At 53.5% G+C, this 57,671-nt stretch carries 53 protein-coding genes and 1 pseudogene (2 of these 54 cut by a window edge); 1 reads left to right on the top strand and 53 read right to left on the bottom strand.

What is annotated here, in order from left to right; all coding sequences use genetic code 11:
* From RGB73_RS28170 to RGB73_RS28180, 3 genes are all read right to left on the bottom strand, one after another.
* Positions 1-587 carry the 5' portion of a hypothetical protein gene (locus RGB73_RS28170; protein ID WP_310766637.1) on the bottom strand. It extends 214 nt beyond the left edge of the window, so 587 of the gene's 801 nt are visible here — the first part of the coding sequence; the start codon lies at positions 585-587; the stop codon falls past the left edge of the window.
* A gap of 125 nt (positions 588-712) precedes the next feature.
* Positions 713-3,973, bottom strand: coding sequence for an S-layer homology domain-containing protein (locus tag RGB73_RS28175; RefSeq protein WP_310766639.1), 3,261 nt, complete (start codon positions 3,971-3,973; stop codon positions 713-715).
* A 347-nt stretch (positions 3,974-4,320) separates the two neighbouring features.
* On the bottom strand, positions 4,321-5,745 hold the full coding sequence (locus RGB73_RS28180) for a TolC family protein (protein ID WP_310766641.1): 1,425 nt from the start codon (positions 5,743-5,745) through the stop codon (positions 4,321-4,323).
* A 288-nt stretch (positions 5,746-6,033) separates the two neighbouring features.
* Here RGB73_RS28180 and RGB73_RS28185 point away from each other — a divergent pair, with 288 nt between their 5' ends.
* Complete coding sequence (locus RGB73_RS28185) at positions 6,034-6,687, top strand: YigZ family protein (RefSeq protein WP_310766643.1); 654 nt, start codon at positions 6,034-6,036, stop codon at positions 6,685-6,687.
* A gap of 83 nt (positions 6,688-6,770) precedes the next feature.
* On the opposite strand, the gene RGB73_RS28190 is transcribed toward RGB73_RS28185, so the two are convergent.
* The 50 genes and pseudogenes from RGB73_RS28190 to rpiB all read right to left on the bottom strand — a co-directional run.
* Positions 6,771-11,507, bottom strand: a complete 4,737-nt coding sequence (locus RGB73_RS28190; protein ID WP_310766645.1) for an S-layer homology domain-containing protein — start codon at positions 11,505-11,507, stop codon at positions 6,771-6,773.
* A gap of 135 nt (positions 11,508-11,642) precedes the next feature.
* The gene (locus RGB73_RS28195) at positions 11,643-12,743 is read right to left on the bottom strand and encodes a glycosyltransferase family 4 protein (RefSeq protein ID WP_310766646.1); all 1,101 of its coding nucleotides are present in this window, start codon (positions 12,741-12,743) and stop codon (positions 11,643-11,645) included.
* 27 nt (positions 12,744-12,770) lie between these two features.
* On the bottom strand, positions 12,771-13,508 hold the full coding sequence (locus tag RGB73_RS28200; RefSeq protein ID WP_310766648.1) for a WecB/TagA/CpsF family glycosyltransferase: 738 nt from the start codon (positions 13,506-13,508) through the stop codon (positions 12,771-12,773).
* 69 nt (positions 13,509-13,577) lie between these two features.
* Positions 13,578-14,036, bottom strand: a complete 459-nt coding sequence (fabZ, locus tag RGB73_RS28205) for a 3-hydroxyacyl-ACP dehydratase FabZ (protein ID WP_310766649.1) — start codon at positions 14,034-14,036, stop codon at positions 13,578-13,580.
* Positions 14,037-14,203: 167 nt separating this feature from the next.
* On the bottom strand, positions 14,204-14,725 hold the full coding sequence (locus RGB73_RS28210) for a CDP-alcohol phosphatidyltransferase family protein (RefSeq protein ID WP_310774585.1): 522 nt from the start codon (positions 14,723-14,725) through the stop codon (positions 14,204-14,206).
* A 140-nt stretch (positions 14,726-14,865) separates the two neighbouring features.
* Positions 14,866-15,114, bottom strand: a complete 249-nt coding sequence (locus tag RGB73_RS28215; RefSeq protein WP_310766651.1) for a DNA-directed RNA polymerase subunit beta — start codon at positions 15,112-15,114, stop codon at positions 14,866-14,868.
* Between the two features lie 26 nt (positions 15,115-15,140).
* Positions 15,141-15,974 (bottom strand): flagellar hook-basal body protein, encoded by an 834-nt coding sequence (locus RGB73_RS28220; RefSeq protein ID WP_310774587.1) that lies wholly within the window; start codon positions 15,972-15,974, stop codon positions 15,141-15,143.
* 15 nt (positions 15,975-15,989) lie between these two features.
* The gene (locus tag RGB73_RS28225; protein ID WP_310766653.1) at positions 15,990-16,955 is read right to left on the bottom strand and encodes a flagellar hook-basal body protein; all 966 of its coding nucleotides are present in this window, start codon (positions 16,953-16,955) and stop codon (positions 15,990-15,992) included.
* A 6-nt stretch (positions 16,956-16,961) separates the two neighbouring features.
* Positions 16,962-17,978: a rod shape-determining protein gene (mreB, locus tag RGB73_RS28230; protein WP_310766656.1), complete on the bottom strand. Its 1,017-nt coding sequence runs from the start codon at positions 17,976-17,978 to the stop codon at positions 16,962-16,964.
* Between the two features lie 80 nt (positions 17,979-18,058).
* Positions 18,059-18,343: a sporulation transcriptional regulator SpoIIID gene (gene spoIIID / locus RGB73_RS28235; RefSeq protein ID WP_003388385.1), complete on the bottom strand. Its 285-nt coding sequence runs from the start codon at positions 18,341-18,343 to the stop codon at positions 18,059-18,061.
* Positions 18,344-18,564: 221 nt separating this feature from the next.
* Complete coding sequence (locus RGB73_RS28240) at positions 18,565-19,296, bottom strand: stage II sporulation protein SpoIIQ (protein ID WP_310766676.1); 732 nt, start codon at positions 19,294-19,296, stop codon at positions 18,565-18,567.
* Positions 19,297-19,386: 90 nt separating this feature from the next.
* Positions 19,387-20,397 (bottom strand): stage II sporulation protein D, encoded by a 1,011-nt coding sequence (gene spoIID / locus RGB73_RS28245; protein WP_310766679.1) that lies wholly within the window; start codon positions 20,395-20,397, stop codon positions 19,387-19,389.
* Positions 20,398-20,554: 157 nt separating this feature from the next.
* Positions 20,555-21,883 (bottom strand): UDP-N-acetylglucosamine 1-carboxyvinyltransferase, encoded by a 1,329-nt coding sequence (murA, locus tag RGB73_RS28250; RefSeq protein WP_310766682.1) that lies wholly within the window; start codon positions 21,881-21,883, stop codon positions 20,555-20,557.
* 18 nt (positions 21,884-21,901) lie between these two features.
* On the bottom strand, positions 21,902-22,678 hold the full coding sequence (locus tag RGB73_RS28255) for a YwmB family TATA-box binding protein (RefSeq protein ID WP_310766685.1): 777 nt from the start codon (positions 22,676-22,678) through the stop codon (positions 21,902-21,904).
* 73 nt (positions 22,679-22,751) lie between these two features.
* Positions 22,752-22,982: a DUF1146 family protein gene (locus RGB73_RS28260; RefSeq protein ID WP_310766688.1), complete on the bottom strand. Its 231-nt coding sequence runs from the start codon at positions 22,980-22,982 to the stop codon at positions 22,752-22,754.
* Between the two features lie 257 nt (positions 22,983-23,239).
* Positions 23,240-24,769 carry an NADH-quinone oxidoreductase subunit NuoN gene (gene nuoN, locus RGB73_RS28265; RefSeq protein ID WP_310766691.1) on the bottom strand — a complete coding sequence of 510 codons (1,530 nt, stop codon included), beginning with the start codon at positions 24,767-24,769 and terminating at the stop codon, positions 23,240-23,242.
* Positions 24,770-24,772: 3 nt separating this feature from the next.
* Positions 24,773-26,323 carry a complex I subunit 4 family protein gene (locus RGB73_RS28270; protein ID WP_310766694.1) on the bottom strand — a complete coding sequence of 517 codons (1,551 nt, stop codon included), beginning with the start codon at positions 26,321-26,323 and terminating at the stop codon, positions 24,773-24,775.
* Positions 26,307-28,229 carry an NADH-quinone oxidoreductase subunit L gene (gene nuoL / locus RGB73_RS28275; RefSeq protein ID WP_310766697.1) on the bottom strand — a complete coding sequence of 641 codons (1,923 nt, stop codon included), beginning with the start codon at positions 28,227-28,229 and terminating at the stop codon, positions 26,307-26,309. The genes RGB73_RS28270 and nuoL overlap by 17 nt, the downstream gene beginning before the upstream one ends.
* A gap of 27 nt (positions 28,230-28,256) precedes the next feature.
* On the bottom strand, positions 28,257-28,568 hold the full coding sequence (gene nuoK, locus RGB73_RS28280; protein ID WP_310766700.1) for an NADH-quinone oxidoreductase subunit NuoK: 312 nt from the start codon (positions 28,566-28,568) through the stop codon (positions 28,257-28,259).
* Positions 28,565-29,074, bottom strand: a complete 510-nt coding sequence (locus RGB73_RS28285) for an NADH-quinone oxidoreductase subunit J (protein WP_310766703.1) — start codon at positions 29,072-29,074, stop codon at positions 28,565-28,567. The genes nuoK and RGB73_RS28285 overlap by 4 nt, the downstream gene beginning before the upstream one ends.
* A 2-nt stretch (positions 29,075-29,076) precedes the next feature.
* The gene (gene nuoI / locus RGB73_RS28290) at positions 29,077-29,490 is read right to left on the bottom strand and encodes an NADH-quinone oxidoreductase subunit NuoI (RefSeq protein ID WP_310766706.1); all 414 of its coding nucleotides are present in this window, start codon (positions 29,488-29,490) and stop codon (positions 29,077-29,079) included.
* A 116-nt stretch (positions 29,491-29,606) separates the two neighbouring features.
* The gene (gene nuoH / locus RGB73_RS28295; protein WP_310766709.1) at positions 29,607-30,614 is read right to left on the bottom strand and encodes an NADH-quinone oxidoreductase subunit NuoH; all 1,008 of its coding nucleotides are present in this window, start codon (positions 30,612-30,614) and stop codon (positions 29,607-29,609) included.
* The gene (locus RGB73_RS28300) at positions 30,614-31,762 is read right to left on the bottom strand and encodes an NADH-quinone oxidoreductase subunit D (RefSeq protein ID WP_310766712.1); all 1,149 of its coding nucleotides are present in this window, start codon (positions 31,760-31,762) and stop codon (positions 30,614-30,616) included. Before RGB73_RS28300 ends, nuoH begins: the two co-directional genes overlap by 1 nt.
* 3 nt (positions 31,763-31,765) lie before the next feature.
* Positions 31,766-33,121, bottom strand: a complete 1,356-nt coding sequence (locus tag RGB73_RS28305) for an NADH-quinone oxidoreductase subunit C (RefSeq protein ID WP_310766715.1) — start codon at positions 33,119-33,121, stop codon at positions 31,766-31,768.
* Entirely contained in the window at positions 33,118-33,636 is a 519-nt protein-coding gene (locus RGB73_RS28310; RefSeq protein WP_310766718.1) for a NuoB/complex I 20 kDa subunit family protein, read from the bottom strand. The genes RGB73_RS28305 and RGB73_RS28310 overlap by 4 nt, the downstream gene beginning before the upstream one ends.
* Positions 33,627-33,998 carry an NADH-quinone oxidoreductase subunit A gene (locus RGB73_RS28315; protein ID WP_310766721.1) on the bottom strand — a complete coding sequence of 124 codons (372 nt, stop codon included), beginning with the start codon at positions 33,996-33,998 and terminating at the stop codon, positions 33,627-33,629. Before RGB73_RS28315 ends, RGB73_RS28310 begins: the two co-directional genes overlap by 10 nt.
* A 391-nt stretch (positions 33,999-34,389) precedes the next feature.
* A complete protein-coding gene (locus RGB73_RS28320) occupies positions 34,390-35,130 on the bottom strand; it encodes a DUF6042 family protein (protein ID WP_310766724.1) in 741 nt (246 codons plus the stop codon).
* A 214-nt stretch (positions 35,131-35,344) separates the two neighbouring features.
* On the bottom strand, positions 35,345-35,743 hold the full coding sequence (locus RGB73_RS28325) for a F0F1 ATP synthase subunit epsilon (RefSeq protein ID WP_310766725.1): 399 nt from the start codon (positions 35,741-35,743) through the stop codon (positions 35,345-35,347).
* 27 nt (positions 35,744-35,770) lie between these two features.
* Positions 35,771-37,183: a F0F1 ATP synthase subunit beta gene (atpD, locus tag RGB73_RS28330; protein ID WP_310766728.1), complete on the bottom strand. Its 1,413-nt coding sequence runs from the start codon at positions 37,181-37,183 to the stop codon at positions 35,771-35,773.
* 49 nt (positions 37,184-37,232) lie between these two features.
* Positions 37,233-38,096, bottom strand: coding sequence for an ATP synthase F1 subunit gamma (atpG, locus tag RGB73_RS28335; RefSeq protein ID WP_310766731.1), 864 nt, complete (start codon positions 38,094-38,096; stop codon positions 37,233-37,235).
* A 77-nt stretch (positions 38,097-38,173) separates the two neighbouring features.
* Positions 38,174-39,685: a F0F1 ATP synthase subunit alpha gene (gene atpA, locus RGB73_RS28340; RefSeq protein WP_310766734.1), complete on the bottom strand. Its 1,512-nt coding sequence runs from the start codon at positions 39,683-39,685 to the stop codon at positions 38,174-38,176.
* A gap of 43 nt (positions 39,686-39,728) precedes the next feature.
* Positions 39,729-40,256: a F0F1 ATP synthase subunit delta gene (locus RGB73_RS28345; RefSeq protein WP_310766737.1), complete on the bottom strand. Its 528-nt coding sequence runs from the start codon at positions 40,254-40,256 to the stop codon at positions 39,729-39,731.
* On the bottom strand, positions 40,253-40,756 hold the full coding sequence (gene atpF, locus RGB73_RS28350) for a F0F1 ATP synthase subunit B (RefSeq protein ID WP_310766740.1): 504 nt from the start codon (positions 40,754-40,756) through the stop codon (positions 40,253-40,255). Before atpF ends, RGB73_RS28345 begins: the two co-directional genes overlap by 4 nt.
* A 111-nt stretch (positions 40,757-40,867) precedes the next feature.
* Positions 40,868-41,089, bottom strand: coding sequence for a F0F1 ATP synthase subunit C (gene atpE, locus RGB73_RS28355; RefSeq protein WP_005831752.1), 222 nt, complete (start codon positions 41,087-41,089; stop codon positions 40,868-40,870).
* 53 nt (positions 41,090-41,142) lie between these two features.
* Positions 41,143-41,958: a F0F1 ATP synthase subunit A gene (atpB, locus tag RGB73_RS28360; RefSeq protein WP_310766752.1), complete on the bottom strand. Its 816-nt coding sequence runs from the start codon at positions 41,956-41,958 to the stop codon at positions 41,143-41,145.
* Positions 41,959-42,025: 67 nt separating this feature from the next.
* Complete coding sequence (locus tag RGB73_RS28365; RefSeq protein WP_310766755.1) at positions 42,026-42,394, bottom strand: ATP synthase subunit I; 369 nt, start codon at positions 42,392-42,394, stop codon at positions 42,026-42,028.
* A gap of 10 nt (positions 42,395-42,404) precedes the next feature.
* A complete protein-coding gene (locus RGB73_RS28370; protein WP_310766757.1) occupies positions 42,405-42,614 on the bottom strand; it encodes an AtpZ/AtpI family protein in 210 nt (69 codons plus the stop codon).
* 135 nt (positions 42,615-42,749) lie between these two features.
* Positions 42,750-43,940 carry an acetyl-CoA C-acetyltransferase gene (locus RGB73_RS28375; RefSeq protein ID WP_310766760.1) on the bottom strand — a complete coding sequence of 397 codons (1,191 nt, stop codon included), beginning with the start codon at positions 43,938-43,940 and terminating at the stop codon, positions 42,750-42,752.
* Positions 43,888-44,826 (bottom strand): malonyl-ACP O-methyltransferase BioC, encoded by a 939-nt coding sequence (bioC, locus tag RGB73_RS28380; RefSeq protein ID WP_310766762.1) that lies wholly within the window; start codon positions 44,824-44,826, stop codon positions 43,888-43,890. Before bioC ends, RGB73_RS28375 begins: the two co-directional genes overlap by 53 nt.
* Positions 44,795-45,541 (bottom strand): alpha/beta fold hydrolase, encoded by a 747-nt coding sequence (locus tag RGB73_RS28385; RefSeq protein WP_310766765.1) that lies wholly within the window; start codon positions 45,539-45,541, stop codon positions 44,795-44,797. Before RGB73_RS28385 ends, bioC begins: the two co-directional genes overlap by 32 nt.
* Positions 45,542-46,732: an 8-amino-7-oxononanoate synthase gene (gene bioF / locus RGB73_RS28390; protein ID WP_310766767.1), complete on the bottom strand. Its 1,191-nt coding sequence runs from the start codon at positions 46,730-46,732 to the stop codon at positions 45,542-45,544.
* Between the two features lie 13 nt (positions 46,733-46,745).
* Positions 46,746-47,747, bottom strand: a complete 1,002-nt coding sequence (gene bioB / locus RGB73_RS28395) for a biotin synthase BioB (protein ID WP_396136150.1) — start codon at positions 47,745-47,747, stop codon at positions 46,746-46,748.
* Positions 47,741-48,484, bottom strand: a complete 744-nt coding sequence (gene bioD / locus RGB73_RS28400; RefSeq protein ID WP_310766770.1) for a dethiobiotin synthase — start codon at positions 48,482-48,484, stop codon at positions 47,741-47,743. The genes bioB and bioD overlap by 7 nt, the downstream gene beginning before the upstream one ends.
* On the bottom strand, positions 48,481-49,869 hold the full coding sequence (gene bioA, locus RGB73_RS28405) for an adenosylmethionine--8-amino-7-oxononanoate transaminase (RefSeq protein ID WP_310766773.1): 1,389 nt from the start codon (positions 49,867-49,869) through the stop codon (positions 48,481-48,483). The genes bioD and bioA overlap by 4 nt, the downstream gene beginning before the upstream one ends.
* A gap of 171 nt (positions 49,870-50,040) precedes the next feature.
* Positions 50,041-53,195: pseudogene (locus tag RGB73_RS28410) on the bottom strand (phosphodiester glycosidase family protein).
* Positions 53,196-53,444: 249 nt separating this feature from the next.
* Complete coding sequence (gene wecB, locus RGB73_RS28415; protein WP_310766775.1) at positions 53,445-54,587, bottom strand: non-hydrolyzing UDP-N-acetylglucosamine 2-epimerase; 1,143 nt, start codon at positions 54,585-54,587, stop codon at positions 53,445-53,447.
* A 16-nt stretch (positions 54,588-54,603) separates the two neighbouring features.
* Positions 54,604-55,233 (bottom strand): uracil phosphoribosyltransferase, encoded by a 630-nt coding sequence (upp, locus tag RGB73_RS28420; RefSeq protein ID WP_055745698.1) that lies wholly within the window; start codon positions 55,231-55,233, stop codon positions 54,604-54,606.
* A 158-nt stretch (positions 55,234-55,391) separates the two neighbouring features.
* Positions 55,392-56,642 (bottom strand): serine hydroxymethyltransferase, encoded by a 1,251-nt coding sequence (locus tag RGB73_RS28425; protein ID WP_310766781.1) that lies wholly within the window; start codon positions 56,640-56,642, stop codon positions 55,392-55,394.
* A 45-nt stretch (positions 56,643-56,687) separates the two neighbouring features.
* Positions 56,688-57,257: a TIGR01440 family protein gene (locus RGB73_RS28430; RefSeq protein WP_310766784.1), complete on the bottom strand. Its 570-nt coding sequence runs from the start codon at positions 57,255-57,257 to the stop codon at positions 56,688-56,690.
* Positions 57,258-57,671, bottom strand: the 3' portion of a protein-coding gene (gene rpiB / locus RGB73_RS28435; RefSeq protein WP_310766787.1) for a ribose 5-phosphate isomerase B. 42 nt of this gene lie beyond the right edge of the window; the window shows 414 of its 456 coding nt (coding positions 43-456); its start codon lies beyond the right edge, outside the window; the stop codon is at positions 57,258-57,260.

A 57,671-nucleotide genomic window follows, 5' to 3' on the forward strand; every position in this document is an offset into this window, starting at 1 on the left:
GTAATAGTAAGAGTTTTACCATCTACACTAAGTTCTGCAGGGTTAGTACCGGAAAGATCAGCACCATTTTTCTGGAATGCAGTGTTTACAAGGTTACCGCCAGAAATTACAGTATCCTTATCTACAGCAGTACCAAATTTAACTTCAAGTTGTTTAGCGTTAATAGCACTTACCGAATCAACTTTCAGCTCGCCAGGTGTAGTACCATCAACATCTTTACGAGCATCGTAAGTACCATCAGTTTTACCATCGATAGTAGCTACATCGTAGCTAGCTGCAAAATCTTCTTTAACCAATGGCTCGGATTTCGCTTTTGTGAGACCTTCGTCCAAGATTTCTGCGATGGAAGCACCTTTACCAGTGAAGTCCACAAATACCAGATTGTTGTAGTCACTGATCGATTGTACTTCTTTCAGGTAAGCTGCTTTAGCTGTTGCATTCATGTTCAGCATTACATCAGTCGAATAATATTTGTTTACATTACCGCCGATGTACAGACCATCTTTTGGTCCAGCTGCGAAAGCGGATGCAGCCATGCTTGCAACGACTGCGGTCGAAAGAACAGAAAGAACCACTTTTTTATTCACGTACTACCCCTCCGTAAGTTTGATTGGAAGTTCTTTTTCTATTTAGGGTATGTAGAGAGCATAAAGGGATTAGCTCCCCCTATGCTCTACTATTGTATCCCCAAGAGTTTTAGCTCTAGCGAATCTTACGCTTCTTTGAAAGTTACAGTAGCTGTGTCAGTTTTGCCATCTACGCTAGTAACTTTCAGAGTACCGGTTTTTGCTTCTTTCACGTCTGTGGATACTTGAACTTTCATTCCGCCATTAGTGTAAGTTACTTTAACTTCTGGCTGAGTCAGAGTTTGGTTGCCGATTTTCAGTTCAACAGACTCGATATCGTCTTCGGATACTTTGCTGTTCAGGTCAGCAACTACTTGGTATGCGTATACGCCGCCACCCATGCTGGTGAATACACCATCAAGTTTGCTTGCGATAGCATCCCAGTTGTCGCCGCCACCGTTACCTGGTTTTTCACCTGGAGTTTGGCTCAGGAATTCTTCGATAGCATCCTCGGAGATGTCGTTTTCATCCAGGTAGTCTTCGTCAGCGACGATCAGAACGTAGTCATAACGGGAACCGTCATCGTCGGAGTCGATCAGGATGATCAGATCGCCATCTTCAACACCGTCGGTAGCTTCCAGATCATCAAATGCATCGATGTAAGCAGTGGAAGAGGAAGTCAGCAATTTAGAACCACCAGTAGTCTTGATGGTGTTGCCATCTACATCTTCAACTTGAGCTACACGCAGGTCTTCAATGCCGTTGTCAGCCCACTCATCTTCGTCCAGAGTGATTCTCGCAGCTTCGCTGGTGTCTGCACGGTCTACTACTTCTTCAACATCGTCTACGATGATTTCGTCATCGGAGTTGGTATCGAATGCGATGAAGTCACCACGGCGGATACCTTTGTCAACCAGATCGTCTTTGTCGTCGTCCAGTTTGAATTCTTTTTCAATCAGGGCGCCGGAGTCGTCTTTGGTCAACAGGGTGATAACGTCTGCTCCACCGGAAGTTTTGAAGTCTTTCACGAAACCGAAACGAGCGTCTCCGCCCAAACCGCTTCCGTCTACAACGAAGATTGCTTCTACTTCATCTTCATCGTCGTTCAGCAGGTAGTAAACTTTCAGGTTGCTGGAATCAGCAACGTCTTTGAACTTAACAGTACCTGGAGATTTCAGTTCAGGGCGTTTTCCTGGAGTGATTTCGCCAGTCATTTTGAAGACTGCAGTGTCGTCTGTTACTTCTGCATCGCCTACTGCATCGTCATCTTCATCGGCCAGTTTTTCCCAAGCGGATCCTTCGCTGAATTTCAGTTTGGAAGTATCCATGATTTTCGCTTTGCTCACTTCACCTTTGGAATCCAGGGAAACTTCGAGCAGTACGAGATCTTTATCTTTGCTTGGAGTCAGGAGACCTTCCAGTTCATCTTCACGATCGTTTTTGTCGAAAGATTTACCGTCAACGTCTTCGATTTTCTTCTTATCGAGGGAGACAGTCAGTTTCTTGCCTTTTTCTGTCATCACCACGAATGCGTACTCATCGCTGCTTGGGTTGTAAGTAGCTTGTTTTGTGATGATCGCTTTCAGTTTGCGATCGTTAACAGCGTCAGAAGTTTCGATGTGACGGATGCGGCCAGATGGATCCAGGTATGCTTTTACATCTTCACCATCGAGGTCGCTTACCCAATCCCAATCTTTGCTGCTCAGGGTTTTCACATCTTTGTTCGCATTGTCGGAGTAAGTAGAACCATCTTGACGCATACGGTAAGTTTTGTCACCGATAGTCAGACGGATGTCAGAGCTGCTACGAGTAACAACTTTGTCAACTTTACCTTCAACTACAGTACGGTTAGCAACAACGATCAGTTTGTCCTCGTCGCCATCAGCGTAGTATACGCTGTATACGTCCATTGGTTTCAGGTCAGCCAGTTTCGCTGGTTTGCCATCCAGGAGGACAGTGAAGTCAATGCCTTCATCGAGGTCATCCAGGTCGCTGAATTTGTGGTTATCAAGGTTTTCGATTTTCTTCTTGTCAGCATCGATTTTCTTGATTACTTCAGAACCGTATTTCAGACCTTTTCTGGATTTGTCCATAGTTTGGTCGTCAATTACGTGGATGTAGCTGATTTCGTTGTTGTCGCTCAGAACCAGCTTAGCTGCGAAAGTATAGCCGCTGTCGGAGTTGTTGTCTTTGATGATGTCTTTCAGACCGTCAACAGCATCGTTGTATTGTTGGAAGTTGTAAGTAACTTTGGTGTCTTTGGTAAATTTGTAGGATTTACCGCTTCCGTCCATGGAGATTTTCAGATCGTCCAGATCAGAGTTGCTCAGGTTGGAAGGATCGGAATAAGCTTTGCCATTCAGGTAGAAAGTGTCCAGACGGTCCATTACTACGTCTTCGTCTTCGGAACCTTCCATCCAAACGATTACGTTTTCTTTGTCGTCTTTGATCCACACTTGTACGTGTTGACCATCGAACTCGTTCGGGTTGATGCCGTCTGCTACTTTGTAAGTAGTGCTGCCCAGACCAGCGTCTTTACCGTTCAGTTTTACTTCGTTGGATTTCAGTTCACCCAAACCGATTGTTGGGATTTTGGTAACTACTGGCAGATCGTCTGGATCGTTGCCGTCATCGTGAGCCCATTCCATGTCACGAACAGTTACATCCAGATATTTGGTCAGCAGAGTTTCGTCAGTTACGTTGAAACGGATGTCAGTACCGTATTCAACTTGCTCCATCAGGTCTACGCGAAGAGCGTTGTCCAGCATTTTGAATACGTCACCGCGAACTGCTGCATTGTTAGGGTTGCTGATACCTTTTGCAATGTTCAGCTCGGAAGCTTTGGAGATCATGCTGTTTGGCCATACACCTTTAACGGATGGCTCATAACCCAGAGCGCGAACGATCATGGTTACTGCTTCAGCATAAGTAACTTGGTTTTGCGGTTTGAAAGATTTGTCCGGGAAACCTTTTACGATTTCTTCACCGGAAGCTACGTTTACGAAACCAGCGAACCAGTCAGTGGAACGAACGTCAGTGAAAGTAGAGTTGAATTGTGCCAGTTTCGCACCTTGCTCCAGTCCGCGAGCGCGAACGATCAGAGTAGCGAACTCAGCACGAGTGATTGTTTTATCTACGCCGTAATCGCCGTTGCCATAACCTGCTACCAGGCCAAGAGCTTCCAGACGTTTTACGGTTTTCTCCATTGCAGCATCCATTTTAGGAGCAGTAGTTGTGTCCTCTGCTGCGAAAACCATTGGAGCAACAGTAAGTGCGAGGGCACTTGCCAGTACACTGTTAACGACCTTTTTCATAACCTTGTGTTCTCCTCCTCTAGTATAAACAAATTGTTCTTGGGGAATATTTGTTGTTAATCTATCTTTCTTTTTAAAGCCCGAATCCTGCAAGCGCGTGTCACCTCCTTTCGCAGGATAGCTTCGCTTTTGAGTGTTAAAAATCTCTAGTATAGTCAGTATTGTGTAAAAAGCAACAATCACTAGTGTAACACAATTGCTAGAATCCGTGAATCTTTTTTACACAATTCCCCGTTTTTCGTGTGACATCCTATTAAACGCCTCAGGTTTGCAAAAGTTGCGGTGCCAGCGAAAAAAAGTTTCAAGTTTTTTTTCGCCGCCGTATCCAATCGGGATATGTACGCAGTGACATCCGCCACAATTCGTATTATAGGTCACGCCGGGCGGACTGTCACCATTGAACCTTTTTCCAGTTTCAATCAACTGTTCGAAAATTTAGCTTAGTTTCCAAGAGCTGTTTCAAAGTTGACGACAGCCAGGTTGTAATTCAACACAGCCTTCTGGTATTGATTCTCGCGATCGGACAATTCTTCCTCTGCCTGAATCACTTCGAGAGTAGTCGCCAGACCGTTTTCAAAGCGCAAATTGGTCAGGCGATAGCTTTCCGCTGCGGAATCCTTCGCCGTTTTTTGGTACTCGATCGCTTTTCTGGCTGCATCCAGGTTCAGATACGCCTGTGCCACCTCTTTGGAAATGGTGCGTTTTTGCTCTTCCAGCGCCAGCTTGGATTTTTCCACGTTGTTGCGCGCAACTTTACCCGGCCATGTGGACAGGGCAGAGTATTCCTCGATCAGCTTGACGTTCAGCTCGGCCAAATTCAGCTCTTCCTGCGCCTTGGTCATTTCGACGCGTTTGGAGATCGCCTGCTCTTCTGCCTGCTGCATGGTCATTTTGATCGGAGCAGCCTGCTTGTTGGAGGAAACAACCTTCCACTGTTTGTTCAAATCAACGCCGAGGAAGTCGTTCAGATCCATGCGAGCTACCTCAACGGCGTTTTGGGCGCTTGTCAGGCTGGCCTGAGCACCTGCTACCCCCATCTCTGCCTGCAGAACATCCGTTTTCGCTTTGGTTCCCACTTTAAAGGCAGCTTGGGCTACTTTCAGCTGCTGCTGGGCGCGAGACAGGCTTTGCTTTTTCAATTCCAGGTCATCCTGGGCAAAAATCAGGTTGTAGTACGCCTGCTGCGCACCCAGTTTGATTTTCGATTCAGTCGCGGTTACCTGCAGCGCGTTCAGCTTTTTGTTCATATCGGCCTGGGCATTGGTCACATACTTCGCTTTCGCTGCATCCAGCGACTCGATCATGTCTGTCGGCATTTCAGCAGAAGTGCGATAGGAAAGCATTTGGTTCAGGTCCGCGTTTTTCGCGTCCAGTCGAGCGGACTCCAGAGTCGCGTTGGTTTCCAGCGCTTGCTTGATCGCTTTGTCCAGCGTGAGCTCTTCTACTCCGGCTGCGGGTGCAGTAGTCGTCGTAGACGGAGTCGTGGCAGCCGGTGCAGTCGTTGTCGTGTTGCTGGTCGATGCACCGGTTGTGGTCGTTCCCGTTGTTCCGGTTGTCGAAGTGTTTTTGTCCGTCGCTGTTCCGGTAGTGGTAGTAGTAGTAGTACCGGTAGCCGAGCTACCCGCTTTTGCGTCGGTTGCATCCTTTGCTGCTGCATCGGTGGTTTCCTTCGCAGCCGCATCTGTCGCTTTCGCGTCGGTAGCCGTCGTGTCCTTCGACTGATCAGCTGTTGTAGTCGTGCTTGCTTTCGTTTGCTCGGTCGTGGCTGTATTTGCAGATGCCGTCAAGGTTCCTGCGCCAATCGCCGTAGTCAGAACTGCCGCCAAACTAATGGTCATCCATTTTTTCGAGTATGGAAAATTCACTGCCTGTACACTCCTTTTCAAATTGTGTTGATGTTAAAACCTTTCACCACTTGAAATATTTCAGTTTCACCCAAGATCACTATATCACAGAGTAATGTTTCGTACACGAAAAATTAGTGTATTGGTACGATTTTCATAAGGGATTACGCACACTGTATCATGTATAGATCATCCCTTCCCCTTTCATACTGCCTTGCTCCATAGAGTAATACGATTATGTGTCAAAAAAATTTCAGGATTCGCTTCATAAAGCTCCACATGCTATCCTTTTTATGAGGTGAGTCGATAATGCTGCAGCAATACAAGACGATTGCCGGCTACGGGGAAGACTACATTGTCATCGAGCGCTCCCGCTTCATCGGGTATGCGCAGCGAGTGACGACCGAGGAGGAAGCCAGCGCGTTTATCGCCATGATCAAAAAGAAACACTGGGACGCGACGCATAACTGCTCCGCCTTTGTCATCGGAGAAAACGATCAGATCCAGCGCTCAAGCGACGATGGCGAACCGAGCGGCACGGCCGGAAAACCGATCCTCGAGTGCATCAAGAAAAACGGGGTCAAGGATACCGTCGTTGTCGTGACCCGTTACTTCGGCGGAATCAAGCTGGGAGCCGGAGGGCTGGTCCGCGCATATACGGCGGGAACGGTAACGGCTTTGAAAGCGGCCGGGATCGTGGTGCACACCCTCCACCAAAAGGTGTCCGTCAATGTGGACTACCATTGGTGGGGAAAAGTCGAGAACGAACTGCGCCTGACCGAACAGCGAGTCGTGGGCACCGACTATACGGACCGTGTGACGGTACACGTCCTGATCCCGGATGGCCAACAGGATGCGTTCGTCGCAGGGATGATCGATCTGACAAACGGCCAGGCCCAGATCGAGCTGGGTGAAAAGGAATATGTCGAAGTACCTGTCGAAGCGGTAGGCGACGAGGACTGACAGGAAGGCAAAAAGCTGAAGAGGCAGATGACCTCTTCAGCTTTTCTTCTATTATATAGGGTGAAGCTACACTTATGGTTTTATTATTGTTTCGGGAGTTTTTTCAGTTGAACCATGACGCGGATGGTGATGACCGCCATATCTGCACGAGTCAGATTTGTATTTGGGACAAAGCGATAAACAGGTTTTTTCGCGTTTGGATCCTTGGGTTCGCCATTCATCAATTTTGCTTTGGCCACTGCCAGAACAGATGGAGCTGCATAGTAACTTACATCTTTTGCATCTTCGAACATCTTTCCTAAAGCCAGTTTGGATGCATCCAGTGTCCCCAACTTCATGTTAAGTGCACGCGCAATCATAATCGCTGCTTCTTGGCGAGACAATGGCTGCTCAGGTCTGAAATATCCCGGTTCCTTGCCTCGTACAATGCCAGCACGAGCTGCAGTTTCAATATATTTGTATTCATAGTCCCATCTGTCACGTCTCGGATTTACATCTTTAAACGTTGGACTGGATGGAGTATCCTCATCCTCATACGGTCCATCGTTAATCGGTAAATCCAGCGCCTTAACCAGCATGGTTGCAAATTCACCACGACTAATGTCTTTGTATGCTCCAAACTCATTGGCTCGGTAATTGACCATAATACCTTTCGAGAACAATGTCTCCATTGCGTCCCGAGCGTATTCGTGGCCAATTACGTCGTCAAAGGACTCTCGGTTTTTGAGCACTATATAATACCCAAATCCTCTAAACGGTACCGTAATTACCTTTTTACCTGTATTAACGACACCACCAAGGTTCTGCCAATCACCGGAACCACTTTGGTAGAAGACAGTAAGAATATTATTTGCCGCATTAACAATAGATGCGTCGTACTTAATCGACAAAGTTCCTGCACGACTTGGGACAAGGTTTTCTTCGTTCCTCGATTTAAAATCCCTAATATCATCATCATTCTCTTCGTAAGGATCGCGTCCGCCAGGAGCCTCTTTGTCCCCAGCATCTACGTAGTACAGGGGGCTTGCATAGTTAAAGTTATCATCCAAATCCAATTTGGAGCTCATATTTGAACCTGGGATAGTAACTTGACCCGTTGTACGATCGGCGATACCAAAATACAAAGGAACATCTACAAAGATATCTCCGAGTGGATTTTTCACTTCTTCTCCTTCCAACTTATTTTCGGGTGAAAGGAGCACTGTTCCCGATGGGAATTTCAATTCGAGTGCTTTATCAAAAACACTAAAGGAAACCTTTTTCCCTAAAATATCACGGTACTCTGCACCATTTACAGATGAATTTGCGTTAAAGATTTGAATTTCATCATTGTACGAATTGCTGCCCACCTGCACCGTGTATTTGATTTTGTTTAAACCCTTTTTCAACGACACCGTTGCTGTAAACACATAGTAAGTCTCCGGTATTTCCCTACCCCGATCTTTGTCGTACTTAAAGTCAGGGTTGTCCGTATTGGTTACAACTGCCTCTGTTTTTCCGAACAGTACTTTGTTTGCATTTTCTGCAAAGATTTTAATTGGAACACTGTTCGAATTGACAACGATATATTGATCGGATTCTTTTGCCTTAACCGGAGAGATTACTTCCCAGCTATTCGTTGTTTGATTAATGGTCAAATTGTATCGAACTACTGCACCTTTCGAATCTTCAGCTACAATCGTATAAGTTGTAGAACCATTCTTTTTCAGAGTAAGCGGGAACAGAGCGAGTACATTCTCTTGTTCTTCCGCCTTTGAAAGTTCGTCTTGTACGGATTCAATCAAGTCACCGTATTCACGGCTTTTCATCTTTGCATCAAACAATATGCGGCTCTGCGCCTCAAAGTTGAGACTCTCGAAATCATCTTGCAAGTCTGACGGGATATCGCGAATCGTGTTGATGTAATCCTGATTATTCTCCTGAAGTTCCCAGTCTCCGTTTTCATAACGGAAATCAGCAATTCGTTTCCCACTCTTCTCGATGTATACATGTTCCGCACCATCTTCTACTTTGAAACTAAATCCGCTCAAGAACTTGGCACTGGTTTGATAAGCTGTATCTGTTGCTTTTTTCGTCAATTCGGTCGTTTTGCCATTCTCGATGATTTCCAGCTTTATGTCATTAATCGTTGGTGCTTTCGAAGACATATATAGAATGGAGTAGGTAAGGCTGACCGATGGATCCGTAGTCAACTTGATTTCCAGTTCGTGTTCTCCTTGTCCCCTGGCGTTGATGATCTCACGAATAGCAGATGCTGGAATGGAAATAGAACCGACAGGGTTCGAAGCAGTGGATGGATTGATTTTCAACCCTCCAACTTTGCCATCCCCAATACCGTCATTATCATCTTGCGAATCGTTGTTATCATCATCAAGTTCAACTATATCAACATTATTTAATCTAACTATAATGTTTTGATTTGTCAGTTGGTAATTGTAAATTTTCCCGTTCAGTGTGTAGAAGTCACTATCGCTGCTGGCTTCGTAACCACTCTCGAAAGTTTTTTGCCCCGTTCCGTCAGTATAGGTCAAATGTACGTAAGGGGATACCTCAACACGCAGTTTGTATGTGACGGAAACCGGGCCATTGGAACCCGAATACCTAATCTCCAGAGTCCCGGTACCTGCCGGAAGATTTTTCATGTCAATATAAATTTGATTTGTGCTTACTTGGGGAGTAACTTCCTTCCCCTCATATAATACCTTGTAATCGGATGGGTTATTACTCATATTCTTGGTTTGGATGGTAATTCCCACATTCGATTTTCCTAGGACGTTTACACCCCCCTCGTAAAGCTCCTTCGTCCCGTCGTAAGTCGCTTTGACAAATTGGGCCTTATTGGAGTCGGTAAACATAAATTTGTATTCGTACCCGTTAATAACTGCGTAGTCCTCTACCTCACTCGGGGGAGTAGCGTTGTCTTTTTGGATGAACACATAATCAGCACTAACCGTGTAGACATCCCCGTCTTTAAAGAGTCCTGCTTTAACCGTTGCATTATTGATTTTCGTTTGAATATCAGTATCAAACGTATACTCAGTAAATCCAGACCCTTTACTGTCTGCTTTTGATGGAGCTACTTCGACCGTAAAGCTACTCCCCGGTTTCGAAAACTTGAGTCGCAGGGCTTTAAATGTTTGCAAGGCATTATTCTCAAACTGCAAGAGAGCCTTTCCTTTAATTCTGAAGGTCTCGGTGTTACCATTCGCATCTATACTACCTGATATCGTCACTACTTTGTTGAGATCCAAAGCATAGCTTTTCTCACTTGGCGGGGGACCAGGTATGGATTGGATTATCTCCACATTGTTAAGCTGATTGGCAGTATTTTTATCTCTCGACACAACATGGATTGTACGAGTGATGACTCCGACTGTTGTATTTTTACTATAAACAGTAAAAGCCAGTCTGTTCTCGCCTAGAACAGAAGAAATGGAAGCAGAAAAGGTCCCTGAGGAAACTTTGGTTTCCACTTCTTCATTTGTAGTCATGTTTTTTACTACAACTCTGTCTGCACTCTTCACCGAACCGTCTACACTAAGTGACAACCGTTTATTCGAAGGAACAGTAATCAAGGTAGTCGTCAATCCTAAAGGGGTGTCATTTACCGTAATATTGTCAATGTACGGAGTGTTATTGTACACCACAAAAAAATGAAGGTGTTCAATTCTTTTAGCGCCTACCTGATCATAAAACGTAATCTCATTCAGTCCCGGTTCCAGTTCAATATCATAAAAGGTAAAGCTCAAGCCGGATATTGATGGCGCGGTAGAACTTAAATCCTTGATGTTTTGACCGTTATTTGTGGAAATCTCCAATCTCAGGTTCTCAGGCTTTATACCACTTGAAGTTCCGACCACACCTCGAAGGGTGATATGATTCTCGGGATGAATAACAGCGTTATTTTTGCTATTCCCCTGGTCTTTGTAATCTGTTAATACGATCGCGCTGCCAACCTGTTGATAATCATAAACTACCGTTTTCTCGTACCCAGTGTTTACTGCAACGACCTTAATCATATTTAAACTGCTCTTAAGACTAATCGTTTCCAAACTAACGGTCGCTGGAAGTGGTTTTGCAAGAGTTCCCGAATACGATTGAACAGTCACACCATTTACTTGCACTTCTATCAGAGGTTCCGGATCAAGAGTTCCACCGTTATAGGAAAACTCAAGCCCCGACAATTTACTGTTATACACTACGATCGGATCGTTTTCATTGCCCGGGTCACCTACCCTCCCGACCTCAACTCCATTCGCCTTAAAAGTAAGCGATGTTCCATACGACCCTTTTTCCAGTTTGTAAAACATGGTAATCTTTTCATCGTTAAACGTTACTTCTACCTTTGTCACATTCCCGTTTCTATCAATATCAAATTTATCCAGAGTAAGCGTGTTCCCAACAAACGCTTGTGGTTTGTCGAATGTAACTACTTGGTCCTGAACTTTGACTGTTACCGTATTATTATTTGCAACCGAGTTTGTCAGGACTATTCCTTTAATCGATCTTGTCTTTACTTCCACAGGATTGGATTGTGTACCAAAAGAGTTGATTTCACTAGGTGTAGTCTGACCAGTACCACCATTATTTACGATTAAGTCGGAAGGGTTTTTAATAGTCCATGTTCCCTGTGCCGCAGCTGAAGTTGGAACCGCCGGGATCAGACCGGTTACAAGCATCATCATGATCAAGCAAAGGGCGAACCAACGACGGACTTGTTGACTGGCTTTAAACATTGTTTCACCTCTCCAATTTTCTTTTTCCTTTATTTCCCCATTTTTTGTTCTGGGTATAGTTTTCTCCCTTTCATTATCGGACAAATCGAGTCTCCACTTAAGTGTTTCTCCCCAAAAGAAGGAAAAGTTGTCTCCCCCATTGAATGGAAGGGAATTATAGAGCATAAAAAGAACCAAGTAGATAAGCTCTACTTGGTTCTAAAAAGTTACTTGTTGAGATTAGTTAGTTCTCCGTTGTTGCTCCGCGTACTTGACTTTCAATCTGCGATACGCATTAATCAACGGTCTGTGTCTGCGGCTCACCAGTCCGACGATCTCCGTACCCAGGTGGGTCGCGATCAGAAGGGCGACCATGACGATGAGGGTCGTCCACTTGGTGGTCTTGGTGAGCAAGATCGCCATCGTTCCGAAGAAAATGCTGATCGAGTAAATCGTCAGCACGGTGGCCCTGTGGGACAGGCCCATGTTGAGCAGGCAGTGGTGCAAGTGCCCCTTGTCCGGGCTGGAGATCGGCTTCTTGTTCACGATCCGGCGCACGATGGCGAAGAATGTGTCCCAGAGCGGCACGCCCAGCACGACGATGGGGATGATGAACGAAACGAAAAGTGCCTCTTTAAAACCCATGATCGACAAGGCAGCCAGGTTGAAGCCCAAAAACAGCGAACCGGTGTCGCCCATGAACAGGCGAGCCGGGTGAAAGTTGAAGTACAGAAAACCAACAATCGCTCCGAGGAGCACGAAACAGTAGGTGGCGACCTTGTAATCGCCCATCAGCAGCGCCATGATCGCCATCGTCGCAGTCGCGATGGCCGACACGCCAGCCGACAAGCCGTCCAGTCCGTCGATCAGATTGACGGCATTCGTCACGCCGACGATCCAAAACATCGTGATCGGGATGGCGAGCCAGAAGAGCCAGCCGCTGCTGAAATCGATGCTGCCTGTGTACGGCAGGTTGACGACGCCAATTTTCAGGCCGAACGGAATGACGACGATCGCCGTCGCAGCCAGTTGGCCAAGCAGCTTCCACTTGGGCGAGAGCTGATACTTGTCATCCAGCATCCCCACTACCATCACAATCGTGCTGCCGATGAAAATCCCCAGCATTTCCCCGATGCTCGAGTACGGCACGAACAGGAAGAACGCTACCAGATAGCCCAGGTAAATCGCGAGTCCGCCCATGCGGGGCATGATCCGCGTATGTACCTTGCGCTGGTTGGGCGCATCGACTGCTCCTACCTTCACTGCGAGCCTCTTTACATACGGTGTAGCAATAAACGATACGATCAGCGAAGTCAAAAATCCGAGGATTAATGTAGACATCGACTGTTCTCCTCTCTACCGGTGCATCTAGGAGCGGCTTCTCCGTTTTTCTCTCAAGACTGTCAGGACAAACCGCGGAATGGCGAGCTGTCTCTTCCAGCGGGAAGGCTGGGAGATCAGGCGGTAAAACCATTCGAGGTGCAGTTTTTGCCAGAAGACAGGGGCGCGTTTGACTTTCCCGGAAATGACGTCAAAGCTGCCGCCTACTCCCATCATCAGGGAAGCATTCAACTGATCGCGATACTTGTTCATCCACTCTTCCTGCCTCGGCGCTCCCAGCGCCACAAACAGGAGATGAGGCTTTTTCTCCGCGATTTCCCGCACGATTTGTTCATCTTCGTCTTGTCGGAAATATCCGTCCCGATACCCGACGACGCGCGCGTTCGGATAGCGCTCAGCCAGCTTTTGTGCCGCCAGACTGATCACATCCGGGCGCGCTCCAAGCAAATATACATCCCAACGGTGACGGTCTGCCTCGAGCATCAATGCCTCCAGCAGCTCGACACCCGTAACGCGCTCATAGATCGGTTGGTTCGTCCATTTGGCCGCATAGACGATCCCGATGCCATCGGGAACGACATAGGCTTGTTCGACAATGGAACGAAAGTCACGATTTTCCCTTGCCAGCATCACGATCTCCGGATTGGCGGTCACCACATGGGTTCGCTCTCCGTTCTCAATCCGCTCGACCATGTATTCGACGCTTTCGCGAAAACCGCGTGTCGAAAAAGGTACCCCTAGTATACTTGCGACCTGTTTGGCCAATATTTTCACCTTCAATGTGTAAGTTGCCCACTTGCCATTTTACCCGAAAAGAAAGGCACATTCAAGATGTCATGAATGTGCCCCAGCCGCTGCAGTGAGCGCAAACATCAGTCCGCCCTCGGCTACAACCTTGCCATTTACCAATGCTTTCCCGTATCCTTTTCCGACTGTCCCGCGAACGCGGGTCAATTCGACATCCAGCGTCAGCGTGTCGCCGGGCTTCACCTGGTCCTTGAATCGGAACTCGTCAATGCCGGCGAACAACCCGATTTTTCCTCGATGTTCCTCCATGCTCAGCATGGCTACGGCCCCGACCTGCGCCAGCGCTTCCACAATTAGGACGCCTGGCATGACCGGGTACCCAGGGAAATGGCCCTGGAAAAACGGCTCGTTGATCGTAACGTTTTTCACGCCGACTGCCCGCTTGCCATGCTCCAGCTCCACAATTTTGTCTACCAGCAAAAACGGATACCGATGAGGAATGATTTCCTGAATTTGCACGATATCCAAAGGCGCTTGAAATTCCATGATACACCGCTCCATTTCCATTCATAACTAGACTTGTCCATGTATGAAGACCAAACAGCTTTGTGAGAATAAAGACAACACCCGTCTTCGCTGACGCGATTTCCGGGGTTGAGATAAAGGAGCGCTTCCCCTTTTGACAAGTGGAAGTGCTCTTTTTCCCCCTCCACCTAAGCGCGATTCAGCAAACGAAACTTCCCGAGGTAGATCGCGCTCGTTATAAACGAAAAGGCCATCACTGTCCAAAGAATCGCTTCACTGTGCTCGTACCGGTACATAATCAAAGGGAAGACCAGATAAAACAATACGGTCGTCAGTTTGCCATAGGCGTTTGCCGGTACGGTCTTCTTTCCGCGAAGGTGGTAGATCGCTCCCGTCACGATCATCGCGACATCCCGCGCAAAGAAAAACAAGGCAGCCCACAAGCTGATACGCTCCGTCAAAAACAGGGAAGCGATCACAGCCATCATCATCAATTTATCGGCAAGCGGATCCAGCATGATCCCAAGTGTGGTCACCAGCTTATGTTTCCTCGCGATGTACCCGTCCGCAATATCCGTCAATCCCGCCAAGATCAGGATGCCCAAAGCGATCTCTACATGATACGGGTTTGCCGAAAAAAAGACGTATAGGTACAAAGGGATAAGCACGATGCGAAAGATCGTAAGCAAATTAGGAAGATTCACGGATATCCCTCCGTAGTCAGATCGTCACTTCCTTTTTCAACCACTCGATCTATTATACTCTGTGGACAAACGCTACAACAAGTCCCCGTAAAAAGCAGCAAGCCCAAACCGAGCGGTCCGGGCTGCGACTGCCTGCAGACCTGCGATCACGTCTCCGCAAACAACAGGTCCCACATATGCTTGTATGTATTCAGATCAAAAACTTCTGCCGTCGGCTTGTGTCCTACCACGCCGTACCCGATCATCAGCCCGATGACCAGGGAGAAGAAGAGCAGAAGCGGAACCATCAGGACTTTGATCATGACGATGGACCAATTCCTGCCTCTCCGTGGGCGCTCTTTATTCTTGGCTTCCTGGGTATCACGCGGGAATGGTTGTCCCCCTGCTCGATTCATGCTCCTCTCTCCCGTCATCCTATAGATTACCTGCTCCTCAGCGAATTCGCGATGCTCATCATCTCGTCGCTGATGCCGATCGCCCGAGAGTTCAGCTGATATGCGCGCTGAATATTCACCAGCTGGGACATTTCCTCCATCATGTTGACATTGGAGGTCTCCAGCGCCCCCTGGCGCAGAGTCGCGCTGCCTTCTGCCAGCACATTGGTATATTTGGTCGATGGATTGTCTCCGGATGCAATCTCGGCGTCGAACAGGTTTTGCCCGACTTGCTGCAGCTGGTCAGGATTGTCCACCTTCCAGACGCCAATTCTGCCGTACTCGGTACCATCTGCGTTCAGTACGCCCTCTTTGGAGATCTGGATATTGCGCACAGGCTCCGGCAATACGAACGGCACGCCGTTGTCATCCGTCAAAATATAGCCCGACGGCGTATGCAGCACGTAGCCGCCCTCGTCGTCGTCATACTCGATCTGAAACGCCCCGTCGCGCGTCAGCCGGTTTTCTTCCTGGATGACCGCACCTGTGGCGTCCTTGATTTTTTTCGTGACAAGAAAATACCCGTCACCTTCGATGGCGACGTCTGTCGGCACATCCGTCTGCTTGATGCTGCCCTGGCCCATATCGAGCTTGGTCAATCCGAGCCGCGCCCCGCTCCCGATGCGAAGGCCGGCCGGAGTGTTGCGATTTTGGTTGTCGACCGCAGGCTGTTCGTTCATCGAGCCGGACAACAGCTCGGAAAACGAAGCCACGCGGCGCTTGTATCCCGGCGTATCGAGATTCGACAGGTTGTTCGACGTATTGTCCAGCGCTTGCTGGATGCCGCGCATGGCGGCTGTGGAAATATTAAGCGACTGTATCATGGCTGCCTCCCGTTACCCGTTTACCCGGCCGATTTCATTCGCGGCTTTTTCCAGCGTGCCATCGATGGTCGTGATCACCCGCTGATTCGCTTCATACGCGCGCAGTACACTCATCATCCCTGTGATCGTCTGCATCGGATCGACGTTGGCCCGCTCGATCCAGCCTTGCTGCGTTCCGTAGCGTCCCGCGATCGCAGGAGTCGTGTATTGACCTGCCGCCAAAGCTGCCTGATCGTTGGCTTCGGCCACATCCAGCGCTTCCGCCTGCGCTTCGCCTTCCAGACGGAATACATTGGTCCCTTCGCGCACGAGCTGCAGCGGATCCGTCACCACGCTCAGTCCGAGCCTTGGGTGGTTGGGCAGCGTTTCCAGCGTGCCGGTAGCCGGATCTTCGTATTGCAGCTCTCCCTGGCGGCTGATCTTCAGACCCTGGCCTGCGCTCACCCCGTTCGGATCGTTGACGAGAATGGCCCGATTATCGCCGTCCAGCACGTAGTACCCGTCCGCCGTCACGAGATAGCCGTCCGCATTGACGCTCCAGTTTCCGTTCCGCGTGTAGCGGACATCTTCCGGCTGCGCGGGCTGGGTTGCATCCTCCAGGCGTGCCACGCTGTAAAACAACCGGCGTTCCTTGCCATCCTGATCGGGCTGCAGATTGTCCAGCAAAGCCACATCGTATGGATTGCGCGTTTCCGCGATATCCCCTTGCGTAAACATGGGCATAGCCTCCGACATGTAAACGCCGGAGTTCAGACGACCGATCACGGCAGCCTGTCCAGTCAAATTCGGGTAGCCTTGAACATCCGGCCCCTCCTGATCGCGGATGCGGGAAAGCAATTGTTCCGGAAATGCGCGCATCACACCCACATCCTGCTTGTAGCCCGGCGTGTTGATGTTGGCCAGATTGTTCGCCAGCGTTTCTTGCCTGTTCTGCAGGGCCAGCATGCCGGATGCAGACGTATACAAGCCTCTGATCACGTAATCTTACCCCCTGAATAATTTCCTATTCCGGTGCGCTGGTACTTTGTCCAGATAGTCCAGCATCATTCCTGTCCCTTTGGCTACGCACATCATCGGCTCGTCCGCGACCAGCACGGGGACCTTCAATTCGTCCGCCAGAATCTGGTCGATGCCGTGCAGCAATGCGCCGCCGCCGGTCAAGAAAACACCCTTATCAATTATATCGGCAGAAAGTTCCGGAGGTGTTCGTTCCAAAACAGATTTGGAGGCTTGTACAATGGCACTCACCGACTCGGCCAGGGCTTCTTGGACTTCACCTGAGCGGATGGTAATCGTCTGCGGCAGCCCGCTTACCATATCTCGTCCGCGAATGTCCATTTCGTCCTGGCGCCCGTCGGAAACGGTCCCGATCTGAACCTTGATGTCTTCAGCCGTACGCTCTCCAATCAGCAACTTGTATTTATTTTTTATGTACCGCATAATGGCCACATCAAATGTATCCCCTGCTACTTTGATGGAGGATGAAGTGACAATGTCGCCCATGGACAGGACAGCAACATCGGTCGTACCTCCACCGATATCCACTACCATATTGCCCGACGGCTGAAAAATGTCCATTCCTGCCCCTACTGCAGCTACTTTCGGCTCTTCCTCGATGTACACTTCTCTGGCGCCGCCGCTGCGTTCAGCCGCTTCGCGAATCGCTTTTTGCTCGACGGAAGTGATGTTGGTCGGACAGCAAATCAGGATACGCGGACGTGCAAACATGCTTTTGCCGCCGATTTTCGTCAAGAAGTGCTTCAGCATGGCTTCCGTTATTTCAAAGTCCGCAATGACACCTTCCCGCAAAGGTCGGATCGCTACTATGTTCCCTGGGGTGCGGCCCACCATACGGCGAGCTTCGTTGCCCACAGCCAATACTTTTCTGGTTTTGCTGTCTATTGCTACGACAGATGGTTCATCCAGGACTATTCCCTTGCCTTTTACAAAAACCAAGACATTGGCTGTCCCCAAGTCGATTCCGATATCTTTGCCAAACATGAAAGGTCCTCCCTGTTACCAGTTACATTTCTATCTAATATCATAGGCTCTTCTACGTAAGAGGACAAGGAAATTCTTTCTTACACACTTTCTTCCTGTTCGACGCGAACTTTTTTACTACGTCGTTTGTACTTGATCTTCGTGGCTTCGCCTCCCCGCAAATGTCTGATGGCTTTGTGATATTCCAAAATTTCCTTAACTTGGTTCGCCAACTCCGGATTTATCTCAGGCAGCCGCTCAGTCAAGTCTTTGTGCACTGTACTTTTGGAAACACCGAACTCTTTGGCGATCATCCGAACCGTATTTCGCGTCTCCACAATATATCGGCCGATTTTGATGGTTCGCTCTTTGATGTAGTCGTGCACGTCACTCGCCTCCTTGTATCTACATTGTCTGATACAATATATGGGTGCGTAGGGACACATATTCTACGTTTCCAAGCCTGACAAGCCAGCACGGCCGCATCTTTTTTCAACAGTTTGTACCAAAAGGGGAAAAACCCTTATCCTGGACAGCGATTTTTATAAATTGCCGCGTACAAAAAAACCACCCGTAAAAGCGGCTGCTTTACAGGTGGTTTGCTTGATTATTGGTTCTTGCTTTCCGGTTCGCCCTGAATCAGGTACTGGTCGGGATTGACCGACTTGCCGTCTACGCGCACTTCGAAATGCAGGTGAACGCCGGAATCTTTTTCGTATTCGCTGCGTCCCGCAGAACCGATCACTTGGCCTTGGGTCACTTGATCGCCCGGTTTGACAACGACGTTTTCCAGGCTTTGATACGAAGTCACCATTTTGTCAGCATGCTCGATTTCCACGACTCGGCCGACGAGTGGATCGTTTTCCACCTTGACGACTTTTCCCGCCAATGCCGCGACGACGTCAAACCCTTTGCCGTCCGTCGATTTCAAATCGATCCCGGTGTGCGGGAAGAAAGAGTTGTTGTACTTGACCAGCGCTTTTTGCTGATTGTCCTTGGAGGCTCCTTCATCGTAGAAGCTCATCCCCATCTCGTACTGCACACCTTTTCCGACTGGCCATGCCAACGGCTGCACAGTGCCTGCGACCGGTACCGCTTCATCGCCCTGTGGTTCTTCTGCTGGTGTTTCGGGAGTAGTCACGGCCACGTTATCCTTGACGTTGGTCATATTGGATACCGTGTTCATGACGCTGCCCTGATACCACATCACAAAAGCGAGAATGATTGCTGCGGTGCCGATGTAGATTGCGGGAAACGCCCACTTCTTGCCCAATACTTTTTTCCAAGAACTTGACTTCTTGAATGGAATCGGTTGATTTTGATTTTTTTGATCTTCCATTTTATTCATCACCTCATCCCTCAGTATCGCCAGAATTTTGGCGTATAAACCTGAGAGAGAAGGGAAAAGTAAAAATTTGCCCGGCTGTAACTAAACCGGCATGATCTTCGTAAAGTTTTGCAGGGAGACTCCTTGGTAGAAGTACTTGACGATCTGCTCGGCGTTCTTGCCGCTCTTGGCCATGCCGTTTGCCCCCCATTGGCTCATGCCGACACCGTGGCCGTAGCCTTTCGTCGTGATGTACACCTGGCTGCCTCGCATCTCCATCGTAAATGAAGACGAGTTCAGGTTTAGCTTCTCGCGGAATTCCCGACCGGTAAATTCTTTCCCGCCGATGCTGATTTTGCCGACCCGGTTACCCGTCGTCTTCGTCTCGATCCGGTACCAGGCTCCGCCCGTGGAAGCTTCCTGCGTCAATTTTACGCCAAGGCTCTTTTCCAGCTCAGCCGTCGACATCACCACAGTCTCCTCGTAGCGTGGCGACTGGATGTCCCACGGACTTGGCACGCTTTTCAGATAGGGAATCGGCTTTTCCCAGTACTCGCCCGAGTTTTCCGTGAATCCATTGCTGGTCGAAAAGAACGTGGCGTCAATCGGCTTCCCTTCATACGTCAGAACGACGCCTGCGGTCGCCCGCACAGCCTCCAGTATCCTCTGGTTTTTCCACTCGTACTGGTCTTTCCACCGTTCGCGGCGCTGGCTGTCGTCGATATAGACCTGATGCTGCACCGTGTCCAGTACCTGGGCACCCTTCGGCACGTCGTCCAGCTTGCCCTCGGAAAGCCGGCGCACGATGTATGTTCGGGCAGCCATCGCCTGTGCCTTCAATGCCTCCAGTTCAAACTCGGCAGGCATTTCGGCCGCGACCACGCCGGCGATGTAGGTCTCCAGCGGGAGCGTCTCGACCACCTTTTTTTCCGTCCGGTATACCTTCACGTTGAGCGGCGGCTGTGACGAGGGGGTCGGGTCCGGGGCAGATACGGCCACATCCGCGGTTCCTCCTTTGGGCACAGCGGGACCGTACCAAGAGACCAGCGCCGCAGGCAGCGCGACGAGCAAGATCGGCAAAGCGATAAACCACAAGACCAGGTAACGTTTCATGCGACTGATCCTCCTCGCGTAAAGTAGCTAGACATTGTTATATCTATGTCTTGTCCCGAAGCGCTAGAACGCGAGAATGAGAGAGAAGCGAGAATGTTAAAAAGACCCTCTGTTTTCACAGAGAGCCTTTCATTTTGTCATCTGGTTGACATGTTTCTCAAGCAAAATTAGGAGAGAAGCTGACCTTTACCGTTTCCGGAACAGAAGCTTCACGAGTCTTCGGCTTTTCCTTCGTGACCCGCTCGACATCCGCTCCCAGCGCTTGCAGCTTTTCCGTAAAGTTCACATAACCGCGGTCGATGTGATGGAGCGCGGACACCTCCGTCTCGCCTTCCGAGACGAGACCTGCCAGCACGAGCGCTGCTCCCGCACGCAAATCCGTTGCGGCGACTTTGCTTCCGGTCAGCTTGGAGCCGCCCTCGACGATCGCACTGCGTCCCTCGATTTTGATGTTGGCATTCATGCGGCGGAATTCTTCCACGTGCATGAAGCGATTTTCAAAAACCGTTTCGGTGACGATGCTGGTCCCTTCCGACACGAGCAAGAGCGCCATCATTTGCGACTGCATGTCCGTCGGGAAGCCTGGATACGGCAATGTCTTGAGATCCACGGCTTTCAGCGGACCCGTGCGACGGACGCGAATGCCGTTTTCCTGCTCGTCCACTTCTACGCCCATCTCCCGCAATTTGGCGGTGACGGATTTGAGGTGATCGCAAATCGCGCCTTCCACGAAGACATCCCCGCCCGTAATCGCAGCCGCAACCATAAAGGTCCCCGCTTCGATCCGGTCCGGAATGACGCAATGGGTGCACCCCTTCATCTTGTCTACCCCTTCAATGCGAATCGAGCCCGTACCGGCACCCCGGATTTTCGCACCCATCCGATTGAGGAAGTTGGCCAAATCTACGATTTCCGGCTCTTCCGCCGCGTTTTCAATCACGGTGGTCCCTTCTGCCAACGCAGCTGCCATCATGATATTCTCCGTAGCCCCTACACTTGCGATATCAAGATAAATTTTCGCGCCTTTCAAGCGACCCTCGACACTCGCCTCGATGAAGCCTTGTCCGATCTCGATTTTGGCTCCCATCGCCTCGAACCCTTTCAGGTGCTGATCGATCGGCCTTGTACCAATGGCACAACCGCCTGGAAGAGCGACTCTGGCACGTCCTTGTCTTGCCAAGAGCGGCCCCATTACCAAAAAGGATGCGCGCATTTTGCGGACGAGTTCGTAGGATGCTTCCACGCTGGTCAGCTTGGCAGCATTTACAGTCAACACTTCATGATCATATGTAAGGGAGATTCCCATCGATTTCAAGAGGTCGCAGATTGTCCTGACATCGTCGAGAGCCGGCACATCCGAGATGACGCATGTCCCTTCTTCGGCCAGGATAGATGCTGCAATAATAGGGAGCACGGCATTTTTGGCGCCGGAGACTTTTACATTCCCCGACAATGCCTTACCACCGCGGACAATAATTTTATCCAATGTGTACCCCTCCGCGTGCTAATATTCCACTGTGATGATTGGTGTGCCTACGGTGATCCACGTTCCTGCATCATCGCTGTCCCGATGGGTCGCCACCTGTAGATTCATCTTCTGTCCGTTTAACGCGATGAATGGTTCCCATGCGCGGGTATACCCGGAAATGCTGACAACCGTCTCATCCTGCAAACGTTCAATTTCTGTTGCGTGGAGGGAACGAAAAATCGACAAAATCTTACCCTCCTGTTGGTCAACACTCATCTTAACATTGTACATTCCGCGAATACAAGTGCTAATTTGCGGAATGAAGTCGGCTTTTTTCAGGGCATTCGCGAACGATTCCTGTAATTGTTCCATATATAGTAGAGATTGACGGCTTCCTTTGAGCTGCCACACTACATATGTGTCAAACGAACCATTTTTGGCAACGCCTGACACCTCGTAGCGGATCTGGACGCCGCCTTGCGTGGTTTCTGTCTGATATGCGAGCATCTGGTTTTTCCGCGAGATTTCGACATGGGTAAAAGGAATCTCTAGCTGTTTTGCCCACCCTTTGGCCAACTCTTCGACTTCCTCCGGGCTGCTGACGAGTCCTATCGAGGTACGTGCACGCACCTGCACTTCGGTAGCCGTGGCACCGGAGTCTTCCATTGCCTGGAGCAGCTGTGCGGCTGCCGGCTTTTCTTCTGCAGCCCCGGCAGGCATCAAATAGACTGCTCCCATGCACACGACAAGCGCCACTGCCAGCGCCAACCACCCTGACCTTTTCCCCATGATTGATCCCTCTTCCCGTTTCAACTCTCTTTGTACTTCTCATTTTGTACATGAAACTGGGTGGATATACCAATCAGTCAGGGGGAAGTTCGAGCTTTTAGGAAAACAGGTTGCCAAACGTGAGCGACCAGCCCAGATAATCCAGGAAAAACCGGGAAATCTCGTAGCCCACTACAATAGACAAAAAGATTTGGAGCAGCTTGGCCTGTGCTCCGTTCGGCCGTTTGAGGATCTTTTCGAAACGGAACGATTGAAGCGCCCACCAGCTGAGCCCGATGAACACGATGTTCAGCACAATGCTCAAAAAACCGTACACTTCTTGCGACACATTCTCTTCCTCCTCTGATTTTATTTCAGCAGCCGCGTGCGGCGTATACGCAACAGGTCTCGTTTCTTGTCATTTTCGTGACAAGCCGCTTCAGAGACGCAGTCTGCGCGGCAATTGCTGCTACGCCTCCCCTTTCTCTCCGAAGCACCAGTCCAGGATTCCCCCCGCTGGAACGTACCTTTGAACATACAAAAAGGACAGCCCCTGCATAGAGGCTATCCTACTATTGTACATGAAGTGCTATCCTGTTACGAGTCTCATTGGAAGCTCGGCGGGAGCATGTTGCCAAAATCAAACGACGGGTTGAAATGCGCCTGGACGTAATCGGTCACAAGTCCCGGAAACGCCCCGAAAAACACGGTGGCGACTGCCATGACGAGCACAAACGCCCAGATGCCCTTTGGCACAGGAAGCGGGGCTTCGCTCGTCCCCGGACGCATGTACATTTGCCGAATGATTCCGAAGTAGTAATAGTACGAGATGACGCTGGTGATGATCATGGTCGCGGACAGCCAGTAGTTTTCCTGTGCCAGCGAGCCCATGAACAGATAGAATTTGCCGAAGAACCCTGCCGTAACCGGGATCCCCGCCAGGGACAAAAGGAAGATCGTCATCGCGATGGCCATCGCCGGCGAACGGTGATACAAGCCCGCGAAGCCTTTCAAATCCTCCGACTGCTGCTCGCGGGAAACGACCATGATCACCGCAAAGGCTCCAAAGCTGACCAGCAAGTAGCCGAACAGGTAGAAGATCGCCTGGCTGAAAAACAGGGTGGTCGGCGGCACGAACGAAACGAGCAGGTACCCGGCCTGCGCAATTCCCGAGTAGGCCATCATGCGCTTGACATTGGTCTGACGCATCGCCATCGTATTCCCGACGATCATCGAGAGCGCGGCCATCAGCCCGAGGTAGAAGCTACCCTGTTCGAAAAAGAATCGGCTGCTTACTCCATCGGTCACGTAGAGGAAAGAGACGAGCAGCAGGCGGAACAGCAGTGCGAAGCCCGCGGCCTTGGACACCACGGCGAGAAATGCCGTAACGGGTGTCGGTGCTCCCTGGTAGACATCCGGCGCCCACATGTGATTGGGAACGGCCGAAATTTTAAAGGCAAGACCTACCGCCAGGAAGACAAAGGCCATATAGACGAGGAACGAATAGCCTGCCATCGACGCTTCCGCCAACCGCCCCGCAATCTCGTACACATGCGTCGTTCCGGTAAGGCCGTACACGTAGGACATCCCGAACAGCGTAACGGCTGTCGCGATGCTTCCCGTGACCACGTACTTGAAAGCCGACTCGTTCGAATGGAGCGACTTTTTCCGCAAGCCAACCAGCACGTAGGAAGAAAGGGACAAGAGCTCCAGACCGACGAACAAGGTGATCAAATCGGCCGAGGATGCCATGACCATCGCTCCCAGCAGAGCCGTCAGCAGCAGGTAGTAATATTCTCCCTGATGCTCGACTTCCCTCTGCTTCAAATAGGAAAGGGACAACAGCAGCGCAAAGGCCGTCCCGGCCAGGAACAGCAGCTTGAACGCGTTGCCGTAGCTGTCGATGCGAATCATGTCCGCCATGTAGCTGTACGGCTTGTCGAGCGAGCTTTCGTTGGCGAAGACGAATACGGCAGCCAGCACGACTCCGACCAGGGACAGCCAGCCGATCACCTGTTTGCCCAGCCTTTTTCCCGCAAACAGGTCGAGCAGCGAGAGCACGGTAGCAAAGCCAAGAATGATAAACTCGGGCAGAAGGTAGCTCCAGTCATACGAGAAAATATCTTTTACGTCCATGGATTACCCTCCTATTCCCGTGACGATGGGTACGATCGTTTTCAAAGCTTGCTGCATCGGATTGCCCAGGACAGCCGGATACACCCCGATCAGGATAATGCACCCCAACAGTACGACCATCGGGATGACTTCCATCGGCTGAGCGTCGGCGAGGCCGATGAACCGGTCAGGCATCCTGCCGAATGTCGTGCGCAAAATGGCGCGAAGCAGATACACAGCCGTGAGCACGATGCCGAGCGCCCCTACCGCCGCAAGTACTGGCATGCGTCCGAACAATCCCAGGAAAGCGAAAAATTCGCTGATAAACCCGGACATGCCCGGCAGTCCGAGAGAGGCCATCCCGCCCGCCAGCAAGATCCCGCTGACAAACGGCATCGATTTGGCGAGGCCGCCCAGGTCGTCGATCATCGAAGTCTCGGTGCGATCCCAGATGACGCCGATCAGGAAGAACAGCAGCGCCGAAATGAAGCCGTGGGACACCACCTGGAACATCGCTCCCTGGAAGCCGATCGTATTCATCGAAGCGAGCCCGAGGAGGACAATTCCCATGTGGCTGATACTGGAGTATGCGAGGACCATTTTCAAATCTTTCTGGACGAATGCCAGCACGGCTCCGTACAGGACGTTGATGATGCCGAGCACGGCCAGCCAGGTCGAAAAGCCGTACGCCTGCTCCGGGAAAAAGCCGATGCCCATCCGGATGAGACCGTAAGCCCCCATCTTGAGCAAAATGCCGGAGTGAATCATTACGATGGATGGAGGCGCCTGCACGTGGACTTTGAGCATCCATGTGTGGAAAGGAAAAACCGGAAGCTTGATCGCAAAGGCGATAAACAGCGTCAGGAACAACCCGTAGCGAAATGCCGGCGTCATGAGCTGCGCTGCCGGGTGCTCCGGCGTGGACAATATCGTCGCGATCTGGTCGATATTCAACGTGCGCAGCATGATAAAGAGTACGATGAAAGCCAGGAGCATGATGCCGGAACCGATCCCGTTGTACAGCAGGAACTTGTTGGCCGCACGCTCGCGCTCTCCGTAGCCCCAGATGCCGATGAGGAAAAACGTCGGCACCAGCGTCATTTCAAAGAAAATAAAGAACAGGAACAGGTTGTCGGCGGCAAAGACCCCGAGCATCCCGATCAACAGGATGTGAAACAGGATGAAATACTCTTTCACTCTCTTTTTGATCGACCAGGACGCTGTCGCTGCCAGCGCCGCGATAATCGTCGTCAGCAGGATGAGCGGCATCGATATGCCGTCTACGCCCAGTTCGTAATTGATGTCAAACGTAAAGACGGTGCCCGCCTGACCCATTTGCGACATCCCGATGGGAATGGAAATCCAGTCATGCTTTTCCACGAACTGCAGATTGGCCGTGTCGTAACGGAAGGCCCCGAACATCCACAAAGACAGGAGCAGTGGCAGCAGTGTACCGAAAACGCCGACCTTCTTGATGGCTCCCCCTTGATGACTCGGCACGAAAGCGAGAACGATGATCGCCAAGAGCGGCGAGAACACGATTGACGACAAAAGGATATTAGCGACCGAACCCAAAGAGTCCACCTCCTCCCGCCGTTAGGCTGATGGCGACAATCAAGAGCAGCAGGCCAAAGAGCACCACGGCTCCGTAAGACTGCACCTGCCCGCTCTGCATTCTGGCGTGCAAGGCGCCGATCCCCTGCACAATTTTCGCCACAAGTCCTACCAGACCATCCACGATGTACTTGTCAAAACCGTTCAGGACAATCCCCAGCCAGCCGAGCGGCCGTACGATTGCGTACTGGTACAGCTCATCCACGTAATACTTCCGGTAGGACAGCCGGTACAGCCAAGGCAGCGTCTCCGGTATCGCATCTGCCGGAACGGATTTTTTCCCGTACATGAAATAGGCGAGCACAATTCCCAGAATGGAAATCGCCAAGGCGAGCACCTGCAGCCAAGTCGCCGTATGCTCCCCGCCGTCGCCAAACACGCTCGTGATCGAGTCGCCGGTACTGGTGGCAAGCAGCCAGTCGGACAGCATCGGGGCGTACGGCGTATTGACAAAGCCCGCAACGATCGCCAGCACAGCCAGGATCAGCAAGGGGCCTGTCATCACGGAAGGCGACTCGTGCGCTTCGTGTTTCCCGCGCGGCTCTCCGGTAAAAGTCAGGAAGTACAGACGGAACATGTAGAACGCCGTAAAAAACGCGGCCACCAGAGCAATCACCAGCAGATCGAAGCGATGTGCGGCATAGACAGCGCCGAGGATCTCTTCCTTGGACCAGAAGCCGGCAAACGGGAAGATTCCCGCGATCGCCAGACAGCCGATCAAAAACGTCAATGCGGTGATTGGCATTTTCTTCCACAGCCCACCCATTTCAAACACATCCTGTGTATGTACCGCATGAATGACGCTGCCTGCCCCGAGGAAGAGCAGCGCTTTGAAGAAGGCGTGGGTCATCAGATGAAAGGATCCGGCGACGTACCCGGCAGCTCCCGCTACGCCCAGAGCCATCATCATGTACCCGAGCTGGCTCACCGTCGAATACGCGAGCACCCGCTTGATATCCCTCTGGGTGAGCCCGATGGAGGCTGCAAAAATCGCCGTGAAGCCGCCTACGTAAGCGACGACCGTCAAAGCCGTCTCCGAAGCGATAAACAACGGATAGGACGCGGCCACGAGGTACACCCCTGCGGCAACCATCGTCGCGGCATGGATCAGCGCAGATACCGGTGTCGGACCTTCCATCGCGTCGGGCAGCCACGTATGAAGCGGGAATTGGCCGGATTTGCCGACCGCGCCGACGAAAATGAGGATGGCCGCGAGTGTAATCATCCACGGCTCCAGCCTGCCAAGTGCCACACTTTCAAAAATTTGCTCGAAGTCAAAGCTGCCGGTCCACCAGAACAACAGGCAGATCCCGATGAACAGCCCCAGGTCGCCGACGCGGGTGACGATAAACGCCTTTTTCGCGGCTGCCTTCGCCTCCGGCTTGAAGTAGTAGTAGCCTACGAGCAGGAACGAACAGACCCCTACGAGCTCCCAGAAAATGTACACCTGCAGCAGGTTGGGCGAAATCACCAGACCCAGCATCGAAAACGTGAACAGCGCCAGGTACTGGTAGAAAACCGGAAATCGTTCGTCGCCGTGCATGTAGCCTCTGGAGTAAATCTGGACCAAGAGGCTGACCAATGTCACGATGACCAGCATCATGGCATTGAGCGGGGTGACCTCGAAGCCCATGTTGATCACGATATCCCCCACCTGGAGCCAGTCGACGACAAACTTGTAATCGGTCGCTGCCGTCTGAAATCTCTCCCAGAAAACCAGGACCGCGATCACGAACGAAATAGCCGTCAGCACAATGCCGACCAGAGAAGCTCCTTCTTTCAACTGGCGACCAAACGAAACGATCACGATGAAAGCAAGAAGCGGAAACAGAGGGATGAGCCAGGCGTAGTGCAGAAGAATATCCATCTTTGTCCTCCTTATCAGGTTTCCATCTTATCGTTTCATCTGATCCATCTCGTCTACGTTGACGGTTTCCTTGTTGCGGTAAAGAGCAATCAAAATGGCGAGTCCCAGAGCCACCTCGGCCGCTGCGACCGTCATGGAAAACAGGGTGAAAATCTGCCCGGTGACCGCCGGGTGCAGGCCGTATTTGGAGAAGGCGACGAGATTGATGTTCACCGCGTTCAGCATGAGCTCGATCGACAGCAAAACAACGATGGCGTTGCGCTTGGTCAATGCCCCGTACAATCCGACGCAAAAGAGGATCAATGCGACCAGGAGATAGGAGGTAATGCTTACCGTCATTCGTTATCCCCCTCCTTCTTTGCCATGATGATCGCTCCGATCAAGGCGACCAGCAGCAAGACAGATACCAGTTCGAACGGAATTACATATTCGGTGAATACCGCAAGGCCGATTTCTTTCGCATTGCTTGCCTCGGAGGCGACAGGCGGCGTCGATGCGGGCCACGGCGTGTTTTGGATCCCCCAGAACAACAGGGCAAACACCACGACGATAAACAAGAGGATAAACCGGTTCTTCCACGTGCGCCCTGTTCCTTCGTCGTTGGCGTCGTGCTTGGTCAGCATGATCCCGAACAGCATCAAAATGGAGATGGCTCCCGAGTAGACGAGCACCTGAGCCACACCGACGAAATCCGCCCCGACGAGAACGAAAAGCCCTGCGATACTGATAAAGGTAATGCCGAGCGAAATCACCATGTGCACGACGCGGGTGAAGCTGATCATGAACACGGCTCCGCCGATCGTCATCAGGGAAAGGATAAAAAAGGCTGCGAATTCGCCAGTCATCGCTAGTTCTCCTCCCTGACGTTCGTATTGTTGTCATCGAGCCACTTCAGGTTTTTGTACAATTCGTCCCGGCTGTAGGTCGCAAGCTCGAAGTTGTTGGTCATTACGATCGCTTCCGTCGGGCAAACCTCTGTGCACAAGTCGCAAAGGATGCAGATTTCGAAGTTGATATCGTAGGTGTCGATGATTTTCCCTTTCTTTTCAGGATCGGGATGAGGCTTGCCTGTCAGTTGAATGCACTCAGTCGGGCAAATCCGCGCGCACTGGTTGCAAACAATGCACTTCTCCGGGGAAAAGTGCTGGATACCGCGGAACCGCGGCGGCATGGGAAACGGAACATCCGGATAAAAATGGGTCACTTTTTTCTCGGTCAGTTTTTTAAAGGTATATCCCAGGCCCTTGGCCAGTCCTAGCATGTGTGTCCCCCCTCAGATATGAGAACTTCGCTGCGCCAAGCCTTTGGCGAGCCTACGCGATGAAATGCAAAACCCGGCCTCTTACCGAATGTTGCTGCGATCCAGCAGACAGCTGGCTACAGCGTGCCATTCTGATAGGAGATGACGACGGCTGTGAGCAGAATGTTAAACAGCGCCACGGGCAGGAGCACTTTCCAGGCGAACGACATCAGCTGGTCGACACGCATGCGCGGCATCGTGGCACGCAACCAGAACTGAAAGAAGACGTAGAGGGAAAACTTCAGGATGAACCAGACAATTCCCGGGATGAAGCTGAGCGCCGGATGAATCGGCAGCCAACCGCCCAGGAACAAGATGGTGATCAGCGTCCCCATCCCGAACATGTACACGTACTCGGCGAGCATGAACATCGCGAAGCGGAAGCCGGAGTATTCGACGTGATAGCCTGCAACCAACTCCGATTCGGCCTCCGGCAGGTCGAACGGCGTACGATTCAGCTCCGCCTGTGCCGCCACGACAAATACCACAAATCCGATAAACTGCGGAACGATGTTCCAGACATCCTGCTGTGCCAAGACAATTTCCCTGAGATTCATACTGCCCGTCATCAGGACGATCCCCACCACGGACATGACCAGCGGGACTTCATAGCTGATCATCTGCGCAGCGGAGCGGAGACCCCCGATCAGCGAATACTTGTTGTTCGAAGCCCATCCCGCCGTAATGACACCCAGCACCGTGATCCCGGAAAGCGCAATGTAGTACAGGATGCCGATTCCCAGGTCGGCGAACTGAATGCTGTCCGTAAACGGCATGACGGCCAACACCGCGAAGGCCGGCGCGTAAGCCAGGATCGGCGCCAGCGTAAACAAAGCTTTATCGGCATGCTCCGGGCGCGTGTCTTCTTTGATCAAAAGCTTGGTGACGTCTGCGACCGTTTGCAGCAGTCCCAACGGACCTACCCGGTTGGGACCGATCCGAAGCTGCATCCATCCGATCACTTTCCGTTCGAAGTAAATGGCGTAGGTCACGAATCCCAGCAGTACGGCCAGCAGGATGACCGCCGCCAGAATGAACCAAAAAGTCGTTCCCCATGAAGGTGCTTGCTGCAAGAGTTCCCTCATTAACAGTCAACCTCCCCAAGCACGATGTCGATACTGCCCAGGATGGCAATCATGTTTGCCAGGCTTTCTCCCGCAAGCAGCTTGGGCAGGATTTGCAAATTGGTAAACGAAGGGCGTCTGAACTTCAGCCTCCACGGCTTATCCTTACCCTGGCTGGCTATGTAACAGCCGATCTCTCCTCGAGGGGATTCGATACGCACGTACGTTTCACCTGCCGGCGGACGGATGACGCGCGGTACTTTTCCCATGACTTCTCCCTCGCTCGGAAATTGATCGAGCGCCTGCTCAAGAATGCGAAGCGACTGTTCGATCTCCGCCATGCGCAGATGGTAGCGCGCCATGCAATCTCCCTCGGTCGCGGTCGGGACGTCGAATTCGAAGCGGTCGTAAATGCAGTACGGTTCGTCTTTCCGTAAATCCCACTTGATGCCGGTCGAACGGAGCATGACGCCGGAAAGCGAATAATCCAGTGCTGTCTTGGCGTCGAATTTCCCGATTCCCTTGATCCGGCTGATGAAAATTTCGTTTCCGGTCACCAGCTGATGGTAGTTGGGCAGCTCGCTTTTCATGTATTGCACGAAATCCTTCGCCTTGTCGATCCAGCCGGGAGGGGCGTCCCATTTGACCCCGCCTACCCGCATGTAGTTAAAGGTCATTCGTGCGCCGCACAGCTCGTTGAACAGGTCGAGGATCTTTTCCCGATCGCGGAAAGCGTAGAGAAACGGGCCCATCGCCCCGATGTCGAGCAGATAAGTCCCCCACCAGACCAAATGGCTAGCCACGCGGTTGAGCTCCATCGCGATCAGCCGCAGAAACTGCGCACGCTCGGGAATTTCCAATCCCATCATCGTCTCTACCGCATGGCAGAGCACGTAGTTATTGGTCATGGCGGACACGTAGTCCATCCGATCTGTATACGGGATGATTTGCGTATAGGTCAGGTTTTCCGCCAGCTTTTCCGTACCGCGATGGAGATAGCCCATGACCGGGATGGCTTCCCTGATGGTTTCCCCGTCGATCTTGACGACCAGGCGAAACACACCGTGCGTACTGGGATGCTGGGGACCTACGTTGAGCAGCATCTCCTCCGTGCGAATGCCGGTATCGGGTGAGGTCATGCCCTGAGTCGTGAGGATGTTCTGGTTCATCGATTAAACCTCCTCGTCGTATTGCACGTAATCTTTTCGCAACGGATAGCCCACCCAGTCATCGGGAAGCAAAATTCGACGCAAATCTCTATGTCCCGGGAAATGAATGCCGAGAAGGTCGAATGTCTCCCGCTCGTTCCAGTTCGCCCCCTGCCAGATGTCCACGACGGATGGGACTGTCGCATTCTCCCGGCTCGTCTTGACCTTTACTGCCACGCTTTGCCGATTTTTGTAGGAGTAAAAATGGTAATAGACCTCCATGCGATCTTCGTAATCGACTCCGTGCAGGTCGGACAAATAGTCAAAGCCCAGCTGCTCGTCTTCTTTCAAGTAACGAGCCACATCGTGCCAGCGGTCGGTTTTGACCACGAGGGTCGGTACTTCCTTCGCCAGCTCGTTGATGTAGGCTGCTTCAAGGATCTCCGGCCCGAATGCTTCGTTCAGACGGGCGACGTACTTGTCGAGGAAGGGCTGGTTTTTGGAAGGAGCCTTGGGGGCAGCTTCGGCAGCTCCGTCGCCATCCGCTGTCCCTGCCGCTTTCGCTTTCGCAGCGGCTGCTGCGGCCGCCTTGGCTTTGGCTGCGGCAGCTGCTTTCGCTTTCGCATCGTCTCCCCCTGCATCTCCTGTCTCAGCACCGGCTCCGCCTGCTTCGCGAGCCGCCTTTGCCTTCGCTGCTGCGGCTGCTGCCGCTTTTGCTTTGGCCGCCGCAGCTGCCTTCGCCTTGGCATCGGCATCCGCACCGCCCGTTTCAGAGCCCTGGGCAGCCGCTTCCTTGGCTTCCTTCGCGGCCTTGGCCTTCGCCAGTGCCTCCGCCGCTGCAGCAGCTTTTGCCGCTTTCTTTTCCTCCGGCGTCATTTCCGACACCGGCTTCGACGGGGCTGATGCCGTTTCGGCCTGGGCAGCCGCTTCCTTGGCTTCCTTCGCGGCCTTGGCCTTCGCCAGTGCCTCCGCCGCTGCAGCAGCTTTTGCCGCTTTCTTTTCCTCCGGCGTCATTTCCGACACCGGCTTCGACGGGGCTGAAGCCGTTTCGGCCTGGGCAGACGCTTCCTTGGCTTCCTTCGCGGCCTTAGCCTTCGCCAGTGCTTCCGCCGCTGCAGCAGCTTTTGCTGCCTTCTTTTCCTCCGGCGTCATTTCCGACACCGGCTTCGACGGGGCTGGTTCGGCCTGGGCAGACGCTTCATGAGCCGGTTCATCCTGAGCAGAAGCTGGCCCCCACTGGGCAGCCGGCTGCTTTTCTGCCTCGGCAGCTCCCGCGCTCTCCTGTTCTCTTAATTTTCGCAAAGCTTCGGCCTTGGCGCGGGCCTCGGCTGCCGCCTTCGCCTTTTCCTCCGGCGTTGGCTTCTTTTTCTCGTCGCTCATTGACTGGTCACCCGCTTCCCAGTCTTCGCCTCATAGCGAATCTTTTCTTGCAGCTTGTTGATTCCGTATATCAATGCAGCTGGATTTGGCGGGCAGCCCGGGATGTACACGTCTACCGGAACGATTTGGTCTACGCCTTTCACTACGCTGTACGAACGCACATATGGTCCGCCCGCAGTCGCACAGGAGCCCATCGCGATGACCCATTTCGGCTCCGGCATTTGGTCGTACAGCCTGCGGAGCAGCGGCGCCATCTTTTTCGTAACCGTGCCCGCCACGATCATCACATCGGATTGTCTCGGGGAAGCACGGAAAATCACTCCAAAACGGTCGAGGTCGTAGCGTGCTCCACCTGATCCCATCATTTCGATCGCACAACAGGCGAGGCCGAAAGTAAGCGGCCAGAGGGAGTTGCTGCGAACCCATCCCTTTACCGTCTCCAACGTCGTGAACATGACGTTTCGATCCAGCTCCTCTTGCAATTCAGGCGCAATGCTTGTCAGGTCTAGTTCCATTCCAGCACCTTCTTTCTCCACGCGTAGATCAATCCCACTACCAGCAAGGATATAAAGATGACCATCTCCACTAACGCAAACAGACCCAGCTTGTTGTAGGCGACGGCCCACGGGTACAGAAAGAGCGTTTCTACATCGAAAATCACAAACATGAGCGCAAAGATGTAATACTTCACATTGAAGCGTACCCAACTGTCACCGACCGGAATGTTACCGCTTTCATAAGTGGTTTGCTTCTCTCGCGTCGGTTTCTTGGGACGTAGCAGCGGACCGACGAAGCTCACAGTAGCCACGGGCAATAACACACCAAGGATCAAAAAGATGGCGACAATGACATAATTGTTGGTATAGATGTCATTCACCCACATTCCCTCCGCTTTCGTGAAAGGTATGAATCCATTGCCTGCCCTCTATGGAGTGGAGACTGCCACAAAGGGTTACTGCCTGCAGTATTCTGATGTAGGTCGTGCAAAAGGCGCCTTCTGATACTGGTCGAAGCCTGCCCAAGGATGCAGAACCGCGATTGGCGGATGCCCATCCTTGCTGAATCAGACCATGCAGCAGCGAAGTGCTACAATCTGATTCGATTAGAAAAAAATACCTTTACCATTATAGCAAATTGCCTAAAAAGTGTCTAACGAAAGGCTTCCTGCCGTGCCATATAAAGAAAAAAACTCAGGGGAGTTTCCCTAAGTTTTTCCATCATCAATTGATGACCAAACGAATAAACTTGTCTGATCATCCTGTATGTCGTTACTGTACGTTTTGGGAGAATTGCTCGCCGAGGAAGTCCTCGTATACGCGCTCCCATACGACCGTAAAGGTCATCTTTTCGTCTTCCGGAATCTCCAGGATGTTCTCGACGGCTTCCTCCAGATAAGGGGTCAGCTTGATCAATACTTCCGTGAGCATCTCGTCGTTGGTATTCAGCATGCTCTTCAGCTCACCCTTGGAGAGGTGGAACGTGTTTTCTTCTTGTTCATGCAGCATCATGACCAGACGGCTGAAGACCGGGTGAACCAGCGCTTCCAGCTTGATGTGTGCAAGCGCCAGCGATTCCGCATCGGTCAGCTTGAACAGGTCTGCGGCGTCCGGGAACGGGTACACCGGAACATCCCACACATCGCCTTTGTCGATAAGCAGTCCCCATTTGCTGAACAGCTCGATCGCCTCTTCGCGGTTAGCTGGATATTCGTAATTGGAACGGCCCAGGAACGCTTTGAAACGGTTCAGCGAGTTCACGTAGCCTTTGAAGTCCTCTTCGGATTTGAATTGCTCTGGTGTCGGCGTAGCAAAGGTACCCTTCAATGCATTGAAATCATCCAAGGCCTTTTCCATTTCCGCTTTGGTTTCATGCTTCGTAACGACATAGCAGAGCGCTTGGAACAATACGTTCATTTCATGAGACAGCACGCTGGACCAACCGTTGGCCGCATAGCTGCTGGGAATCACTACGCCTTCGTTGTTGTGGCGGATATCGCGAATGGTTTGCATTCCTACTACTCTCCTTTTTCCCCAATAGCCAATGCCGCTTCATCCCGATGTCATCCATACAATACGCTAGTCGGCAGGGCATTAGGTCTATTATACACAGAAACCATAGGCAATTACCAACTGGAAATATCATGACCCCAAACACTCCCAGTGCATTGCCTTGGTACGAAAAATCCCCGCAGCCACGTGGGCGCGGGGATGCCAGCCTATTGCATTACTTCGTCACATCGAGGCGAGCCATCGCACGTTGCAGTGCACGCTCGGCACGCTGGAAATCGAGGTCGGGATACTTCTCGGCCAAACGCTTCTCGGCGCGAGCTTTCGCAGCCTGTGCACGTTCGACGTCGATGTCTCCCGGCAATTCAGCCGTTTCAGCAAGGATCGTGACTTTATCGCCGCGCACTTCCATGAAGCCGCCGCTTACCGCCATCCGTACTTCTTTTTCGCCTTCTGTCTTGATCCGAACTGGCGCTGTTTTCAGCGGGCTCACCAACGGCATGTGATTCGGCAAAATACCGAGATCCCCAACTACACCGCGGGCAATGACCATTTCGGCTTGACCGCTGTAGACAACCCGTTCAGGAGTTACGACTTCAACTGTCATCTTGCTCACTTACTGGTCTCCCCTTTCCAGGGTGTCTTACGCCATCATTTTTTTCGCTTTCTCAACGGCTTCTTCGATGGTTCCCACGTACAGGAACGCACCCTCAGGCAGATTGTCGTGCTTGCCTTCCAGGATTTCCTTGAAGCTGCGAACCGTTTCTTTCAGCGGAACGTATTGGCCTGGGTTACCGGTGAACTGCTCAGCAACGTGGAAGGACTGGGACAGGAAACGTTGAATGCGGCGTGCGCGTCCAACTACTTGCTTGTCCTCGTCGCTCAGTTCGTCCATACCCAAGATTGCGATGATATCTTGCAGTTCTTTGTAACGCTGCAGGATTTTTTGCACGCCACGCGCTACATCGTAGTGTTCTTGGCCTACGACGTCCGGAGACAGGGCACGGGAAGTGGACGCAAGCGGGTCTACCGCAGGGAAGATACCCAACTCGGCGATGGAACGCTCCAGGTTGGTGGTAGCGTCCAAGTGAGCAAACGTAGTTGCAGGAGCCGGGTCGGTGTAGTCATCCGCAGGTACGTAAATCGCCTGAATGGACGTTACGGAACCTTTTTTGGTGGAAGTAATGCGCTCTTGCAGCTGACCCATTTCGGTAGCCAGTGTCGGCTGGTAACCTACCGCGGACGGCATGCGGCCCAAGAGAGCGGATACTTCGGAACCTGCTTGGGTAAAGCGGAAGATGTTGTCGATAAACAGAAGCACGTCGCGGCCTTCTTCATCACGGAAGTATTCCGCCATAGTCAGACCGGTCAGAGCTACGCGCAGACGCGCGCCAGGCGGTTCGTTCATTTGTCCGAATACCATCGCGGTTTTCGGCAATACGCCTGCGTCTTTCATCTCGTGGTACAGGTCGTTACCTTCACGGGTACGCTCCCCTACACCAGCGAATACGGAAATACCGCCGTGCTCTTGTGCGATGTTGTTGATCAGCTCTTGAATGGTAACGGTTTTACCTACACCCGCACCACCGAACAGACCGATCTTACCACCCTTGATGTAAGGAGCCAAGAGGTCAATAACCTTGATTCCTGTCTCAAGGATCTCAACAGTAGTCGCTTGCTCTACGAACTCAGGAGCTTTGCGGTGAATCGGGTCGCGACGATCTACTTGACCCAGCTCTTGCAAGTCGATCGGCTCGCCCAGTACGTTGAATACGCGTCCAAGGGTTACGGCACCCACCGGAACGGAAATAGCTGCACCGGTGTCGACAGCTTCCATGCCACGAACCAAACCGTCGGTGGAAGACATCGCTACGGTACGAACCAGGTTGTCACCCAGGTGAGTCGCAACCTCGACAGTCAAATCGATGTCGCGCTCGCCCGCGCTTTGTGCTTTATGTTGAATTTTGATCGCATTGTAAATGGCAGGCAGGTGTCCACGATCGAACTCGATGTCAACAACCGGACCCATTACCTGAACCACGCGTCCATTCGCCATCTTACTTCTTCCCTCCTGTAAAGCTGAATTGGGAGCTATTCGCTGCACCTTACGCCTGTGCGTTTGCACCTGCGACGATCTCGGAAATCTCTTGCGTAATGGCTGCCTGACGGGCACGGTTGTACTGCAACGTGTAGCGGTTGATCATGTCGGTCGCGTTGTCCGTCGCATTGCCCATTGCAGTCATACGGGAACCTTCTTCAGAAGCCTTCGCTTCGAGAAGCGCGCTGTACACCAGCGTCTCCGCGTATTTCGGCAGCAGGTTGGCCAGTACTTCTTCCGAGGACGGCTCATATTCGTAATTCAGTTTGCGCTCGCCTGTGCTCTCGGGAGCTTCCAACGGCAGCAAACGTTTTACGGTCGGTATCTGCGAAATTGCACTCTGGAACTTGTTGTAGCACAGGTACAGCTCGTCAATTTGCTCATCTGCGAACATTTGAACGGCCGCCGCTGCAATTTTCTTGATGTCGCCAAAGGCCGGGCTGGTCGGCAGACCCGTCACTTCTTCGAGCACCGGATAATTGCGCTTTTGGAAAAAGTCGCGACCTTTGCGGCCAATAACGAAAATGCCGTACTCGTCCTTGGACTTGTGCTTTTCAGCGACGGTCCCTGTCACGGCACGCAGGATGTTGGCGTTGTAGCCCCCTGCGAGGCCGCGGTCAGACGTGATGACAATGTAGCCGGTCTTTTTCACAGGACGGGATTGCAGCATCGGATGCTTGGAACCGGTCGTTCCGCTCGCAATGCTGGAAATGACCTCCTGGATCTTGTCAGCGTACGGACGTGCCGCCTCCGCTTTCTCCTGGTTGCGGCGAAGCTTTGCAGCCGCCACCATTTTCATCGCTTTCGTGATTTGGCGCGTATTTTTCGTACTTTTGATTCTGCTTCTGATCTCACGTATTCCTTTAGCCACTCGTTTTCACCACCTTGAGGACGCATGGCCGAGCGCTGTCGCCCGGCATGCGTCTGATGTCGATCAATCGTTCGCGATTAGCGAGTTACTTGAAAGCCCTTCTTGAACTCTTCAATCGCTGCGTTCAATTCTTTTTCATCCGGGAGGTCTTTCGTCGTGCGGATATGCTCCAACAATTGTGGTTTGTTGGAATCCAGATAGGACAAAAGCTCCTTCTCAAAGCGGCCTACGTCGCCAACTGGAATGTCATCCAGGAAACCTCTTGTTGCTGTATAGATAGAAGCGACTTGCTTCTCGACAGGCATTGGATCGAATTGGCCTTGCTTCATGATTTCCATCAAGCGCTCACCGCGGATCAGACGAGCTTGGGTCGCTTTGTCCAGATCGGAACCGAACTGGGCGAAAGCGGCGAGCTCACGGTATTGCGCCAACTCGAGCTTGAGTGGACCCGCTACCTTTTTCATCGCCTTGATTTGCGCCGAACCACCTACGCGGGATACGGAGAGACCGGTATTCACCGCTGGACGTTGACCTGCGTTGAACAAGTCTGTCTCCAGGAAGATCTGACCGTCGGTGATGGAGATCACGTTGGTTGGAATGTAAGCGGAGATGTCGCCCGCTTGGGTCTCGATGAACGGCAGAGCGGTAATGGAACCAGCGCCCAGCTCATCGGACAGTTTCGCAGCGCGCTCCAGCAAACGGGAGTGCAGATAGAATACGTCACCTGGGTAAGCTTCGCGGCCTGGAGGACGACGGAGCAACAGGGACATTTCGCGGTATGCGGCTGCCTGTTTGGACAGGTCATCGTATACGCAGAGGACGTGCTGTCCTTTGTACATGAAGTATTCCGCCATGGTTACACCGGTGTACGGAGCCAGGTACAGCATTGGAGCCGGATCGGAAGCCGTAGCGGATACGATGATGGTGTACTCCAAAGCGCCTGCTTTGCGCAGGGTTTCTACGATGTTGGCAACAGTGGATTGCTTTTGGCCGATTGCCACGTAGATACAAATCATGTTTTGGCCTTTTTGGTTGATGATCGTGTCGAGCGCCACAGCGGTTTTACCTGTTTGACGGTCGCCAATGATCAGCTCGCGCTGTCCGCGGCCTACAGGAATCATCGCGTCGATCGCTTTGATACCCGTTTGCAGCGGTTCGTGTACGGATTTACGAGCCATTACGCCTGGAGCTGGGCTCTCTACCGGACGGTATCCGTCATTTGCGATAGGGCCTTGGCCGTCAAGCGGTTGACCCAGCGGGTTTACTACGCGGCCGAGCAGCGCATCCCCTACTGGTACTTCCATTACGCGGCCGGTACGTTTTACGGTATCGCCTTCCTTAATGTCGCGGAAAGGTCCCATAATAACGACACCCACGTTGTCTTCTTCCAAGTTGAGTACCATACCCATTACGCCATTTTGGAACTCGAGGAGCTCCCCTTGCATGGCCTTTTCCAAACCGTGAACGCGGGCGATACCGTCACCTACCTGGATGACTGTTCCTACATCCACAACTTCGATTTCAGATTTAAAGTTAGCGATCCGCTCTTTGATGAGGGAGCTAATCTCTTCTGGTCTGATTGCACTCACTTACTTTCACCCCATTCATCCAACTTCGTAAGTCCACCGAACTTTACGCCTGATGCGCAAAGGTTTCCAGCTTGGTCTTCAGGCTGCCGTCGTACAGGCGGTCACCGATCTTGATCACGATGCCTCCGAGGATGGTAGGATCTACCACAGCCGTCAAACGCAGCTTTTTATTCAAGGTTTGGCCGAATTTCTCCGCCAACTCCGCTTGTTCTTCGGAAGTGAGCGGCTTTGCGCTCGTGACGATGGCATCGGCAATGCCGCGCGCATCGTTTGCCAGCTTCACAAAGGAACGATAGATATCCGCAAGCTGAGCTTCCCGTCCGTTTTGGATCAGCACGATGAGGAAATTGTAGCTTTCTTCCCCTACATGGCTCTTGAACAGGTCGTCTACCAGCTTGATTTTCGCATCAGCAGCAATGTGCGGATGGCTGATGATCTTGCTCAGATCGGCATTCTGCTCCACAGCTTGCACGATCGCGCCAAGGTCTGCTTCCACCTGATCGATCTTGCCACGCTCGCTCGCCACATCGAAGAGAGCGCGAGCATAACGCTTTCCTACACCGCTACTCATAGGCGATCTCCCACTTGAGCGAGGAATTTGTCAACCGTAGATTTCTGCGCTGCTTCGTCCAGTTCTTTCTCGATGATCTTGGAAGCCAAGAGTACGGAAAGGCTGGTCATTTGCTGACGCAGCTCCAATTTTGCCTTTTCAACCTCGCGAGCCAGCTCTGCGCTTGCTTCCGCTTTCATGCGCTCGGTTGCAGCTTGCGCCTCGGCTACGATTTTGCCAGCTTCATCAGACGCTTGCTTCGTCGCGCGGTCGATGATCGCTTTGGATTCTGCGCGTGCTTCGTCCAGCACACGGCGTTGCTCGGCCAGCAGTGCTTCCGCTTCATTGCGGTTCTTCTCAGCCGAGGAGATTTGATTTTCAATATGCTGACGGCGTTTTTCCATCATGGCCACGATCGGACCCATAGCGAATTTACGAACTGCCAAAAGCAACAACAAGAATACAATTGCTTGGGTTAACAGCGTTCCCCATTCCAGGGACACGGCACCAAAGTCGAGCATTCGTTTCACTCCTTCCTGCAAAAAGAAAGATGTATCTTCACGGATTAAAACCGCTCCATCCAAAAATAGAGGCGGGTATCAAGCGCCCGCCTATCGTTTCCGTTGCTCGCCTTACATACGACCGAAGAGGATGAAACCAATCGCAACAGCGATAATCGGAACTGCCTCTACCAGACCGAGACCCAGGAACATGAGACCCATCAGGTTGCCACGCGCTTCAGGTTGGCGAGCTACGCCTTCAATTGTACGAGAAATTACCAGGGAGTTACCGATTGCCGCGCCAAGAGCAGCAAGACCAAATACGATACCGATTGCAAGAGCCAAACCTTCCATTGTTTAAAAACCTCCTTAGTGTGTGAAAAAGAATGAAATACGGAAATTGCCGATTAATGATCTTCGTTCACTTGTTGCGAGATGTACACCATCGCAAGTGTCGTGAAAATGAACGCCTGTACGGAACCGACGAACACGGAGTAGCCCAGCCAGATGAACAGCGGAATGCTACCGAAGATTCCTACACTCAGCAGGAAGGCAATCAAGACCTCACCTGCGAAGATGTTACCGAATAGACGCAAAGGAAGCGTCAGCGGTTTGATGATGAACTCCTCGAGAATGTGAATCGGGTTCAGGAATGTATGTTTCAGCCAACCACCAAAGCTCTTCTTGATTCCCAGGTAATGAGCGTACAGAAGAACGATGAGTGCCAGAGCGAATGTCACGCTCGGCGTTGCGGTAGGCGATTTCCACCAACCAATGACTACGCCATGCGCGTGCGGATCAGTCGAGTTCAACTCTTCTTCGACCTTCGCCACCTTTTGCTGCTTCATTTGATCATTGGTGGAGACGGTCAGCATGTCGACGAATTTTTGGCTAACCTCGTGGCCAGGAGCGTTGTGGTGAGCCGTATTCACGTTGAGCAATAGACCTAGCTGGTTGCCCAGGAAGATGTACAGGAACAACGTGAGCGCCAAGGCTACAAAACCCGCAGCTTTCTTCGGAGAGATGTAGCTCTTGGTGATACCGGTGACGAAGTCCACAATCCATTCCATCACGTTTTGCGCGCCGCTAGGAGTAGCGGAGGTCAGGCTGCGGGTCATCCCGATACACAGGAAGAGCACCACCAGAGAGGTTACCAGAATCATGAGAATAGTGGAGATGTCAAATACCATGCCCAACCATTCAAATCGCAGAGAATAATGCATGTATTTCACCCCTTTCTTCCGCGCGAGTATGTTTCAAGCGTGCATGTTTTAAGAAAAAGCCTGATATCTATTTAAAGGAGCGATACACGAAAAAAAAGCTGAGAGCCTGAAAAAGAAACAATCCTATCAATACGCCAGCAAGTCCAAACAAGTGGGGAAAACGCATCGTCAGGAAGACAGCAAACCCCGCGACGATGAGGCGTTGTAGCATGCCAGTCCCTTTAGGCCGTACATTCGGATCTACAGCCATCTGACCGATACGCCAGGTTTTGCTGAAGAGGACAGTCCCATTCACCAGACTACAAGCCATCCCGAGCAGGAGGCTCTGCAAAAACAAGCGATATGATGGCAACACCGCCCAGAGTATCGCAGCGGCTGCCATACTGAAAAAGGCATAGCGAAAAGTGGCTCGCATTGCCGAAGAAAACGTTTGCATGTCCCATCTCCTAGAGGTACCCGCGAACAATGCGGTAGACGCTGTACACGCCTATACCTAATCCTGCGAGCAGTCCAATCATCAGAAAAAGCGGATTGGAAGCGAAAAGTCCATCCAGGTACTTGCCCAGATATACCCCTGCAACGACACAAATTGCCATATCGACACCAATCAGGGTGACCAGCGTGATGGCTCGCCAAGGATTATCGATTTTCGACACAGGACATTCTCCTTTCATACATAAGGAGAGGGCTGGTGTCAAGTGCCCCTTTGCCCTCATCCATATTAACGAAGAATTATTCCCTTTGTCAACGTTCGCTTCGGTCTGTACACAAAGCGTTCACAATTGAAAACACTAGATTTTTTCAATAATCGTGGCGACTCCCTGTCCACCGCCAATGCAAAGAGTCGCTAACCCATATTTTACCCCATCGCGCTTTTGCAATTCGTGCACAAGTGTAACTAATATGCGCGCCCCGCTTGCGCCGATCGGATGGCCGAGAGCGATCGCTCCACCGTTCACATTTACCTTTTCCGGATCGAAGCCGAGGGCTTTGCCGACCGAGAGCGATTGAACCGCGAAAGCCTCGTTGGCTTCGATCAGGTCGATATCGGAAAGGGACACTCCTGCCTTTTCCAGCACCCGCTGCGTCGCCGGTACAGGTCCGTATCCCATGATGCTCGGGTCCACGCCCGCGCTGGCGTTTGCGATGATGCGCGCCAGAGGCTTGACTCCCAGCTCGTCCGCCTTTTCTTTCGACATGATCAGCAGCGCCGCCGCACCGTCGTTGATGCCCGAAGCATTTCCGGCCGTCACCGTACCGTCTTTCTTGAAGGCAGGCTTCAACTTGGACAGCGCTTCTGCGGTCACGCCGGCCCGCGGGAATTCATCCACAGTGAACAGCACAGGGTCGCCTTTTCTCTGCGGAATAGCGACCGGAACGATCTCGTCTTGGAAGCGGCCGGACTCGAGCGCCTTCTGTGCCTTTTGCTGGCTCCATGCGGCGAACTCGTCCTGCTCCTCGCGGCTGATCTCGAACTTGCTGCACAGATTTTCCGCCGTGATGCCCATGTGGTAGTCGTTGAATGCGCACCACAGGCCGTCGCGAATCATCGAATCCACGACTTTCTGGTCGCCCATTCGGAAGCCGTTTCGAGCGCCTTCCAGGAGGTACGGCGCCTGGCTCATGTTTTCCATGCCGCCCGCCAGCACCACATCGGAATCGCCGCTCACAATCGCCTGAACCGCCAGGTGGACGGCCTTCAGACCGGAACCGCATACTTTGTTTATCGTCATAGACGGGACTTCATTTGCCAATCCGGCCTGTATCGACGCCTGACGGGCTGGATTTTGCCCAAGTCCTGCCTGCAGGACGTTCCCCATGATGACCTCATCGACCGCATCCTTGGCTACGCCTGCGCGCTCCAGAGCTGCTTCCAGCACGATTCCGCCCAGCTTTGTAGCGCTTACATTGGACAGCGAGCCTTGAAAACTACCAATCGCAGTGCGAACGGCACTGGCAATGACGATTTCTTTTTGAGCCATATTCGATACACTCCCCGGAATTAATCAAGTTAGCCAACCTTCCTATCATTCCATGTTTCTCACCCGAATTCCTGCCGCTTCTTGCTCGAATATACAGCAAATCGTACGTGGCCGGTATTCCTTCGGAGGTACCGAAAGCTCGCTCATAGCACTCGATCATCGCCAGCAACAGCCGCTTGCTTCCCAGCCCCGGGGACTGGCCCTGGGTCGCGCTGGCTCCTACCGCTTTTACAGCATGCAGAAAATCCCGGACTCCCGGGTAGTTCAGGACGACTTTTCGGGAAAAGATCCCCACATCCTCAAACCCGGCCGCCGCCAGCATGGACCTCCACTCGGTCGCAGAGTGGAACGTCAGTCCGTGCCGCACCGCCGGCTGGCCCAGGCTGGCATGAGCGTAGCCGAACGACGCATGCAGCTCCGCGAACGTCTCCGGTCCGAACGTAGAGAAAAGCAGATGGCCGCCTGGCTTCAGCAGACCGGCCAATCCCTTGAGAGTCACGCCAGGCTGCGAGAGCCATTGAAAGCATGCCCCCGATACGACGGCATCCAGCGAATCCGCTTCCTGCCGCCACACCCATTCCTCCACATCTGCGTGCAGAAACGTGCATGAAAGATTTTCCTCCCGCAATTTTCGCCGGGCCTCTTCCAGCATCCCCAAAGCCAGATCGAGCGCCTGGCAGTTCGCGTCCGGAAAGGATCTGCACAGCAGCCTGGTCAGCTCTCCCGTTCCGCAGCCGATCTCCAGGAGCTGCCGGATTTGCTTCGGTTCGACGACAGCCTGTACATGAGACAGCAGCTCCTCTGCCATCTCCTTTTGGACCAGCGCATGCTGATCGTAGGTGCCCGATTTTTCGCTAAACCGGTTTGAAACGGTCTGTTTCCACACAGCTCTCTACCACCCTTTCTACTGCTTCGATCACGATTTCCGGACGAAATACGAGAGGTACGTGACCGCCGCCAACCACCGGAAACAGGCTAGCTCCGGGAATGAGTGAGGCCAGTTCGACCCCGGCCGCATACGGGCATATCTCATCCTCTGTCCCGTGGACGATCGCGGCCGGACAGGAAAGCGCCGGAGCCGAAGAGCGGCAGTCTTCCTTCCGCAAATAGGAGAGCCCGGCCATGAGTGCAGCATGCGTCCATTCTCCGCTCGACCGCTGGCTCAGCATAGGGGCAGCCCGCCTTCGTTCCTCGTCTGTCAGCATGCTTTCGCGAAAAGCCCCCAGCACCTTTCCGCCATCCTCCGCCAACGACCGCTGCATCCTGCGAAGGTGGGCATCTGTCCATCCGCATGTACGCTCCTCGCGGGAACGGACGAAGCGGGCAGTCGTGCTGACAAGAACCAGCCCAGCAACCTGATGCCGGGCCGCAAGCCGCTGCGCCAATAGCCCGCCCATGGACCAGCCGATCGCGATCACGGGAGTTGCCCCGAGCAGGCCCACTTCCTTTTCGACCGCCTCGGCAAATTCGTCCGGCCTCGATACGCCCGAAAAATCAGGTGAGACGTGCTGGAAGGCAGAAAACCGCTCCCGTACCTTGTCCCAAAAGGAATCGGGCATTCCCCATCCCGGCAGCCACAGCATAGCTCGCTCCCGACTCATTCAGCGTCCCTCCCATTGCAGCTCCGCACGGATTTGTTGCAGTTGATCTGCCGCCCACTCCAGCTCGGTCGTCGTGTGGGTAGCCATCACCGTGAAGCGAATTCGGGCCGTGCCGGCCGGAACGGTAGGCGGCCGGATCGCGACCGCTGCGATGCCGCGCTCCTCCAGCATGCGGCTGTATTGCAGGGCGACTCCGCTTTCGCCAAGCACCAGCGGGATGATCGGGGTCCGGCCTTCTGCCACGGAAAAACCGCGCTCGCGCAGCATCCCCCGAAACCGGCTGCCCAGCTCCCGCAAGCGTTTTCGCCGCTCCCCCTCCTCCTGCACGATGGTCAGCGCGGCATGAATGGAAGCGAGCACTGACGGCGGCAAGGCTGTCGAATAGATGAGCGAACGCGCTTTGGACGTCAGATACCGGACGACGCTCGTAGCCCCGCAGACGTAGGCCCCGTATGAACCGAACGCTTTGCTGAACGTCCCCATGATGATGTCGACCTCGCGTGACAGCCCCAGCTCGTGGCACAGCCCCTCGCCGCTTCTCCCCAGTACCCCGCCTGCATGAGCCTCGTCCACCATCAAGAGAGCGCCGTAGCGCCGCTTCAGCTCCACCAGATCGGCGAGCGGAGCCAGATCGCCATCCATGGAAAATACCGTGTCTGTCACGATCAGCTTTCTTCTTGCGCCTTGGTGGCGTTTCAAGAGATATTCCAGATGCTCCATATCGTTGTGGCGGTAGCGGCAATGCTCGGCGCGGCTGAGCACGATTCCGTCCACGATGCTGGCGTGATTCAGCCGATCGCTGAAGACGGCGTCGCCTCGGCCAACCAAGGCGGATATGACTCCGGTGTTGGCCTGGTAGCCATTGGCGAACACGAGCGCTGCTTCCCTCCCTTTCCACTCCGCAAGCCGCTGTTCCAGCTGCTCATACAGTCCATGGCTGCCGAGCACGAAACGGGAGGCGGTCGCTCCCGCCCCCCATTCCTCGATTCCCCGTACGGCGGCAGCTTTCAGCCTCGGGTCATGCGCAAGTCCGAGGTAGTTGTTGGACGACAAATTCAGCAACGATTTGCCGGACACACGGATCCACGTCCCCTCTTCCCCGATCACGGCATCGACAGAGCGGATGCTTCGGGCTAGCGAAACGCTCTTTAGGCGCTCCCATTCTTCCTCCATCCAATCGTATCGACTCATGTCGCCCACCTGCCTACAAAGCGCACAGCTCGATTTCGAAGCCGAGGTCTTCAATCATGTGATGATCCGCCGTAATTTCCTGACCGGCAGTCGTCAGGTAATCGCCGACAAACAGCGAGTTGGCGGCATACAGCGCAAACGGCTGCATGGATCGCAAATTGACCTCCCGCCCGCCTGCCACGCGGATTTCCTTGTCGGGACAGACGAAGCGAAGCAGCGCCAGGACCTTGAGCGCTTTTTGCGGCAACGTCCTGCCGTAACCCTCCAGCGGCGTCCCGGGAATGGCATTGAGAAAGTTGACCGGAATCGAGTCCGCATCCAGCTCTCTTAGCGCGTACGCCATCTCGACGATTTCCTCGTCCGTCTCGCCCATTCCGATGATGACGCCGGAGCAAGGCGACATGCCGGCTTTCTTTACCGTACCGACCGTTTCCACCCGCTGATCGTACGTGTGGGTGGTCGTGATGTTGGCGTAATTCGATCGGCTGGTATTGAGGTTGTGGTTGTACCGGTGGACGCCAGCCTCCTGCAGGCGGGAAGCCTGATCCTCGCTCAGAATCCCCAGACAGGCGCAAATCTTCAGAGGCATCGTCGCCCGAATTTCCTTCACGGCTTCGATTACCTGTCCCAGCTCCTTTTCAGTGGGGCCGCGACCGGAAGCCACGATGCAGTATGTACCCGCTTTGCGGCTGAGCGCTTCTCTGGCGCCCGCCAGCAACGTTTCCTTGTCCAGCATCGTATACTTGGGGATCGGGGCGGTGGAAACGATCGACTGCGAGCAGTATCCGCAATCTTCCGGACACAGGCCGCTCTTCGCGTTCAAAATCATGTTCAGCTTTACCTTTTTGCCGAAGAAGTGCCTTCTGACCTGAAAAGCCGCTTGCAGCAGCAAAAGCAGTTCATCGTCGGCTGCGTGCAGCACGCTCAACGCTTCCTCGCGGCTGAGCACGTCGCGATTCAGCGCCTTTTTGGCATAGGCTGTCCAGTCGATACCATTCGTCTGATAGATCACCATGGTTCTCCTCCATCCATTTGCATCTCCAGCCAGGAGCGAATCCCGGCGAGGTTCACGTTTTCCCGCAAGCTCGATACCAGCTCCCCGCGGGTGATCGGCTCACGAAGCCTAGGGATGCTGCCCCAGACGGTGGTCTCTCCCACCTGCTCAATCATGCTGGCATTGCTCGCGAGGCTGGCATCATGTGCGTGATCCGCGTCGGCCTCGTTCAAAATGACTCCGGCGACCGGAACTCCGCGCTCCCTCGCGTACCAGATGGAAAGCAGCGTATGATTGATGGTCCCCAGCCCGGCCCGAGCGACGAGCAGGAGGGGCATCCTCAGCCGGACAGCCAGGTCGACCATCATCTCGGTCTCCGTGAGAGGGACCGCCAGCCCTCCAGCGCCTTCCACAAGCAGAAAGCGGTGCCGCTTCCGCAATACCTCGCCGCCAGCGACGATTTCCTCCATCGCGAGCGGCTGTCCCGCTGCCCTCGCAGCCAGCAGTGGTGCGAGCGGCTGGGGAAACACCAGCGGAGCGATCTCTTCCCGTGCATCCTCTACGCCAGAGAGGACCTGGAGTCTCCAGGCATCGCTGCCCTCCTCATCTGCAAGCCCTCCTGACATAACCGGCTTCCACACTCCCAGATCCAGCCCGTCCTCCCGCAAGGCGGCCGCCAAACCTGCCGTTGCGATCGTCTTGCCTACTCCCGTATCCGTGCCGGCGACAAACAAGCCGGCGAAGGTCTGTGAACTCACTGTGCTCCCCCCTCGGTACCGAGCGTACTCTCTCTGATGGAATCGGCGAGAATGCCCACCATGGCGTCCAGTTCTTCGTCGGTCGAGACGAGCGGCGGGATCAGGACGACCACATTGCCCAGCGGCCTGGTCAAGAGACCTTTTTTCCTGGCGAGCTTGCAGACCCGCACACCCATGCGTTCATTCCAGTGGTAGGGCTCTTTCGTCTCCTTGTCTTGCACGAGCTCGATCCCGACCATCAGCCCTTTTTGCCGAATCTCCCCGACGTGGCGCTCGTCTGACAGCGGGGAAAGCAGCTGCGCGAGATGCCCTGCCCTCTGCTCGACCGCCTCCACCAGCCCCCGCTCCTCCATCAAGCGCAGGTTGGCCAGGGCGACGGCGCATCCAAGCGGATTGCCTGTAAACGAGTGCCCGTGGAAGAACGTCTTTTGCTCCTCGTAGTCTGCATAGAAAGCGTCGTAGATCTTTTCTTTGACGAGAGTGGCCGCCACCGGCAGGTAACCGCCTGTGATCCCTTTCGCCACCGCCATGATGTCAGGCGTGACGCCATCGTGCTCGCAGGCGAACATTTTCCCCGTTCGCCCGAAGCCTGTCGCTACTTCGTCGCAGATCAGCAAGACGTTGTAGGACGCCAGCAGGTCGGCGATCTTCTTCAGACAGCCCTCCGGCATGACGATCATGCCGCCCGCTCCCTGGACGACCGGTTCGACGATCAAAGCGGCAATCTCGGAGGACTTTTCCTGCAGCAGCCGCTCCAGGCCATCCAGCATCCTGCCGACTGCCGCCTCTTCGCCGCCATCCCTGTACGGGTACGGGTAGGGAATGACGTACGGCGTGAACAGGAGCGGCTTGTACACCTGATGGTAGAGCGGGATCGCTCCTACGCTTGTGGCGCCGATGGTATCCCCGTGGTAAGCGTTGTTCATCGTGACAAAGGACCGTTTGCCGGCGATGCCGCGGTTTTGCCAGTACTGGAACGCCATCTTCAACGAGATTTCCACCGCGGTAGCCCCGTTGTCCGAATAGAACACCTTGGTTAAGCCTTCCGGCGCCAAGCGGATCAGTTGCTCCGCCAGCAAAATCGACGGTACGTTGGCCATGCCGAGCAGCGTCGAGTGAGCGACTTTTTCCAGCTGTTCGACGATCGCCTGGTTCAGCTCCGGGACATTGTGGCCGTGAACATTGAGCCAAACGGACGAGAAGCCGTCGTAATAGGCGTTGCCATGGACATCGTACAGCCTGATTCCTTCGCCTCTCTCGATGATCAGCGGCTCGTCCTCTATGTAGTCTTTCATTTGCGTAAAAGGGTGCCAGAGATACTGCTTGTTTTTGGCTGCCAGCTGCTCAGGGGAATCAATCAACCAAATCAACTCCTTCGTTAACATTTTAAATGTTAACTAAAATAGTAATTTGGTTAACACATTTTATCAAGACCTTTTTGTCGACAAGTAGAAAACCTGGCTGAGCTGGCCTGTTGGCGAAGCTGCGGCTGCACTTGTACAAAAAAAGACCCCGCCTCTCCGTTCGGAGAAACGAGGTTCTTTCATCGCTTCTTTCTATTTCGTTTGCTGCAAAATGCGATACAGTGCTACGACGCAAACTGCCCGAGTCGTCGCCTTGTTCGGCTGGTACTTGCCGCTGACCGGATCGATCAGACCGAGTCCCACCATGTTGGTGATGGACGAAGCCGCCCAGGATGGCCACGTCCCCTTGTCGGAAACTGTTTTGGCCGCACCTTTTTTGCCCACGAGACGGTCGAGAATCACAGCCGCCTCCGCGCGGGTCACCGGCTGGTCCGGTCGGAAGGTGTTGTCCCCGTAGCCCTTGACCAAGCCCTTGGAGACAGCGACCTGCACAGCTCCCTTCGCATAGTCTGGCACTTTGTCCTTGAAGCCGAGCTTCGGCGAAGACGGCAGCTGCCAGTCGAAGGTCCGAGCCAGCAGCGTGACGAACTGCGCCCGAGTCAATGACACCTCAGGACCGAACGTCGTGTCCGTGAGCCCTTTTACGTAGCCCTTGTCCGCCATGTACGTGATTTCCGCCTTGGCCGGATGGTTGGCGATATCGGTAAAGGACGCACCCGCGTTGTCCAGGTAGTACGGAACATACTTGCCGTAGGAATTGACTTCGTAGACCCATTGGCCTTGGGCATTGCGGCTGCCCAGCAGCGGATCCAGCGTGTTGTTGGCTTCGTTGACGTAGAGCAGCCCGATTCCTTTGCCTGCGACCCAGTTTTTCGGCACGAGCGTCAGCTGGATCGGCGAGGTCGAGATGCTGTCTTCCGCCCCCGCTTTCAGATCCCCCGGCTTGATCGTAAAGGAGTAGTCGGCAGGAACATAGCCCGGGAGCGGCTGCGCGACGATCGGATCGATGTCGATCTCGGCCGTCTCCAGGAAGGACGCGGTATTCGCGAACGAGTATTGCAGGTCGAGCTCCGAGCCCAGAGACATGCTGCCGGGAAGCTCCGGCACGACTGCCGTATCGCTCGGCTGGCCGGTCTGGTTCGGCAGCAGGAGAGACATCTCATCGAAGTACAGCGTTCCTTGGTCGTGCGTGATGCCGTCGTTTGGCTGGTCGACGACGTAAATGCTCTTCAGCTGCAGCGGGTATGCGGCATTGCTCGGGAAGTAGCCCTTGACCTGCTTCCACCCTGTCCAGTCGATTTCCTTCGCCAGATCGACGTACACGGACTTGCCGTTCGCATCGATCGCTTCCGCGCGAAGCCAATGCCCGCTGTTGTCGCCATTGACCCACAGGCCGATGCCGAGGGGTTTGCCCGGGATCGCGATCGGCCCTTTTCCCAGCATCCCGTACGCGAAGCGCATGCTGCTGCTTGGAGCTCCCGAGAAGTTGTACACCAGCCTTGCCGCTTTTTTGGTGCGGAACACTTGGTCGCTGACCAGGCTGAACGAACCGGCAGAGCTGATGCTCGATGGGTTCGCGGCGTGGTACAAGCCTGCCAGGTTGTCGAAGGTGAGCCACGGCTGCTCGAATTGGCCGATTGCAAACGGTATGGTGGTCGAGACGCCGTCGTAGGTGACGGTCACTTTCCCGTTGCCCGTCTGATCCCCGGCGATGAGCTGAAGCTTGTCGTTCACCGTCGCGATCGAGGAGTCCACACTGGTCTGGACGCTAAGCGGCGTCGCTTGGACAAGCGCTCCCTTTTTCGTCTTGATTTTGACGTCGAGCGTGATCGTCTGACCGGGCGCGACCGTGATCGGGCTTGGCGAAACGACGATTTGCGCAACTTCGCTTCCGGAGACGACGTGAATCTCCTTGTTCTGCGTCACATTCCCCAGGCGGCCGGTCAGCGTAATCTGCCCGGAGCGAGACGGAGTAAAGCGCGTTCCGTCGACGGTGCCCGCGTCTGCTCCGCTTACCCCCCAGCTTACGTTTGCCGGATTGATCGCATATGGTTGGAAATGCGTATCGTATCCTTTCGAGGCGGACATGTTGACCGTCTGTCCGATCAGCACATCTGTCGGTACATCGATCGTGAACCCGCGCAGATCTCCCGGAGGCGCGGTATTGTACACCGCCAGCCCCGTCGGCACACGGCGCTCTACGCCTCCGCTCGGCTTGTTGGACAGATTGGCCTGCGTCTCCCCGAGCATGCGCGTGGCCAGCGTCGTGGATCCGCCCCCGTCGAAGTTTACTGCGCGATAGGAGCCCAGCTCCGCCATGATTTTCGCCAGCTCATCGAGGTAGACCCCTTTGCTGGCATCGATCGTCACCATGTACAGCGTCTTTCCGTCCTGGGAGATGCCCACCGCCGTACGTGAGTTGATCGACGTAATGGACTTGTCCGCCTGAAAGGAAGTCAAGGCTTTCCCCTTGTCTACCAGCAGGACGTTGCCTCCGACCGCTTGCATCAGATCGAGGTCTTGCGGAGTCGTCTGGTATTCTACCTGCGCCGTGGCACCAACCGGGAAGTTTTGCTTCAGAAATGCGGCTGCAGCGCCGTGTCCCCACAGCACGTAGCCATTGTACGGTATGTATACGCCGGTTGGTTGACGCGCACTTCCTTGGCGACGTTGTCGACGAACAGCACTTCGACGACATCCTTGTAGCCCGAGATGGCCCCGAGGCTTGTCTTGCCAAAGGAAGGCGTGTACAAATTCAATTGATTCTGATGGCTTTTCCGGCCGTCGCTCGGGTTGTACTCTTCCTTGTTGACTCCCTGAATGGAATACGTCGCCCCGTTTGGCGCCGTCACCTTTCCGCCGAATCCGAAGTGCTCGATGATTGCGGTCTTGTCGCCCGTAAGCCCCAAGCTGTACCAGTACGAAATCAGCCCCATCGAAGAGATGAGCTCCTGATCCTTCATCACGATCCCGAATGGCGCCCCGCGCTTGGACATATTGAAAAAGTCCGCGTTGATCGCCGCGACCGCACCCGTTTCGCGGGCCATTTGAGTGACTGTCTGCCTCTCGGTCAGCTTTCCTTTCGTCCCGTAGACAGGCTTGACCTCTACGTACGGGTTGTTCAGATCGACCTTGGTGACCATGACCGTGACCTGCTGATTTGCAAACGATTTCGTGTATTTGAGCAATGTGGTGCCTTCCCCGATCGGGGTTTGCCATACCACTTGCAATGGACTCGACTCCGCTCTTGCCAGCGCGACATTCGTCGCAAGCGGCACAAACGGAACAAAAGCTCCCCAGGCTACCGTCGCAGCCGTGAGCAGCGTAACCGTCTTCCGCGCTCTCATGTTGGTGACTCCTCTCCGTTTCTCTCTGTCTGTCTATGTGTATACTTTTCCAACTAAAATTTAGACGCTGCGAGGTGGTTGATAGTTTCGCCTCGTCGCCATATTCTCTATTTGAAAAACATACCAAATGTTTCGCAGCTGGTTTGCACACCGAAAAGCCCGTCCGGTGGATGCGAAACTGGCACCGGACGGGCAAATGAAGCAAACGCGCTATGAAGACTCGGTGGTTAATGACCCGATTGGAACGGCTCAGGGCTGGAACGGCTCAGGGCGCTCAGAGCGCATGCCGAAATGATGGAGAATGGCTTCCACGATACGGCGGGAGGCTTCCCCATCTCCGTACGGATTGGCGGCATGAGCCATGGCGTCGTACGCTTCCTGACTCGTCAGCAGCTCTTTGGTCATCGCGTACACTTGCTCCTCATCCGTGCCGGCCAGCTTTAACGTGCCGGCTGCGATTCCTTCCGGGCGCTCGGTGGTATCGCGCAGCACCAGTACTGGAACCCCCAGGGAAGGCGCCTCTTCCTGTACCCCGCCGGAGTCGGTCAGGATCAGGTGAGCACGGCGGGCAAAGTTGTGGAAATCAAAGGCATCCAGCGGCTCAATCAGGTGAATCCGCTCATGTTTCCCCAAAATCTCTTGAGCGACTTCCTGTACGGCCGGATTGAGGTGCACCGGGTAGACGACCGCAATTTCCGGATGCTCACAGGCGATCCGTCTGACGGCACGGAAAATCTGGCGCATCGGCTCTCCCAGATTTTCGCGGCGGTGGGCTGTCATCAGCACCATCTTTTGCCCGCCTACCAGGTCCAGCACCGGGTGCGTATAATCTTCGCGCACGGTGGTCTTAAGCGCATCGATCGCCGTGTTGCCAGTGATGTAGATGCTCTCTTCCCGTTTGCCCTCGCGGCGCAGATTGTCTGCCGAGCCATCCGTCGGCGCGAAATGGAGATCCGCCATGACGCCTGTCAGCTGACGGTTCATCTCCTCCGGGAAAGGCGAGTACTTGTCCCAAGTGCGAAGACCCGCTTCCACGTGGCCGATGGCGACCTGGTTGTAAAACGCTGCGAGGCTGGCGACAAATGTCGTGGTCGTGTCGCCATGCACCAGGACGATGTCCGGCTGGACTTCCTTGATGGCCGCATCCAGGCTTTCCAGCGCCCGGGTCGTCACGCCTACCAGCGTCTGTCTGTCCTTCATAATGTTCAGATCAATGTCCGGTTGAATCTGGAAGATCTCCAGCACCTGGTCCAGCATTTGACGATGCTGCGCTGTGACACAGACAACCGACTCGATTTGCCCTTCGTGCTTGCCCAGCTCGTGCACGAGCGGCGCCATTTTGATCGCCTCCGGGCGCGTCCCGAACACCGTCATCACTTTACATGTTTTCATCGGTTTCCCTCTCCCGCTACTTCGTGCCGTACAGGCGGTCTCCCGCGTCTCCCAAACCTGGCACGATATATCCATGGTCATTCAAATATTCATCGATAGCCGCCACGAAAATGTCCACATCCGGATGCTCGTCCTGCACCATTTTGATGCCTTCCGGCGCTGCGATCAAGCACATGAGCTTCATGTTTTTGGCTCCGCGCTTTTTCAATGCGGCGATCGCCGCTACTGCGGATCCGCCAGTCGCCAGCATCGGATCGATGACGATCAATTCGCGCTCCGCGACATCGGACGGCAGCTTGACGTAGTACTCGATGGGCTGCAACGTCTCAGGGTCGCGATACAGGCCGACATGACCCACCTTCGCCGCCGGGATCAGCTTCAACAGCCCGTCTACCATGCCGAGACCTGCGCGCAGAATCGGAACCAGTCCTACTTTTTTCCCTGCGATCACATTGGACTTGCAGGTAGCCACAGGCGTCTCGATGGTGGTCTCCTCAAGCGGCATGTCACGGGTGATTTCATACCCCATCAGCGTGGCTACTTCGTCCACCAATTCGCGGAATTCCTTGGTCCCCGTGTTCTTGTCACGGATATACGTCACTTTATGCTGAATCAGCGGATGGTCAAACACGTATACACGGCTCATAATCGTTCCTCCGTTTCCCTATCAATGCATCCTTCTCATAATAGCGAAGGAGTGTGCCGCCGTCAATTTGCCCAATCTTCGTTCTTTTCCGCCCCCCAAAAAAACAGACCCGTATGGAATCTGTTCCACAGGGTCTGCCTTTTCTGCCGTTCTACTTCTTAAATTTCCAAGCCTTCGTACATCGGGAAGCGTTGGCACAGAGCCGCAACACGGGTGCGGGCTTCTTCGTGCTTCGCCGCATCTTCCGGATTTTTCAGGGTCAGCGCGATGATCGCCGCTACTTCCTTCATCGCTTCCTCGTCAAAGCCGCGGCTGGTTACCGCAGGGGTACCCATGCGAACACCGCTGGTCACGAACGGGCTTTCGGAATCGTACGGAATCGTGTTCTTGTTGGTCGTGATGTTCACTTCGTCGAGCAAATGCTCCGCCACTTTACCAGTCAAGCCGATTTTGCTTACGTCCACCAGCACCAGGTGGTTGTCGGTGCCGCCGGAAACGAGCGTAAGGCCTTCTGCTTTCAGCGCTTCCGCGAACGCTACTGCATTTTTGACGATGCGGGATGCGTAGTCTTTGAATTCCGGCTGCAGCGCTTCGCCGAAGGCAACAGCCTTCGCTGCGATGACGTGCATCAAAGGACCGCCCTGTACGCCAGGGAATACGGACTTGTCGATCGCTTTTGCAAATTCCTCTTTGCACAGGATCAGACCGCCGCGCGGACCGCGCAAGGTCTTGTGCGTCGTGGAAGTAACGAAGTGCGCGTGAGGCACCGGATTCGGATGCAGGCCTGCAGCTACCAGACCCGCGATGTGCGCCATGTCGACCATGAAGTATGCGCCCACTTCATCCGCAATCTCGCGGAATTTGGCGAAGTCGATGGTGCGCGGATAAGCGCTCGCACCCGCCACGATCAGCTTCGGCTTGTGCTCCAAAGCTTTGGCGCGTACGTCTTCGTAATTGATCAGATGGGACTCTTGATCCACCCCGTACTCGACGAAGTTGTACAGCGTACCGGAGAAGTTTACCGGGCTTCCGTGGGTCAAGTGCCCGCCGTGGGACAGGTTCATCCCGAGCACCGTATCTCCCGGCTGCAGGATGGTGAAGTACACCGCCATGTTGGCTTGAGCACCGGAGTGAGGCTGGACGTTGGCATGCTCTGCACCGAACAGCTCTTTCACGCGGTCGCGGGCGATGTTTTCCGCGATGTCTACGTATTCGCATCCGCCGTAGTAGCGACGGCCCGGGTATCCTTCTGCGTATTTGTTGGTCAGAACGGTTCCCATTGCTTCCATTACCGCACGGCTAACGAAGTTCTCGGACGCGATCAGCTCGATTTTGTCGCGTTGTCTTCCCAGCTCCAGCTGGATGGCTTCCAATACTTGCGGGTCTTGTTTGCGCAAAAAGTCTAGCATGGTTTATTCTCTCCTTCGTGAATATGAGCTTGTCTCACATTCGAATTAGGTACAACTCTCACTCTCTGGGGCCGCTTCGTAAACAGCGCGGACACCGCCGATCAATTTCGGACGGGTGCGAGCCGCAGTCACGTGCGCTTCTCCTACCGTTCGGCAAGAAGGACGCACCGGCACGGCGACATGCTTCAGGTGCATGCCGATCAGCGTATCGCCGATGTCGATGCCGGCGTGGGCCCGAATATGCTCCACCACGACCGCATCCTGCATGTGCGTATAAGCGTGGGCCGCCATGGAACCGCCTGCTGTCGGAACGGGCACAACCGTTACCTCATCCCAGCCGCAACGCTCCATGTCGGCGCGCTCCACCACCAGCGCCCTGTTCAAATGTTCACAACATTGAAAAGCCGCGGAAAAGCCGTACTGCTCCTGGATCTTGCGGATGCCGCGGAAAATGCCGGCTGCCACATCCTTGCTTCCCGCCTTGCCGATATGCTTGCCCAGCACTTCGCTGGTGCTGCAGCCGATGACCAGGATCTGTCCGGGCTTCAGCTCGGCGATGCGGGCGACTTCATCGACGACTTCACTGACCTGTTTTTCAATGGCGAGCAAATCCACTTACTTCACTCCCAAGTGCTTCGCTTCGATCTGTCCGATCTTTTCTACCCGGCGTTCGTGCCGACCGCCTTGAAACTCGGTTTCCAGCCAGATTTTCACAATGTCAAGGGCAAGCCCTGGGCCGATGACGCGCTCGCCCATAGCCAGCACATTGGTGTTGTTGTGCTCGCGGGTTGCTCTCGCCGAAAAGGTGTCATGCACCAGCGCGCAGCGGATTCCCGGCACCTTGTTGGCAGCGATGGACATACCGATCCCTGTCCCGCAGACGAGAATCCCCCGATCGAATTCTCCTGCCGCTACTTTTTCCGCTACCGGCAACGCATAGTCGGGATAATCCACCGAATCCTCGCACGAGCAGCCGAAGTCTTCCGTCTGGATGTTCATCGAAGAGAGCAAGGTCTTGATCTCCTCTTT

Source organism: Brevibacillus brevis, from assembly GCF_031583145.1.
GTDB lineage: Bacteria > Bacillota > Bacilli > Brevibacillales > Brevibacillaceae > Brevibacillus > Brevibacillus brevis_E.

Excerpts from the sequence above, each read along its gene's own strand:
- RGB73_RS28185 (WP_310766643.1), top strand. The coding sequence starts at position 6,034 with ATGCTGCAGCAATACAAGACGATTGCCGGCTACGGGGAAGACTACATT.
- RGB73_RS28195 (WP_310766646.1), bottom strand. The coding sequence starts at position 12,743 with ATGTCTACATTAATCCTCGGATTTTTGACTTCGCTGATCGTATCGTTT.
- fabZ (WP_310766649.1), bottom strand. The coding sequence starts at position 14,036 with ATGGAATTTCAAGCGCCTTTGGATATCGTGCAAATTCAGGAAATCATT.
- RGB73_RS28215 (WP_310766651.1), bottom strand. The coding sequence starts at position 15,114 with ATGAATCGAGCAGGGGGACAACCATTCCCGCGTGATACCCAGGAAGCC.
- mreB (WP_310766656.1), bottom strand. The coding sequence starts at position 17,978 with ATGTTTGGCAAAGATATCGGAATCGACTTGGGGACAGCCAATGTCTTG.
- RGB73_RS28240 (WP_310766676.1), bottom strand. The coding sequence starts at position 19,296 with ATGGAAGATCAAAAAAATCAAAATCAACCGATTCCATTCAAGAAGTCA.
- spoIID (WP_310766679.1), bottom strand. The coding sequence starts at position 20,397 with ATGAAACGTTACCTGGTCTTGTGGTTTATCGCTTTGCCGATCTTGCTC.
- nuoN (WP_310766691.1), bottom strand. The coding sequence starts at position 24,769 with ATGGACGTAAAAGATATTTTCTCGTATGACTGGAGCTACCTTCTGCCC.
- nuoL (WP_310766697.1), bottom strand. The coding sequence starts at position 28,229 with ATGGATATTCTTCTGCACTACGCCTGGCTCATCCCTCTGTTTCCGCTT.
- nuoK (WP_310766700.1), bottom strand. The coding sequence starts at position 28,568 with ATGACGGTAAGCATTACCTCCTATCTCCTGGTCGCATTGATCCTCTTT.
- RGB73_RS28285 (WP_310766703.1), bottom strand. The coding sequence starts at position 29,074 with ATGACTGGCGAATTCGCAGCCTTTTTTATCCTTTCCCTGATGACGATC.
- nuoI (WP_310766706.1), bottom strand. The coding sequence starts at position 29,490 with ATGCTAGGACTGGCCAAGGGCCTGGGATATACCTTTAAAAAACTGACC.
- nuoH (WP_310766709.1), bottom strand. The coding sequence starts at position 30,614 with ATGAGGGAACTCTTGCAGCAAGCACCTTCATGGGGAACGACTTTTTGG.
- RGB73_RS28300 (WP_310766712.1), bottom strand. The coding sequence starts at position 31,762 with ATGAACCAGAACATCCTCACGACTCAGGGCATGACCTCACCCGATACC.
- RGB73_RS28305 (WP_310766715.1), bottom strand. The coding sequence starts at position 33,121 with ATGAGCGACGAGAAAAAGAAGCCAACGCCGGAGGAAAAGGCGAAGGCG.
- RGB73_RS28310 (WP_310766718.1), bottom strand. The coding sequence starts at position 33,636 with ATGGAACTAGACCTGACAAGCATTGCGCCTGAATTGCAAGAGGAGCTG.
- RGB73_RS28320 (WP_310766724.1), bottom strand. The coding sequence starts at position 35,130 with ATGCAAACCATTCGCGATATCCGCCACAACAACGAAGGCGTAGTGATT.
- atpD (WP_310766728.1), bottom strand. The coding sequence starts at position 37,183 with ATGGCGAATGGACGCGTGGTTCAGGTAATGGGTCCGGTTGTTGACATC.
- RGB73_RS28345 (WP_310766737.1), bottom strand. The coding sequence starts at position 40,256 with ATGAGTAGCGGTGTAGGAAAGCGTTATGCTCGCGCTCTCTTCGATGTG.
- atpF (WP_310766740.1), bottom strand. The coding sequence starts at position 40,756 with ATGCTCGACTTTGGTGCCGTGTCCCTGGAATGGGGAACGCTGTTAACC.
- atpE (WP_005831752.1), bottom strand. The coding sequence starts at position 41,089 with ATGGAAGGTTTGGCTCTTGCAATCGGTATCGTATTTGGTCTTGCTGCT.
- atpB (WP_310766752.1), bottom strand. The coding sequence starts at position 41,958 with ATGCATTATTCTCTGCGATTTGAATGGTTGGGCATGGTATTTGACATC.
- RGB73_RS28365 (WP_310766755.1), bottom strand. The coding sequence starts at position 42,394 with ATGCAAACGTTTTCTTCGGCAATGCGAGCCACTTTTCGCTATGCCTTT.
- RGB73_RS28375 (WP_310766760.1), bottom strand. The coding sequence starts at position 43,940 with ATGGCTCAAAAAGAAATCGTCATTGCCAGTGCCGTTCGCACTGCGATT.
- RGB73_RS28385 (WP_310766765.1), bottom strand. The coding sequence starts at position 45,541 with ATGAGTCGGGAGCGAGCTATGCTGTGGCTGCCGGGATGGGGAATGCCC.
- bioF (WP_310766767.1), bottom strand. The coding sequence starts at position 46,732 with ATGAGTCGATACGATTGGATGGAGGAAGAATGGGAGCGCCTAAAGAGC.
- bioB (WP_396136150.1), bottom strand. The coding sequence starts at position 47,747 with ATGGTGATCTATCAGACGAATGGTATCGACTGGACAGCCTATGCCAAA.
- bioA (WP_310766773.1), bottom strand. The coding sequence starts at position 49,869 with ATGTTAACGAAGGAGTTGATTTGGTTGATTGATTCCCCTGAGCAGCTG.
- wecB (WP_310766775.1), bottom strand. The coding sequence starts at position 54,587 with ATGAAAACATGTAAAGTGATGACGGTGTTCGGGACGCGCCCGGAGGCG.
- upp (WP_055745698.1), bottom strand. The coding sequence starts at position 55,233 with ATGAGCCGTGTATACGTGTTTGACCATCCGCTGATTCAGCATAAAGTG.
- RGB73_RS28425 (WP_310766781.1), bottom strand. The coding sequence starts at position 56,642 with ATGCTAGACTTTTTGCGCAAACAAGACCCGCAAGTATTGGAAGCCATC.